Origin of the sequence: Sphingomonas gei, assembly GCF_004792685.1 — a bacterium.
Taxonomy (GTDB): Bacteria; Pseudomonadota; Alphaproteobacteria; order Sphingomonadales; family Sphingomonadaceae; genus Sphingomonas; species Sphingomonas gei.
Map to the genome: position 1 here is coordinate 576715 of NZ_SRXT01000003.1, position 55265 is coordinate 631979.

General features: G+C 65.3%; 53 protein-coding genes (1 of these 53 running past the window's edge). 33 read left to right on the forward strand and 20 right to left on the reverse strand.

What is annotated here, in order from left to right; translation table 11 throughout:
• Positions 1 to 433 carry the start of an MFS transporter gene (locus E5A73_RS09560; protein ID WP_135963576.1) on the reverse strand. The gene continues 926 nt to the left of window position 1, outside the view, so the window shows 433 of its 1359 coding nt (coding positions 1-433); its start codon is at positions 431 to 433; its stop codon lies beyond the left edge, outside the window.
• Between the two features lie 169 nt (positions 434 to 602).
• Between E5A73_RS09560 and E5A73_RS09565 the strand changes: the two genes are divergently transcribed.
• The 4 genes from E5A73_RS09565 to E5A73_RS09580 all read left to right on the forward strand — a co-directional run bounded on the left by E5A73_RS09565 (position 603) and on the right by E5A73_RS09580 (position 4486).
• Entirely contained in the window at positions 603 to 1622 is a 1020-nt protein-coding gene (locus E5A73_RS09565) for a peptidyl-alpha-hydroxyglycine alpha-amidating lyase family protein (RefSeq protein WP_135963577.1), read from the forward strand.
• A 28-nt stretch (positions 1623 to 1650) separates the two neighbouring features.
• Positions 1651 to 2856 carry a uroporphyrinogen decarboxylase/cobalamine-independent methonine synthase family protein gene (locus E5A73_RS09570; RefSeq protein ID WP_168355873.1) on the forward strand — a complete coding sequence of 402 codons (1206 nt, stop codon included), beginning with the start codon at positions 1651 to 1653 and terminating at the stop codon, positions 2854 to 2856.
• A 76-nt stretch (positions 2857 to 2932) separates the two neighbouring features.
• A complete protein-coding gene (locus E5A73_RS09575) occupies positions 2933 to 3460 on the forward strand; it encodes a MarR family winged helix-turn-helix transcriptional regulator (protein ID WP_135963579.1) in 528 nt (175 codons plus the stop codon).
• 81 nt (positions 3461 to 3541) lie between these two features.
• Positions 3542 to 4486 carry a VOC family protein gene (locus tag E5A73_RS09580; RefSeq protein WP_135963580.1) on the forward strand — a complete coding sequence of 315 codons (945 nt, stop codon included), beginning with the start codon at positions 3542 to 3544 and terminating at the stop codon, positions 4484 to 4486.
• A 1-nt stretch (position 4487) separates the two neighbouring features.
• On the opposite strand, the gene E5A73_RS09585 is transcribed toward E5A73_RS09580, so the two are convergent.
• The 3 genes from E5A73_RS09585 to E5A73_RS09595 form a co-directional block, all read right to left on the reverse strand.
• Complete coding sequence (locus E5A73_RS09585; protein WP_135963581.1) at positions 4488 to 5300, reverse strand: IclR family transcriptional regulator; 813 nt, start codon at positions 5298 to 5300, stop codon at positions 4488 to 4490.
• Between the two features lie 103 nt (positions 5301 to 5403).
• On the reverse strand, positions 5404 to 5925 hold the full coding sequence (locus E5A73_RS09590) for a VOC family protein (RefSeq protein ID WP_135963582.1): 522 nt from the start codon (positions 5923 to 5925) through the stop codon (positions 5404 to 5406).
• A 76-nt stretch (positions 5926 to 6001) separates the two neighbouring features.
• Positions 6002 to 6907 (reverse strand): LysR family transcriptional regulator, encoded by a 906-nt coding sequence (locus E5A73_RS09595; RefSeq protein ID WP_168355874.1) that lies wholly within the window; start codon positions 6905 to 6907, stop codon positions 6002 to 6004.
• A 107-nt stretch (positions 6908 to 7014) separates the two neighbouring features.
• On the opposite strand from E5A73_RS09595, the gene E5A73_RS09600 reads away from it, so the two are divergent.
• Genes E5A73_RS09600 through E5A73_RS09630 form a run of 7 tightly spaced genes read left to right on the forward strand, consistent with a single transcriptional unit; the run spans position 7015 to position 13377 of the window.
• Complete coding sequence (locus tag E5A73_RS09600) at positions 7015 to 7830, forward strand: alpha/beta fold hydrolase (protein WP_135963584.1); 816 nt, start codon at positions 7015 to 7017, stop codon at positions 7828 to 7830.
• Positions 7831 to 7850: 20 nt separating this feature from the next.
• Positions 7851 to 9041 carry an LLM class flavin-dependent oxidoreductase gene (locus E5A73_RS09605; RefSeq protein WP_135963585.1) on the forward strand — a complete coding sequence of 397 codons (1191 nt, stop codon included), beginning with the start codon at positions 7851 to 7853 and terminating at the stop codon, positions 9039 to 9041.
• A 7-nt stretch (positions 9042 to 9048) separates the two neighbouring features.
• On the forward strand, positions 9049 to 9993 hold the full coding sequence (locus E5A73_RS09610) for an alpha/beta hydrolase (RefSeq protein WP_168355875.1): 945 nt from the start codon (positions 9049 to 9051) through the stop codon (positions 9991 to 9993).
• Entirely contained in the window at positions 9990 to 10370 is a 381-nt protein-coding gene (locus E5A73_RS09615; RefSeq protein ID WP_206366441.1) for a carboxymuconolactone decarboxylase family protein, read from the forward strand. Before E5A73_RS09610 ends, E5A73_RS09615 begins: the two co-directional genes overlap by 4 nt.
• Positions 10360 to 11496 carry a 3,4-dihydroxy-2-butanone-4-phosphate synthase gene (ribB, locus tag E5A73_RS09620; protein WP_135963587.1) on the forward strand — a complete coding sequence of 379 codons (1137 nt, stop codon included), beginning with the start codon at positions 10360 to 10362 and terminating at the stop codon, positions 11494 to 11496. The genes E5A73_RS09615 and ribB overlap by 11 nt, the downstream gene beginning before the upstream one ends.
• Positions 11489 to 12004 carry a flavin reductase family protein gene (locus E5A73_RS09625; RefSeq protein WP_135963588.1) on the forward strand — a complete coding sequence of 172 codons (516 nt, stop codon included), beginning with the start codon at positions 11489 to 11491 and terminating at the stop codon, positions 12002 to 12004. The genes ribB and E5A73_RS09625 overlap by 8 nt, the downstream gene beginning before the upstream one ends.
• 2 nt (positions 12005 to 12006) lie before the next feature.
• Positions 12007 to 13377 (forward strand): hypothetical protein, encoded by a 1371-nt coding sequence (locus tag E5A73_RS09630; RefSeq protein WP_135963589.1) that lies wholly within the window; start codon positions 12007 to 12009, stop codon positions 13375 to 13377.
• Here the strand turns inward: E5A73_RS09630 and E5A73_RS09635 are convergent.
• The gene (locus tag E5A73_RS09635) at positions 13374 to 14357 is read right to left on the reverse strand and encodes an adenosine kinase (RefSeq protein WP_135963590.1); all 984 of its coding nucleotides are present in this window, start codon (positions 14355 to 14357) and stop codon (positions 13374 to 13376) included. The genes E5A73_RS09630 and E5A73_RS09635 overlap by 4 nt on opposite strands.
• A 187-nt stretch (positions 14358 to 14544) precedes the next feature.
• Between E5A73_RS09635 and E5A73_RS21355 the strand changes: the two genes are divergently transcribed.
• The 3 genes from E5A73_RS21355 (at position 14545) to E5A73_RS09645 (ending at position 16125) form a co-directional block, all read left to right on the forward strand.
• The gene (locus E5A73_RS21355; RefSeq protein ID WP_168355876.1) at positions 14545 to 14715 is read left to right on the forward strand and encodes a hypothetical protein; all 171 of its coding nucleotides are present in this window, start codon (positions 14545 to 14547) and stop codon (positions 14713 to 14715) included.
• The gene (locus E5A73_RS09640) at positions 14712 to 15587 is read left to right on the forward strand and encodes an amidohydrolase family protein (protein WP_168355877.1); all 876 of its coding nucleotides are present in this window, start codon (positions 14712 to 14714) and stop codon (positions 15585 to 15587) included. The genes E5A73_RS21355 and E5A73_RS09640 overlap by 4 nt, the downstream gene beginning before the upstream one ends.
• 73 nt (positions 15588 to 15660) lie before the next feature.
• Complete coding sequence (locus E5A73_RS09645; protein WP_135963592.1) at positions 15661 to 16125, forward strand: YkgJ family cysteine cluster protein; 465 nt, start codon at positions 15661 to 15663, stop codon at positions 16123 to 16125.
• 9 nt (positions 16126 to 16134) lie between these two features.
• Here the strand turns inward: E5A73_RS09645 and E5A73_RS09650 are convergent, their stop codons facing one another.
• Positions 16135 to 17487 (reverse strand): MFS transporter, encoded by a 1353-nt coding sequence (locus E5A73_RS09650; protein WP_135963593.1) that lies wholly within the window; start codon positions 17485 to 17487, stop codon positions 16135 to 16137.
• Between the two features lie 193 nt (positions 17488 to 17680).
• On the opposite strand from E5A73_RS09650, the gene E5A73_RS09655 reads away from it, so the two are divergent.
• The 4 genes from E5A73_RS09655 to E5A73_RS09670 all read left to right on the forward strand — a co-directional run bounded on the left by E5A73_RS09655 (position 17681) and on the right by E5A73_RS09670 (position 22337).
• Positions 17681 to 18622 carry an SMP-30/gluconolactonase/LRE family protein gene (locus E5A73_RS09655; RefSeq protein WP_135963594.1) on the forward strand — a complete coding sequence of 314 codons (942 nt, stop codon included), beginning with the start codon at positions 17681 to 17683 and terminating at the stop codon, positions 18620 to 18622.
• Between the two features lie 11 nt (positions 18623 to 18633).
• A complete protein-coding gene (locus E5A73_RS09660; protein WP_135963595.1) occupies positions 18634 to 19941 on the forward strand; it encodes an LLM class flavin-dependent oxidoreductase in 1308 nt (435 codons plus the stop codon).
• Positions 19938 to 20666 (forward strand): SDR family oxidoreductase, encoded by a 729-nt coding sequence (locus tag E5A73_RS09665; protein WP_135963596.1) that lies wholly within the window; start codon positions 19938 to 19940, stop codon positions 20664 to 20666. The genes E5A73_RS09660 and E5A73_RS09665 overlap by 4 nt, the downstream gene beginning before the upstream one ends.
• 300 nt (positions 20667 to 20966) lie before the next feature.
• Positions 20967 to 22337, forward strand: coding sequence for a protein arginine N-methyltransferase (locus tag E5A73_RS09670; protein WP_135963597.1), 1371 nt, complete (start codon positions 20967 to 20969; stop codon positions 22335 to 22337).
• A gap of 18 nt (positions 22338 to 22355) precedes the next feature.
• On the opposite strand, the gene E5A73_RS09675 is transcribed toward E5A73_RS09670, so the two are convergent.
• Both E5A73_RS09675 and E5A73_RS09680 read right to left on the reverse strand, forming a co-directional pair.
• Positions 22356 to 22685, reverse strand: a complete 330-nt coding sequence (locus tag E5A73_RS09675) for a carboxymuconolactone decarboxylase family protein (protein ID WP_206366442.1) — start codon at positions 22683 to 22685, stop codon at positions 22356 to 22358.
• The gene (locus E5A73_RS09680) at positions 22682 to 23455 is read right to left on the reverse strand and encodes an HpcH/HpaI aldolase family protein (protein WP_135963598.1); all 774 of its coding nucleotides are present in this window, start codon (positions 23453 to 23455) and stop codon (positions 22682 to 22684) included. Before E5A73_RS09680 ends, E5A73_RS09675 begins: the two co-directional genes overlap by 4 nt.
• Before the next feature lie 147 nt (positions 23456 to 23602).
• Here E5A73_RS09680 and E5A73_RS21360 point away from each other — a divergent pair, with 147 nt between their 5' ends.
• The 3 genes from E5A73_RS21360 to E5A73_RS09690 are packed head-to-tail and all read left to right on the forward strand — an operon-like array spanning position 23603 to position 26136.
• Positions 23603 to 24811, forward strand: coding sequence for a cobalamin-independent methionine synthase II family protein (locus E5A73_RS21360; protein WP_168355878.1), 1209 nt, complete (start codon positions 23603 to 23605; stop codon positions 24809 to 24811).
• A gap of 1 nt (position 24812) precedes the next feature.
• A complete protein-coding gene (locus E5A73_RS09685; protein WP_168355879.1) occupies positions 24813 to 25745 on the forward strand; it encodes an alpha/beta hydrolase in 933 nt (310 codons plus the stop codon).
• Position 25746: 1 nt separating this feature from the next.
• Positions 25747 to 26136 (forward strand): carboxymuconolactone decarboxylase family protein, encoded by a 390-nt coding sequence (locus E5A73_RS09690; protein WP_168355880.1) that lies wholly within the window; start codon positions 25747 to 25749, stop codon positions 26134 to 26136.
• Here E5A73_RS09690 and E5A73_RS09695 read toward each other — a convergent pair.
• The 4 genes from E5A73_RS09695 to E5A73_RS09710 form a co-directional block, all read right to left on the reverse strand.
• On the reverse strand, positions 26130 to 26615 hold the full coding sequence (locus E5A73_RS09695) for a GlcG/HbpS family heme-binding protein (RefSeq protein WP_135963601.1): 486 nt from the start codon (positions 26613 to 26615) through the stop codon (positions 26130 to 26132). The two genes, E5A73_RS09690 and E5A73_RS09695, sit on opposite strands and share 7 nt — an antisense overlap.
• A 36-nt stretch (positions 26616 to 26651) precedes the next feature.
• Entirely contained in the window at positions 26652 to 27065 is a 414-nt protein-coding gene (locus tag E5A73_RS09700; RefSeq protein ID WP_240700115.1) for a c-type cytochrome, read from the reverse strand.
• 44 nt (positions 27066 to 27109) lie between these two features.
• Positions 27110 to 28450: an MFS transporter gene (locus tag E5A73_RS09705; RefSeq protein WP_168355881.1), complete on the reverse strand. Its 1341-nt coding sequence runs from the start codon at positions 28448 to 28450 to the stop codon at positions 27110 to 27112.
• 147 nt (positions 28451 to 28597) lie between these two features.
• Positions 28598 to 31447: a TonB-dependent receptor domain-containing protein gene (locus E5A73_RS09710; RefSeq protein ID WP_168355882.1), complete on the reverse strand. Its 2850-nt coding sequence runs from the start codon at positions 31445 to 31447 to the stop codon at positions 28598 to 28600.
• Between the two features lie 253 nt (positions 31448 to 31700).
• Here E5A73_RS09710 and E5A73_RS09715 point away from each other — a divergent pair, with 253 nt between their 5' ends.
• Genes E5A73_RS09715 through E5A73_RS09725 form a run of 3 tightly spaced genes read left to right on the forward strand, consistent with a single transcriptional unit; the run spans position 31701 to position 34742 of the window.
• Positions 31701 to 33065 (forward strand): MFS transporter, encoded by a 1365-nt coding sequence (locus E5A73_RS09715; RefSeq protein ID WP_135963605.1) that lies wholly within the window; start codon positions 31701 to 31703, stop codon positions 33063 to 33065.
• Positions 33043 to 33927, forward strand: coding sequence for an amidohydrolase family protein (locus tag E5A73_RS09720; protein WP_135963606.1), 885 nt, complete (start codon positions 33043 to 33045; stop codon positions 33925 to 33927). The genes E5A73_RS09715 and E5A73_RS09720 overlap by 23 nt, the downstream gene beginning before the upstream one ends.
• Positions 33924 to 34742 carry an amidohydrolase family protein gene (locus tag E5A73_RS09725; RefSeq protein ID WP_135963607.1) on the forward strand — a complete coding sequence of 273 codons (819 nt, stop codon included), beginning with the start codon at positions 33924 to 33926 and terminating at the stop codon, positions 34740 to 34742. Before E5A73_RS09720 ends, E5A73_RS09725 begins: the two co-directional genes overlap by 4 nt.
• On the opposite strand, the gene folD is transcribed toward E5A73_RS09725, so the two are convergent.
• From folD to E5A73_RS09745, 4 genes are read right to left on the reverse strand one after another with little or no spacing between them, the layout of a single operon-like run.
• Positions 34730 to 35614, reverse strand: coding sequence for a bifunctional methylenetetrahydrofolate dehydrogenase/methenyltetrahydrofolate cyclohydrolase FolD (gene folD, locus E5A73_RS09730; protein WP_135963608.1), 885 nt, complete (start codon positions 35612 to 35614; stop codon positions 34730 to 34732). The two genes, E5A73_RS09725 and folD, sit on opposite strands and share 13 nt — an antisense overlap.
• Positions 35611 to 37029: an aldehyde dehydrogenase family protein gene (locus tag E5A73_RS09735; protein ID WP_135963609.1), complete on the reverse strand. Its 1419-nt coding sequence runs from the start codon at positions 37027 to 37029 to the stop codon at positions 35611 to 35613. Before E5A73_RS09735 ends, folD begins: the two co-directional genes overlap by 4 nt.
• A 20-nt stretch (positions 37030 to 37049) precedes the next feature.
• A complete protein-coding gene (locus E5A73_RS09740; RefSeq protein WP_135963610.1) occupies positions 37050 to 37976 on the reverse strand; it encodes a DUF6282 family protein in 927 nt (308 codons plus the stop codon).
• On the reverse strand, positions 37973 to 38884 hold the full coding sequence (locus E5A73_RS09745; protein WP_135963611.1) for a cupin domain-containing protein: 912 nt from the start codon (positions 38882 to 38884) through the stop codon (positions 37973 to 37975). The genes E5A73_RS09740 and E5A73_RS09745 overlap by 4 nt, the downstream gene beginning before the upstream one ends.
• A gap of 241 nt (positions 38885 to 39125) precedes the next feature.
• On the opposite strand from E5A73_RS09745, the gene E5A73_RS09750 reads away from it, so the two are divergent.
• Genes E5A73_RS09750 through E5A73_RS09760 form a run of 3 tightly spaced genes read left to right on the forward strand, consistent with a single transcriptional unit; the run spans position 39126 to position 42483 of the window.
• On the forward strand, positions 39126 to 41264 hold the full coding sequence (locus E5A73_RS09750; protein WP_206366443.1) for an acetate--CoA ligase family protein: 2139 nt from the start codon (positions 39126 to 39128) through the stop codon (positions 41262 to 41264).
• A 14-nt stretch (positions 41265 to 41278) separates the two neighbouring features.
• Complete coding sequence (locus E5A73_RS09755) at positions 41279 to 42142, forward strand: p-hydroxycinnamoyl CoA hydratase/lyase (protein WP_135963612.1); 864 nt, start codon at positions 41279 to 41281, stop codon at positions 42140 to 42142.
• A 5-nt stretch (positions 42143 to 42147) separates the two neighbouring features.
• Entirely contained in the window at positions 42148 to 42483 is a 336-nt protein-coding gene (locus E5A73_RS09760) for a carboxymuconolactone decarboxylase family protein (RefSeq protein ID WP_135963613.1), read from the forward strand.
• 82 nt (positions 42484 to 42565) lie between these two features.
• On the opposite strand, the gene E5A73_RS09765 is transcribed toward E5A73_RS09760, so the two are convergent.
• Complete coding sequence (locus tag E5A73_RS09765) at positions 42566 to 44173, reverse strand: GMC family oxidoreductase (protein WP_135963614.1); 1608 nt, start codon at positions 44171 to 44173, stop codon at positions 42566 to 42568.
• A 256-nt stretch (positions 44174 to 44429) separates the two neighbouring features.
• Here E5A73_RS09765 and E5A73_RS09770 point away from each other — a divergent pair, with 256 nt between their 5' ends.
• From E5A73_RS09770 to E5A73_RS09795, 6 genes are all read left to right on the forward strand, one after another.
• A complete protein-coding gene (locus E5A73_RS09770; protein WP_276605807.1) occupies positions 44430 to 45905 on the forward strand; it encodes an aldehyde dehydrogenase family protein in 1476 nt (491 codons plus the stop codon).
• A gap of 72 nt (positions 45906 to 45977) precedes the next feature.
• Positions 45978 to 47195: an FAD-dependent monooxygenase gene (locus tag E5A73_RS09775; RefSeq protein WP_206366444.1), complete on the forward strand. Its 1218-nt coding sequence runs from the start codon at positions 45978 to 45980 to the stop codon at positions 47193 to 47195.
• Positions 47196 to 47197: 2 nt separating this feature from the next.
• The gene (locus tag E5A73_RS09780; RefSeq protein ID WP_135963665.1) at positions 47198 to 48382 is read left to right on the forward strand and encodes an alpha/beta hydrolase family protein; all 1185 of its coding nucleotides are present in this window, start codon (positions 47198 to 47200) and stop codon (positions 48380 to 48382) included.
• Positions 48379 to 49188, forward strand: coding sequence for a helix-turn-helix transcriptional regulator (locus E5A73_RS09785; RefSeq protein ID WP_135963616.1), 810 nt, complete (start codon positions 48379 to 48381; stop codon positions 49186 to 49188). The genes E5A73_RS09780 and E5A73_RS09785 overlap by 4 nt, the downstream gene beginning before the upstream one ends.
• A gap of 60 nt (positions 49189 to 49248) precedes the next feature.
• The gene (locus tag E5A73_RS09790; protein ID WP_135963617.1) at positions 49249 to 51345 is read left to right on the forward strand and encodes a PQQ-dependent dehydrogenase, methanol/ethanol family; all 2097 of its coding nucleotides are present in this window, start codon (positions 49249 to 49251) and stop codon (positions 51343 to 51345) included.
• A gap of 10 nt (positions 51346 to 51355) precedes the next feature.
• On the forward strand, positions 51356 to 53023 hold the full coding sequence (locus tag E5A73_RS09795; RefSeq protein ID WP_135963618.1) for an MFS transporter: 1668 nt from the start codon (positions 51356 to 51358) through the stop codon (positions 53021 to 53023).
• A gap of 5 nt (positions 53024 to 53028) precedes the next feature.
• Here E5A73_RS09795 and purU read toward each other — a convergent pair whose 3' ends face one another.
• The 3 genes from purU to E5A73_RS09810 form a co-directional block, all read right to left on the reverse strand.
• Complete coding sequence (gene purU, locus E5A73_RS09800; protein WP_135963666.1) at positions 53029 to 53886, reverse strand: formyltetrahydrofolate deformylase; 858 nt, start codon at positions 53884 to 53886, stop codon at positions 53029 to 53031.
• 2 nt (positions 53887 to 53888) lie between these two features.
• A complete protein-coding gene (locus E5A73_RS09805) occupies positions 53889 to 54821 on the reverse strand; it encodes a methylenetetrahydrofolate reductase (RefSeq protein ID WP_206366445.1) in 933 nt (310 codons plus the stop codon).
• A 10-nt stretch (positions 54822 to 54831) separates the two neighbouring features.
• Positions 54832 to 55265 (reverse strand): adenosylhomocysteinase (locus tag E5A73_RS09810; RefSeq protein WP_135963620.1); only part of this gene is annotated, 434 nt, incomplete at its 5' end.

A 55265-nucleotide genomic window follows, 5' to 3' on the forward strand; every position in this document is an offset into this window, starting at 1 on the left:
TGGGTGCCGTCTCGGAGGCGATGGTGACGAGAATGGGGATCATCGCAGTGCCGCAGAAACCCGCGGCGAAGCGGCAGAGCGTGAAGGGCAGCAGCGACTTGGTGGTGAGGATAGCGAGCGCGCTCAGCATCATCCCCAGATAGCAGAACAGCAGCACCCGCGGCCGCCCGATGCGGTCGGCGAGGGGCGGGATGACGAACGCGCCGAGCAACATCCCGACTTGCTGCGCGACCAGCGCCGACGTGATCGCGGTCGGCGCCACGCCGAAATCCTTGGCGAGAACCGGCAGCACCCAGCCGACGACATAGAGTTCGTAGCCGTCGATCGCGGTCAGGATCGTGCACATGACGAGAACGATCAGATGGAAGCGGTTGAATTTCAGGCCGTCGAGGAACGCATCCACGTCGACCGACCGAGCTCCAGTGTCCGTCATGCACCACTCCTGATCGGCGAATCCGGGTAATCGTCCGGTCCGCTCTCGATTGTCTTTATCATATGTCGTTCGCTATGTACAAATGCCAAGGCGACGATATATATCAGCTTGGCTTAGGGACGAGCGGACGTCTAGGCTGGTTTTGTGGGATAATCCGTCGGGGAGCGAAATGCCTGAGCCGGCCATCGTGACAGCACCCGCGTTCGACGTGGTGGCCGATTGGGAACGCCTGCCGGCGGGCGTGTCGCATCGCGACGTGACCGGGGTGGCAGTGGATTCGCAGGACCGAGTCTATCTGTTCGTCCGCTTCCCCCACCGCGTCCTCGTCTATGCGCGCGACGGGACGTTCATCCGCAGATGGGGCGACGACATCTTCACGATGGCGCACGGCCTGACGATTGGCCCCGACGACCGCGTCTATTGCGTCGACAATGGCGATCACAGCATCCGGGTTTTCACGCTGGAGGGCGTGCCGATCCTGACGCTCGGCGTGCCCGGCCAGGCATCGGACACCGGCTATGACCCGAAGCCGCCTTATGACGTCCATGCCTGCGAGTGCATCGGCTATCCGGGACCACCGTTCAACCGCTGCTGCAATCTGGCGGTGGCGCCCAGCGGCGAACTGTACGTCGCCGACGGGTATGGCAATTGCCGCGTCCATCGCTTCAGCGCCGACGGCGAGTTGATCCAGTCCTGGGGCAAGATCGGCACCGGGCCGGGCGAATTCCATCTGCCGCACGGCATCGGTTGCGACGCTGCAGGGCGCGTGCTGGTCTGCGACCGCGAGAATGATCGTATCCAGATCTTCTCGCCCGACGGCGACTATCTCGACCACTGGACCGATATCCAGCGACCATGCGATCTCGCGATCGACGCGCAGGGCCTCGTCTATGTCGCCGAGCTATGGCGGCCCAAGGGCAAGAAGAGTTTCGTCCATGGCGAGATGCGCGAGGACCATCCTGGCCGCGTCACCGTGCTGAGCCCCGACGGAAAGGTTCTCGATCGCTGGGGCGGTTCGTCCGAATTGCGCCACACCCCCGGCAATTTCATCGCGCCGCACGGCATCGCGGTCGACAGCCACGGCGACGTCTATGTCGCCGAAGTGCCCTACAGCTTCGCGATCCGCCCGGGCTGGATCCCCGCGGAGCAGGGCAACCACCAGATCCAGAAATTCGTCCGCCGGAACTGATCCGCCGAGACCCAAATGGAGAGACACGATGCGGCGTTCCACAGACCATATCCTGACGACTCACGGCGGCAATCTGCCGCGTCCGGCCGACCTCGATGCGTTGCTCGTCGATGCCGACACGAAGCAGGCCGAGATCGCGGTGCGCCTGCCCAAAGCGGTGCGCGAAGTCGTCGAGCAGCAAATCAAGTGCGGCGTCGATGTGATCAACGACGGCGAGTACGTGAAAGCGGCCAACATGGGCAGCTATACCAGCTACATCCAGCAGCGGGTGACCGGCTGGGAGACGCTGCCGCGGGATCCCGCAACGCCGTCGAAGCGTGCCGGACCCGGCGAGCGCGACCGGCGCGATTTCCCCGGCTTCTACGAATCCGGGCTGTGGTTCGCCGGCGCGGGCGGCCCGGTCCGGCCGGGCTTCATGACTCCTGGCAACGTCCCGCAGAAGCCGACGAAGGAAAAGGTCTGCACCAGTGCGCTGACATATGTCGGCCAGGCCGAGATCGCCAAGGATATCGACGCGCTGAAGAAGGGCCTGGAAGGCAAGGCCGATGTCGACGGTTTCATCGCCGCGCTCGGCCCACTCAGCGCCGGCGCCGGTGCACGCAATGCCTTCTACCGCGACGAGCGCGATTACATGATGGCCGTCGCCACGGCGATGCGCGCGGAATATAAGGCGATCACAGATGCCGGGCTGATCGTCCAGATCGATGAGCCCGAATTCGCGACCAGCTGGATGTTCTACCCCGAATGGTCGGTCGATAAGTATCGCGACTATCTCGAATTCGCAGTCGAGGTGATCAACCATGCCGTGGAAAGGCTGCCCGAGGAGCAGATCCGTTTCCACATGTGCTGGGGAAGTGGCCATCGCCCGCATGTCCATGACATCGAGTTCAAAAACATCGTCGATCTGATGCTCAAGATAAACGCGCAATGCTATACCTTTGAGGCGAGCAACGTCCGCCACGCGCATGAATGGCGCGTCTGGGAGGAGGTCAAGCTACCCGCCGGCAAGATCATCTGTCCCGGCGTCGTCGGGCATATGACCGATCTCGTCGAGCATCCGGAACTGGTCGCCGAGCGTCTGGTCAATGTCGGCAAACTGGTCGGCATGGAGAACATCCAGGGCGGCACCGATTGCGGTATCGGCTCGCGCGTCGGCCATCCCGAAGTGGTGTGGGCCAAGCTGGCGGCGATGGCCGAAGGCGCGGCGATCGCGACCAAGAAACTGAAGGGTTGAGGGCAGAGCGCGGCGGTCAAACACGCCGCGCCGGCCGACTCTGGACAGTCCCGGCGCGATAGGACACTAAGCCCGAATGGGGAAAGCCATTCGCGCAACTACCGATCGACATGCGCCGTCGATCCTGCACCTGGTCAAGCAAGTCCAGTACAAGGCCTATGTTCGGCTCGAATCGGTGCTCAACCCGCTCGGGGTGACTGCGGTCCAGTTTCGCATCCTGACGACGCTGTCGACGCGGCCCAACATGTCGTCGGCCGAGCTGTCGCGGCTTTATGACGTCAAGCCACAGACGATGATCAAGCAGATCGCGTTGCTCGAGTCCAAGGGCCTGATCGATCGCCAGGTGAGCCGCGCCAACAAGCGCCTGCTCGAACTCAGCCTGACTGCAGCCGGCAAGGACACGCTCAAGAAGCTCCAGAAGGATACCCGCGCGCTGGAAGCCGAATTGCTGACGCCGCTGGACGACGACGAGCAGGACGTACTGCGCGGGTTTCTCACGCGTTTGCTCGCCTCGCTAAGCGCACCCACCGATCCGGCGGACGCTGACCTTGATGCCGAGGAATTCACTCCTGAATATAGCCGCGCGGGGGTCCAGCGCCCATAAATTTTGCGATGGCGCTTTTCGGTATTAACGAATAGCGTTAGTTCGATTCCCGCTAGTCGGGATCGTCTGACGCGAGGCAATGTGCTGCAGTCACTCGGCTATATCGGCGTATGCACGGCGCGGCCCGATGCGTGGGCGGATTTCGCGACGGGGCTGCTCGGCATGCAGGTCGCCGATGCGGCGGATAGTGGTTTCTCGCTGCGCGCCGATGATCGTGCCGGGCGGTTGTTCGTCGAACGCGGCGCTCATGACCGGGTCAGTGCGATGGGCTGGGAAGTCGCCGACGGCGACGCGCTGGCGCGGCTGGCCGCGCGGCTTTCCGATGCCGGCCATGCGGTGATTCCCGGCACTCGATTGGAAGCCGAGCAACGCCGCGTTGCCGACCTGATCCTTGCGCTCGACCCGGCCGGAAACCGGCTCGAATTCTTCCACGGCGCCACTACGGCGGCTTCCCACTTCGTTCCGGGCCGCGCGATCAGCGGCTTCCGCACCGGCGCGCTCGGCCTTGGCCATGTCGTGCTGACGGTGCGGTCGCTTGATGCGGTGCTTCCCTTCTACACCGATTTGCTCGGCTTCCGGCTCAGCGACTATGCGCTGCGGCCGTTCAAGGCGTTCTTCTTCCACCTCAACAGCCGCCATCACAGTTTCGCGGCGATCGAGACCGGCGAGGACGGCTTTCACCATTTGATGGTCGAACTCGATAGCCTCGACGATGTCGGCCAGGGCTATGATCTGGCGCAGCAGGAGGAGGGAAGGATCGGCGTCACGCTGGGACGGCACACCAACGATCTGATGACAAGCTTCTACGTCCGCACGCCCTCCAACTTCATGGTCGAAATGGGATGGGGCGGGCGCTCGATCGATCCGGCGACATGGCAGCCTTTCGAGTGCGATTGCGGGCCGAGCCTGTGGGGGCACGAACGCACCTGGCTCGACGACGCCGGGCGTGCCGAAGCTCGCAAACTGCGGCTGTATGCCGCGGCGGCGGGCCGGCGCGCGCCCGATTTCGTGCGCGGCGCCGACTAAATCAGGCCTTGCCCGGCTTTCCGGCCGGCACAGGGAGGGCGCCCATTCGCTCCGAAACGGACTGGGTCGCGACGAGGAGCATCTTGCCGAATTCCTTGAGCCGGGCGCGGTTCATGAAGTCGGTCGGCCCGAGCAGCGTGATGGTCGCGGCGATCTTGCCGCTGTGATCGAAGATCGGCGCGGCGATCGCGGCGAAGTTGCGGTTGAGCATGCCGGCGGTGGTGGAATAGCCGTCGCGGCGGATCTTCTCCGCGCTCTCGGCGAGTTCCTCTTTGCTCGGCGTGGGCGCGTTGCTGCGGGTCGCATCATACGCGGCCTGAGCGTTCAGGGCGCGCTCGGCCTCGACCGGCGGCAGATGGGCGAGGAAGACCAGCCCCGTCGCGGTGGTCGTGACCGGCAGCATATAGCCGAGGCGGATCAGGAACGCGCCCTGCAGCGTGCCGTCCGCCTTGGCGACGATGCAGGGGCCACGGTCGCCCCACAGCGAGAGGTAGATCGCGCAGTCGGTCTTGTCGCGAAGCTCGGTCAGCGTGTCGGCGGCGAGACCGACCACGTCGAGCTGGCGGATCGCGGCGAGACCGAGCTGGATCGCGAACGAGCCCAGCCCGTAATGGCCGTTCTGGATATCCTGATACGCCATGTTCTCGCGCACGAAGCTGACGAGGTAGAGATGCACCTTGCTCGGCGGCATGCTCGCGCGCGCCGCGATCTCGCGCAGCGGTAGCGGTCCCTCGGCCATGCGCAGCACCCGCAGCACCCGAAACCCCACTTCGATCGACTGGACACGCCGGCGTGATTGTTCCGTGTCTGCCATGCGTCCTGAACCTCTTCGTCACATTCCCTTTTGCCTTCCTGCCGCCCGGCCGCCGATCTGTCCATTCGGCAGTTGGGTCAGCGTGGCAGGGAATGCCGCGCGGTCAGACGGTGAAGGCGGCTCCGTGCTTGCGCGTATTCCAGGCTTTGAGGATATCGTGCGCTTCGCTCGCGGCCGCTTCGAGGAAACCCGGCGCTTCGGTGCGCGCGGCGATCTCCAGCCGCAAACCGTTGGGGTCGAAGAAATAGATCGACCGCACGAATTCATGATCCACCAGCGGCGTAGTCTTCACACCGTGCTCGGCGAGACGCAGCCGCATTGCATCGACATCCTCGACCGACTCGGTCTCGATCGCGAAATGCTGCACCCATTCGGGTGTGTTCGGCGACGGTGCCGGCTTTTCCTCGCCGCCCAGATCGAAGAACGCGATATAGGAGCCGTCGCCCAGCTCGAAGAAGAAATGCACATAGGGCTGCTCTTCGCCGGTGCTGGGCACCTTTTCCGCCATCATGCAATTGACCAGAGGAAGGCCGAGAATGTCTTCGTAGAAGTGACGCGTCTCCTCCGCATCGCGGCAAGGATAGGCGAAATGATACAGGCCCTTGAGCGGTCGCGCGTCGGTCATCATACTCTCCTCTGCGCTGGAGATAGCAGGGTCGCCGCCGGCATCTCGTCACCCCAAAGGGATGACAGTTCACCCACTAGTCGGTCGCCCCGGCATGGCGCACCATCATGTCGACGAATCGCCGCAGCGCCGCCGAGCGGTCGCGCTCGCGCCACACCAGCAATACGTCAAACTTCAGGTCCAGATCGCTGATCGGCACCAGCCGGATATTGTGCGTCGGAGACAATCCACTCGACGCCGTGACGAAGCCGACGCCCATGCCCACTGCGACGAGGCTGAGCAGCACCGAGTTGGTTGTGCATTCCTGGACGATGCGCGGCGGGCTGCCGCTGTCGATCCAAGCCGCCATGAGCCGATCATAATAGCCGGGCGCAGTCAGCCGCGCCGGGCCGAGCGCGGGCTCCGCGGCGATTTCCGCCATCGTCACCGAGCTGCGGCGGGCCAGTCTGTGGCTCTCGTGCACCGCCACCATCGTCTCGCCCGAGCCGAGGCGGATGCGATCGAGCACTTCGCGGTCGCGATCGTCGAGATGCGCGTCATAGACCAGCCCGACATCAAGCGTGCCTTCCTTGAGCGCGGCGATCTGGTTGATCGATCCCATGGATTTGAGATCGAGCACCACCGAGGGTTCACTCTCGCGGAAACTGCGCAGCCCATGCGAGATGAAGTCGTGCGCGGCGATGATTTCGCTGAGGCCGACGCGGACCGTGCCGAGATGGCCGCTGCCCAGCCGTTTGGCGCGATCGATGGCGCGCTCGACTTGCGAAAGGATTTCCTCGACTTCGTCGAGGAACGCGCGGCCCGCGCTCGACAGGCGCACGCCGCGTGGCAGCCGGTCGAACAATTCGACGCCGAGCTCGGCTTCGAGGTCGCGGATCTGCCGTGTCAGCGCCGGCTGCGCCACCCGCAGCGCAATGGCGGCACGGCCGAAATGCTGCTCGCGCCCGATCGCGCGGAAATAGCGTAGGTGGCGAAGCTCCATGCGCCTTCCATACTTTCCTGGCATCAAACGCTCAAGAACAAAGAATTGGACGTATCAGTCGGCGGGCAACACTCTCGCGCCAACGAAGAAGGCACGAGTGGAGAGCGATGGAGACCGAAAGCCTGGAGGAACTGAGCTTCGGCACCTTGTCCGCGCTTGACGTGATGGGCACCCGGCTTGAGTTGTTCGAGGCGGGCAGCGGCGCACCGTTGCTGTTCCTCCACGGTCTGGACGGGCTCGAGGGGGCGGCGCCTTTGCTGCACGAACTGGCGCATAGCTTCTCTGTCTTCGCGCCGTCGCACCCCGGTTTCGGCGCTTCCCAGGGGTCCCCTCGGATCAATCGCGTCGACGATCTCGGTTACTTCTATCTCGACATGCTCAACCAGCTGGGGCTGGCGCGGCCGGTGATCGTCGGCACCTCGTTCGGCGGCTGGGTTGCGGCGGAAATGCTGACCAAGGAGCCGGGCCGCGCGTCGCAACTGGTGCTGGTGTCGCCGCTCGGGCTGCCGACCGCGGATCGCCGCGAGCAGCACGTCGCCGACATCTTCATGCTGTCGCGCCAGGAGCTGGGCGCGCGGATGCAGGTGGGCGATCCGGGCCCGGGCAGCGACATGAAGACTCTGACCAAGCTCCCCGAGGACCGTCTGCGCCGGCTGATGCGCAACGATGAGGCGGCGAGTCACTTCGGCTGGACGCCCTATATGGCGAACCCGAAATTGGGCGATCGCACGCACCGCATCACCAGCTCGACCCTGCTCGCCTGGGGCGAGCAGGATGCGATCGTCAGCGAGCGTTATCGCCAGGACTGGCGCAAGGCGCTGCCCGACGCCGAGGTCGAGATTTTTGCCGGAGCCGGCCACCGCGTGCACGCCGATCAGCCCGCCGGGCTCGCATCCCGCATCGCCGCCTTTGCCGGCCGCTGAACCACGGCCCGGAGACACACATGAAAATCTGGCAATTCAGCGAGCAGGCCTATCACCCCGCCTTCCAGCAGCCGGGCGCGATGCGCGTCACGCTGCCGCAGAGCAAATGCGATCCGTTCGAGGCCGGGCGGCTGCTCAACCGCTATCTCGATGAATATATGCTCGCCGACGAGCTCGGGCTGAACATCATGGTCAACGAGCACCATGCCGCCGCGACCTGCATGTCGACCTCCTGCATGACGACGCTGGCGATCCTCGCGCGCCAGACCAGCAAGGCGCAGCTGCTCGCGCTCGGCATCCCGCTCGCCAATCGCTCCAATCCGCTGCGCGTGGCGGAGGAGATCGCCATGGTCGACGCGCTTTCGGGTGGGCGGCTCGAAGTCGGGCTGGTCAAGGGTGCGGCCTATGAATTGTTCATGTCGAACCGCCAGCCGACTGGCTTCATGGACCGCTTCTGGGAAGCGCACGACCTCATCCTCGCCGCGCTTTCGAACCAGGGCGACAATTTCTCCTGGGAAGGCGAGCATTTCCATTATCGCACCGTCAGCATGTGGCCCCGGCCGATCCAGCAGCCGCACCCGCCGATCTGGATGACCGCGTCGAGCGCGACCAGTGCGCGTGAATATGGCAAGCGCGGCTATACCTGCGCGACCTTCCTGTCGGGCGCCGTCGCCCGCTCGGTTTTCACCGGGTACCGCGAAGCCTATGTCCAGGCGCATGGCGAGCAGCCGGGGCAGGACAAGCTCGCTTACTTGGCGCTCGTCGCCTGCGCCGGCGATCGCAAGACAGCGTTTGCCCGCGCAGAGAAGATGAAGAGCTACTTCACCACCGCCGCCCGTCTCGATCCCCAGTTCCGCAACCCGCTCGGCTTCAGTCCGGTCGACGCCAATATCCGTATGCTCCAGGCCGGCGCCAACGCGATGCGTCCGCGCATGCGCAACGGCGATCCGTTGCCCGTCGACGGCACGATCGAGCAATATATGGATGCGGGCCTGTTCTTCGTCGGCACGCCCGATGACGTCCACGAGCAGCTGGCGCGATTCCATGACGAGACCGGCGGCTTCGGCAATTTGCTGATGATGGGCCAGGCGGGCGAGCTCGGCCATGCCGACACCGTCGACAATCTGACTCTGGTCGGGCGCGAAGTCGCGCCGCGGCTGGCCGAGCTTTCGACGCAGCCGATCGAGGTGCGGTATGAGGCTGTCGGCTGACCGTGCGATGACGGGTCCCGCGATCCTTGCTGCCGGCATCGACGATTATGTCGCTTTGGTCAGCGCCCAGCCGCCTGCTGCCGATCTCGAGACGATGCGCCTCGTCGGAGACTTGAACGGGCACCGCTACGCAGAAGGGTTTGACCCCGGGGTGCGGCGGTTCGACAGCTATGTCGCCGCGCCGCGACGCGAAATCGCGCTGCGCGTCTTCGATCCGGGCGGCGAGGAGCCGCGACCGGCACTCTGCTATTTCCACGGCGGCGGCTTCGCGCTCGGCAGCATCGAAAGCTTCGATATCGTGGGTGCGGGGCTGGCCGAGGCGACGGGTGCTGTCGTCGTCAGCGTCCAATATCGTCGGCTGCCCGAAACCGATTATGCCGGCGCCCGAGCCGATTGCGACGCGGCGTTCGCCTGGCTGGCGCGCCATGCCGAGGCGCTCGGCGTCGATCCGGCGCGTATCGGCGTGGCCGGTGACAGCGCTGGCGCGTTGCTGGCGCTGTCGCTTTGCGCCGCGAACGCACAGCCGATCTGCCAGCTGCTATTCTACGGGACCTTCGCGATGGACCCAGAGGCGCCGGCTTATGCCAATGGGCTTGATCCGCTGCTGACCGCCGATCGCGTTCGCCAGTATATAACGTTGTTCACGCGCTGTGGCGGGCTCGACGACAACCCCGCGCCGGTCGACCGGCAGGATCTGGCGGTGCTCCCGCCTACCCATATCGTCGCCGCAGAACATGATCCGCTCTGTGCCGAGGCAGTCCAGCTCGCTGCTCGGCTTGAGGAGGCTGGGGTGCCGACGACGATCCGGATCGCGCCCAAGATGATCCACGGCTTCCTGCGTGCCCTCGGCGTGTCTGCCGCGGCGCGCGCGGAAGTGGCCGCTGCGGCCGAGGCAATCCGCCCGATGCTGTGGGCGCTAGCACCTATCGAAACTAGGAAGGCAATGGCGTGAAGAAGGACGAATCCTACGATCGGGGACGCGCGATGCGCTTCGATATGTTCGGCGAACCGGGGGTGCGCAGCCTCGACAATGTCGACGACTTCAACGAGCCGCTGCAGGACCTGGTGACGCGGATGTGCTTCGGCGATGTGTGGAGCCGGCCCGGCCTGGACCGCAAGACGCGCTCGATGCTGACGATCGCGATCCTGATCGGCCAGTCGCGGCCCGATCAGTTGCGCAACCACATCAACGGCGCGCTCGCCAACGGCGTCACCAAGGACGAGATCAGGGAAATCCTGCTCCACGCGACGCTCTATGTCGGCCTCCCCGCCGGAACGGACAGCTGGCGCCATGCTCGCGAAACCCTGCAGGAAGCCGATGTCTATTAACCTTGTCGAGCAGGCCCAGGCGCGGCTGCACAATTCGATCTCCTCGACCGAGGAGATCATCGAAGCCGCGCGCAACGGCCTGCCTTATATCCTCGTCGATGCCGAGGATCGAGAGAACGAAGGCGACATCATCATCCCGGCGCAGTTCGCCACGCCCGCGCAGATCAATTTCATGGCACGACACGCGCGCGGGCTGATCTGCTTGGCGATGACCGAGGAGCGCGCGCGCGAGCTGCGTCTGCCGCCGATGGTGATGGAGAATAACTCGGGCCACGGCACTGCCTTCACGGTCTCGATCGAAGCGCGCGAAGGCGTGACTACCGGCATTTCGGCATATGATCGCGCGCACACGGTGGCGGTGGCGATCGATCCGTCGAAGGGCTGTGATGATATCGTTTCGCCCGGCCATGTCTTCCCGTTGGTTGCGCGCGGCGGCGGCGTGCTCGTCCGCACCGGCCATACCGAAGCCGCGGTCGACGTGTCGCGGCTGGCCGGGTTGATTCCTGCAGGCGTGATCTGCGAAGTGCTCAATGAAGACGGCACGATGGCGCGACTGCCCGACCTCGTCGACTTCTCGCGAACGCACGACATTCCGATCGGCACCATCGCCGATCTGATCAGCTATCGCCGTCGCACCGAGCGCTGTGTCGAGCGCGTCCATGAGGAGGCGTTCGAAACCATTTACGGCACCGGCTTCCGCCTGTCGGTGTTCCGCAACACCATCGACAATGTCGAGCATCTCGCCTTGTCGCGCGGCCGCATCACACCGGACACGCCGACGCTGGTCCGCATGCACCGGCTCGATTTCGTCTCGGACATGCTCGGGCCGCCGACTGATCGCCGCGAATATGTCGCGCGAGCCCTGGCCCGGGTCGGCGGCCATGACGGTCCCGGCGTGGTCGTCTTCATCCGCGATCCTTCGACGAGCGCGATCTCCGAACGGCGGAGCAGCGCGGGACCGACCCGCGACCAGCGCATACGCGACTACGGGGTCGGCGCGCAGATCCTTCTCGATCTGGGCGTCAAGGACCTGATCCTGCTTTCGGACAGCGAGGCGCGGCTGTCGGGAATCGAGGGCTACGGACTGCGCATCGTCGGCAGAGAAGGGCTGGGTGGAGATGATTGAGCTGGATATCACGCCGTCGCTTGCGGTCGCCGATCAATTGCGCAACGGCCTGCGCCGGCTCGGCAAGGCCGTGGTGGTGATCACTGCCTGGCAGGAAGGCAAGCGCTGGGCGATGACTGCGACCGCGGTAAGCGAGCTCAGCATGGATCCGCCTTCGCTTTTGGTCTGCGTCAACAAGACCGCCAGTCTCCACGCGCCGTTGACCGCGGGCGCCAATTTCTGCGTCAACATCCTCCACGCCGATCAGCTTGCGGTGTCGCAGACCTGCGCCGGCAAAGTGAAGGGCGAGGCGCGCTTCGCCGAGGGCCGCTGGGGCTCGGGCGCATGCGGCACGCCCTATCTGTGCGATGCGCAGGCGAGCTTCTTCTGCGAATATGAGACGCATATCGAATATGGCACCCACGCGGTGGTGATCGGCGCGGTCAAGGAAGTGCATACGTCGGGCGACGTCGATCCGTTGATCTATCTCGACGGGGGCTATGCCCGCGCGACGCGGCTGTCGGCATAACGATGGACGATACCGAGGCTCTTCTTGCACAGATCGAGCATAGCTGCCGACGGCTCAAGATGGCGCAGTCGACCTTTGGTCGGCTCGCGGTCAACGACGGGAAGCTCGTCCAGCGGCTTCAGCAGGGCGGGCGGGTGACGGTGCAGACCGTCGAGCGCGTCCACCGCTTCATCGAGGAGCAGGACGGTGCGTCAGCCAGCGCGCTACGCTCGGGGATCAAGGGCCTGCGCGCCGAGCTGCGACCCGAGCATAATTTCCGCTTCTACGACAATCGCCAGAAATACCTGATGTTCGTCAACACCACGAACGAGAAGCAGATCATTGCCGATCGTGCGGTTGTGGAAATGTCGGATACGCAACCGGTCCCTCCCGCGATCCGGCTGTTCGACGGCGGCGCCGGCGACGGCACCGCGCTGGCGCGGATGCTGCGCGGGCTGCACCGCCGGCATCCCTGGGTGCCCTTTTACGTGGTGGTCAAGGAGATCAGCATGGAGAACATCCGGCTGACGCTCGAGAAGATGCCCGATCGGCTGCGCGAGCATCCCGGCACCGTGCTGGTGCTGACCAATCTGAAATATGGCGAGGCGCCCCATTTGCAGCCCGAGACTCCGGCCGGGGCGAGCGCGATGGTGTGGCACGAAGTGGGGCTGGAGGGCACATCCGCCGGCCAGTTCGAGGAACAGATCCAGCAGCTCGATCCCTTCCTGGCCAAGCATTGGCAGGCGAGCATCGCCCCGAGCGGCAACCCGATGTACAAGACGCCGACGGTGCTGGTGCTGTACCGCAAAGACCATCATTTCATGCTTGATCCGATCATCCCGCGGCGCGGCTATGCGCAGGCGGACTTCGATTTCGCATTGCTTTCGCAGCCCTACCGCGCGCACGCGCCGCTCAAGTTCAAGACCTCGCGCGTGATCACGCCTTTGGTCCGGGCGCTGCGGCCCAACGGCAAGCTGATGGGGGTGCACAGCCACGGCAACGATCCCGGGCTGGACATCATCCGCACGATCTGGCCGAACGAAGATCCGTTCCACACCGGGCGCGAGGCGATCATGGCTGCGGTGCGCGATGACCTGGGATCGGCCGCGCGCGACTATCACTTCCATTCGCTGTCGGACGAAGAGGCGCTGTTCCGCTACGACATCCGCACGCTTCCCACCGAGATCGACGAGCACACCCCGATCGGCAGCTCGACCCTGTTCGCGGCATGGAACGCGGCGAGCTATGTCGCGCAGATCGAGGACGGCCGCTTCGCCAAGGCGCTGTCGAACGACCAGTATCTCGAGGCGACGCGCGGAGTACTCCAGCGACACCAGGGGCTGTGGTTCAACGACGAGATCTATCTGATCTCGCGCCGTTCGCGATTGAACTAAGCCCCCAGAAACGCCTTCAGGTCCGCCTGCGGCCGTGCGCCGAAATGGCCGATCACTTCACCCGCTGCGGCGCAGCCGAGCCGGCCGCATTCGGCGAGCGACAGGCCGCGGCTGAGGCCGTACAGCACGCCAGCCGCATAGAGATCGCCGGCACCGGTCGTGTCCACCACCGAGTCCACCCCGAATGCGGCAACCTCGACCGCGCCGTTCGCGTCGATCAGAAGCGCGCCTGCCGAGCCGCGCGTCACGGTGACGAGCTCGACATGCTGCGCAGCAATCCTCGCCGCCTGCATCGTGTCCTCGACGCCGTACAGCGCGCGGATCTCGTCCTCATTGGCGAAGAGGATATCGATATGGTTTTCGATCAGGTCGAGGAATTCGTCCCGGTGGCGATGGACGCAGAAGCTGTCGGACATGGTCAGCGCGACCTTGCGCCCCGCCGCGCGGGCCAGCGACGCGGCCTTGCGGAACGCGGCCTTGGCGGGGGGCTGATCGAACAGATAGCCTTCGAGATAGGTGATCCCCGCCGATGCGACGAGCGCTTCGTCGATGTCGTCCTCGTCGAGGCCGGTGCAGGCGCCGAGATAGGTATTCATCGTCCGCTCGGCATCGGGAGTCACCAGCACCAGGCAGCGCGCCGTCGCCGGGCCGCTGGTGGTCGCCGGCGTAGCGAACTGCACGCCGATCGAGCCGAGGTCGTGGCGGTAAATGTCGCCCAGCGTATCGTCGCGGACCTTGCCGATGAATGCGCCGCTGCCGCCGAACGCTGCGATCCCGGCGATGGTGTTGCCGCCCGATCCGCCGGAAATTTCGACGCCCGGCCCCATTGCGGCGTAGAGACGCTCGGCGCGGCCTTCGTCGATCAGCGCCATGCCACCCTTGGCCATGCCCTCGCGCGCGAGGAAGTCGTCGCTGGCATGGGCGATGACGTCGACGATCGCATTGCCGATGGCGAGAACATCATATTGAGCGGGCTGCATGCTGGCTGGTCTCCACGGCGAGAATGAACGATGCGCGAAAGGCGCTGGATAATGATCACCGTCGTTGTATAAAGACGAACGTCATTCAGCAATAGGCATGTGTGGCAAGAGGGGTTCGATGACGCGTGAGGGTATTGAAGGCGAGAGGGCGCAGTGCCCGTTCTGCGGCGCCGCATGGAGCGATGCGATGCTCGCCCAGCTCGACCGCGTCACCTTGCCCTCGGGCTGCGCATGCTGCGGCGGCGCGCCATCGCAGCACGTTGCTGCAGTGCCGCTGCCGACCGAGGATATTCGCTGCGCCGCATGCGGCCGGGCGATCTACCGCGGGTTCGCGCCAAATCAGGGAATTCTTTCGTGAAGAGCGCAGACTTCGACATCATCGACGCCCAGATCCATCAGCCGGCACCTGTCGTGCCGTTCGGCGACGACGTGCCCGAGCAGGTCAAGCTGGCCGTCAACGTCGAGCTTGCGCGTGAGGCGATGGACAGCGCCGGCGTCGATGCGACGTTGGTGGTTGCCGCGTTGCCGTACATTGATGCTTGCGTGACGCGCTATCCCGAGCGGTTCATCGGGGTCGAGACGTTCATGGCCAAGGGTGCCGAGCTCGCCGCCGCGGTCGAGCGCGCGCGCGATGACAAAAGGGTGATCGCAGGACGGCTGCTGGTCACCGATTTCCGCACCACCGAGCTTTCGGAATCGTTCACCAGCGGCGCGATGGACGCCGGTTTCGAGGCGGCCGAGAAGGTCGGGCTGCCGCTGTTCCTGTCCACCCATGGCCAGGCGGCGGCGATGCGCCCGCTGATCGAGCGGCACCCGGAGCTCATCGTGATCATCGATCATGTCGGGGTGAGCCAGCATCCCGTCTCGCCCCCGCGCGACGATCCCTGGGATCGGCTCGACGGGCTGCTGTCGCTCGCCGAGTTCGCCAATGTCTCGGTCAAGCTTTGCGGTCTCCCTTTGCTGTCGGACCAGGCCTATCCCTTCGCCGATGTCTGGCCCAATCTCGATCGCGTCCTGGCCGCATTCGGGCCCGAGCGGCTGATGTGGGCGAGCGATTACACAAGACTGCGCATGGCCGTGGCCGGCGGCCCGATGCGCAACCGCGGCTGCCTGTACAGCGAGAGCCGCGACATGCTGCTGTATAGCGACCGGATCGACCGCGATGCCAAGGCGGCGATCTTCGGGGGCACGGTGAAGCGTCTATTGGGATGGCAGCCCAGCGCCGGATGAGGCGCGCCGCCGCCACGCCCCAGACGCTTGTCGGCCTGACTGTCGTGGCGCAGTCTGGGGGGCGGAGGGGAGCATGGGCGACGCGCGCGATCATAATGCGATTCCGTGTGACGGCTGCACCGAGTGCTGCAAGTCCGACCAGGTGATCCTGCGCCCCGAGGCGGGCGACGATCTCGCGACCTTCGATTTCGAATATATCGAAAGCGCGCTCTATCCGGGCCGGAAGGTGCCCGCGCTGAAGCGCGATCCGCGCACCGGCAAGTGCGTCTATCTCGAGGAGCGGGGCTGCGCGATCCATGGCCGCGCACCCGCGATCTGCCGGCGCTTCCATTGTGCGCGGACGTTCAAGGCGCTGGGCCGCATGTCGCGCGCGCAGCGCGACGCGCTGTGGGCGCGGGGCGACGTGCTGGAGGAAGGGATCGTCGAACGCGGCCGCGATCGGTACCGGCTGGCCCAGTCGCTCGGCCTCGACCAGGTTATCGATGTCGAGATGCAGGTCGCCGCGTTCGAAGCGCTGGCCGCGCCTCGCCGTCGGTGAACGCGGCGACTAGTGGCCGCCGCCCGCGCGCTGGGCCGGATCGAGCGGGTTGCGCGTCAGCAGGATCCAGATGACGATTCCCGCCAGCGCAAGGGGCCCGGCGAGCAGGAAGAAATAGCCGATCGCGCCCCAATGATGCTGTAGCGCCAGCGCACCATATATCGGCCCGAAGATCGAGGCGATGCGCCCCGCGCCATAGGCCCATCCCACTCCGGTCGCACGGTTGCGGGTGGGGTAGAGCGTCGAGGCGATCGAGGCCAGACCCGCATGCGCGGCGTGCTGGGCGAGGGCATTGAGCGCCAGCGCTGCGAACATCCCCCAGCCCGGCGCGAACAGGCCCATGCCGATCGCGGCGCTGGCCGCGACGATGAAATAGGTCGGCACGATCGCCTTGAAGCCGAAGCGGTCGATCATCATGCCGATCGTCAACATGCCGATCGCGCCGAACGCCGTGCCGAGCGCAGTGGTGATGCCGACCTGGCCCCAATCGAGCCCGATCACGTCGTGGAATACGGTGGTCTTCCACAAGGCCGCGCTGATGAAGCCGAAGCTGCTGACGAAGCTCAGCCACAACAATATCGTCGGCACCGCGAGGCCCGGCTTGAACAGCTCGCGCACCAGCAACAGGCTGTTCGGACGCTTCTCGAGCGAGGCGGGACGCGACAGCACGACTGCCTCGCCTTCGCCCTCGGGCATCAGCGCCACTACGATCGCCTGGAGCCGGGGATCGTCGGGATCGCGCGCGGCCAGGAACTTGGGTGACTCGGGCAGGAAGAAATAGATGAAGGGCAGCAGCAGCAGCGGCATCGCGGTGCCGATCCAGAAGGCGATGTGCCAGCCATAGGGCTCGAGCAGGAATGCCTGCATCGCCGAGCCGAGCAAGGCGCCGGGCATCGATCCGGCCAGCACCACCGTGACCACCGTCGAGCGCTGGCGGGCGGGTGCCAGCTCGGAGGCGAGCGCGACCATGTTGGCGATCACCGAGCTGGCGAACATGCCCGTGAGCAGCCGGCAGATCGCGAGCGCCCAGATGCTGTCGGTGAAGATCGTCACGAAGCAGGTGGCGGCTACCCCCGAAAGGCACATCAGCAGCAGCCGTCGCCGTCCGATCAGATCGGCGATCGGCGCGATCAGGAAAGCGCCCAGCACCATCCCGACCTGCTGCATCGAAAGCACCCAGGTGAGCGACGTGCGCGCAACCCCGAATTGGTCGGAAATCTTCGGCAGCACCCAGCTCAGCACGCCGAGATCGAAGCCGTCGACCAGCATCGTCAGCGCGCCGATCAGCATCACGCGAACATGGAATGGGCGGAACTTCACGCCGTCCAGGAAGGCGTCGATTTCAACCGTCGGTTGGGCCACGGTGCGATCCTCTCATGGTTTTTATGCGGCCGGCCGGGGCAGGCGCCTTTGCATCGCATAAGAATGTAAGCCTGGCTGTCTGTCAACGCCGGAACCTCTTCCCTAATGTCAGTGGCGCTGTTATAAGACAGGCTGTCATCTAGATCCGTATCGCAGGCCAAGACTTGCGGGCGGGGGAGAGGAAAGCAGGCAGATGCCCGTCGAACGAATCGATCCGCGAGTTGACGCCATCGTTGCCGACGGCGCCGACTGGGAAGAGCTTGGCCGCGGCTTCGGCGGGCCGACGGGCCCGGCGGAAGGCCCGGTGTGGATCGCGGAGGGCGGCTATCTGCTGTTCAGCGACATCCACAACAGCCGCCGCATGCGCTGGAGCCCGGCGGACGGTATCACCATCGACAAGGAAGATACCCAGAATGGCAACGGCCAGACCCGCGATCGCGAAGGCCGGCTGGTGGTCTGTCACCATTTCAGCCGCTGCGTCGATCGCGAGGAAGCCGATGGCAGCGTCTCGGTGATCGCCGACAAGTATCGCGGCATGAAGCTCAACCGGCCCAACGACGTGGTCGTGAAGTCGGACGGCGCGGTCTATTTCACCGACCCGCCGCCCAAGGTGCCGTTCACCCCGCCCGAGCATCCGCCCGAAATCGACTGCGCCGGCGTCTATCGCGTCTCGCCGGACGGCGCGCGGCTCAACATGGTCGTCCGCGACCTGATCAATCCCAACGGGCTTTGCTTCTCGCCCGACGAGAAGATCCTCTACGTCAACGACAGCAACCAGCACCGCAAGCTGATCATGGCCTATTCCGTCGAGGCCGACGGCATGCTGGATCTCGGCAGCGCGCGGCTATTCTGCGACATGCGCGCCGACACCCGCGTGGGCGGCCCCGACGGCATGAAGGTCGATGTGGCGGGCAATGTCTATTGCACCGGCCCCGGCGGCATCTGGATCCTCAGCCCGGCCGGCGAGCATCTCGGCACGATCCTGATGGAGGGGCGCACCTCCAACATGAACTGGGGCGACGCCGACTGGCGCACGCTCTATTTTACCGGGTCCCGCACGCTCAACCGCATCCGTCTCGAGATTCCAGGCGTCCCGGTTCCGCGCGGCGCCCTCCCGACATCGCTATCCAGCTAGAGGAAACTCGCATGCAATTCGGACTCTTCTATGAGCACCAGTCCCCGGCGCCCTTCACCGCCGCGAAGGACATGGAGATCTTCCACAACGCGCTCGACGAACTCGAGCTCGCCGACAAGTTGGGCTATGACTATGCCTGGCTGGTCGAGCATCATTTCCTCGAGGAATATTCGCACAGCTCGGCGCCCGACGTGTTTCTCGGCGCGCTGAGCCAGCGGACCAAGCGGATGCGGCTCGGCCACGGCATCTGCGTGATGCCGCCCAAGATCAATCACCCGGCGCGCGTCGCCGAGCGGATCGCGACGCTGGACCTGCTGTCGCGCGGACGGCTCGAATGGGGTACCGGCGAGAGCGGCACCGCGATGGAGCTGGAAGGTTTCGGCGTCGATCCCGAGCTCAAGAAGGGCATGTGGCGCGAAGCGACCGAGCAATGCGCGAACATGCTGACGATGACGCCCTATCCGGGGTTTCAGGGCGAGCATTTCGCGATGCCGACCCGCAATATCGTCCCCAAGCCGATCCAGGCGCCGCACCCGCCGCTCTGGGTCGCATGCTCGCGCCGCGACACCATCCTCCACGCTGCGCGCAACGGGATGGGCGCGCTCGTCTTCGGCTTCGCCGCGCCCGAGCAGGCCGGCAAATGGGTCGAGGAATATTACGACATCATCAAGTCCGAGGCGTGCGTGCCGATCGGCCACGCGGTCAACGCCAATTTCGCGATCGTGACGGCATTGTCGGTCAACGAGGACGAGCAGGTCGCGATCGAGCGCGGCACCGAAGGCTTCAAATATTTCGGCTATTCGCTCGGCTTCTATGCGTCGTTCGGCAAGGGCAAGCCCGGCCATTCGACCGTGTGGGAAGATTTCAAGCGCGCCGAGGCCTCGATCGAGGACAATCACGGCAATGGCGGCATCGGCACGCCCGAGCAGGTCCATGACCATTGCAAGGCCTATGCCGATGTCGGCGTCGATCAGATCATCTTCGTCCAGCAGACCGGACCGGCCAATCACGAACATATCTGCGAATCGCTCGAATTGTTCGCCAACACCGCGATGCCGCGGCTGAAGGAAGGCGAGGAAGCGCGGCTGGCCAGGAAGCAGGCGGAGCTGGCGCCCTATATCGAGGCGGCGCTGGCGCGGAAGCCGAGGATGGCGGCGTTGGCAAAGGACGAGATCGAGCCGGTCAAGTCCTATGGCCTGCGCAAGAAGGAGGCCGGCACCTTCCAGAATGTCCGCTCGGATCGCGGCGGCGGCCTGGCAGTCGTGGCGGACGATCCGCTGGCTTTGGTCTCGAACGCCGCCGAAAAGGCTTCGCAGTGAGCATCCTGCACGGACGCGTCGTGGTCATCACCGGCGCCAGCTCGGGGATCGGCGAGGCCTGCGCGATCGCGTTCGTCGCGAAGGGGGCCAGGGTCGTGCTCGCCGCGCGCCGCGCCGAACGGCTGGCGTCGCTCGTCGCCGGATTGGAAGAGCTGGGCGGCGAGGCGCTGGCGGTGGCGACCGACGTCACCGACGAAGCCGCCGTCGCCAATCTCTTCGCGCGAGCGGTGGCGCGGTTCGGCACCGTCGACGTGCTGATCAACAATGCCGGCATTGCCGACAGCACTCCGGCCGAGCGGACCGACCTCGCTTTATGGCACCGCGTCCTCGATACCAATCTCACCTCGGCGTTCCTGTGCGCGCGATCGGCGATCCCGATCATGAAGGCGCAGGGGCGGGGACGGATCATCAATGTCGGATCGATCTCCGCCAAGGTCCCGCGCAAGGACAGCCCCGCGTACACCGCGAGCAAATGGGGGCTCGACGGCCTGACCCGCGCGCTGGCGATCGATTGCCGTGCGGACAATGTCGCAGTGTCGGTGTTTCACCCCGGCATCGTCGCCACCGAGCTGGGCGGCGGCCCGACCACCAAACCCGCCGAAATGACCGCGCGCGCGGAGGATGCGGCAGGCATCGTCGTCCACATGGCCGACATGCCGGATCATCTGAATTTCTACGAAGCGTTGATGGTGCAGAACAAGATCCCGTTTCTCGGACGGGGATAGGGGGCTCGGGGCGGGATCGCCAGCAGGCGGGCGGGTAGCAGCCAGGCGGCTTTGGGGGAGCGATGGCGCCACGGCTTCCGCACCGAAAGTGTTCATGCCATCTGCTGAAACCGGTGCCAGCCTTGGCCACCGGCGCGAGACAGTTGCGCAATTATCCCTAACAATATGCATGCGGATTGAGGGCGAAGTCCTGATCGCGCGTTCCCGCAGCAGGCAAGTAATACGGAGGCTATCGCTGGCAGCGGCGATTGGCCTATCGAGCAGGACCCGCCTCGATACCGATACTTAAGGACCATCAACGTGACCGACCTGGGTTCCGCCGACCGCCTGACCAAGGCGCGTACAGCGCTCGCCGAAGCGATGGCGCTGCACGAACAGGGGAATCTCGAAGGCGCCGAATCGGGCTATCGTGAAGTGCTGTCGCAGGGGTATCGCGCGGCAGAAGTGCTGCCTTTGCTTGCCGGCCTGCTCGGGCGTCTTTCGCGGACCGAGGATGCGCTCGCCGCTTGGGACCAGCTTCTCGCGATCGAGCCCGATCATGCCGTAGCGCTGCACGAAAAAGGGCTGACGCTGCACTGGCTCGGCCGCACTGCCGAGGCGATCGCCGCACTCGAGCGGGCTTGCGCGATTGATCCTGGCAATCCGATCGCAATCGGTAATCTTGCCGTGGTTCTGGCGGATGCGGGACGAAACCTTGAAGCGATCCGGCATTTCCGCCGCGCGCTGGCGATGCAGCCCGACAATCTGCACCTGCGCCATCAGGTGCGACGGCTCGGCGCGGGATCGGTGCCTTTCTGGCACATCCCGATGATGAACGACGTGCCGCGCAACGATGCGTTCGAGGCTGCCATAAAGGCCGCGATCGGCGCCGCCGGCCCCGAGGCACGCGTGCTCGACATCGGCGCAGGCAGCGGTCTGTTGTCGCTGATGGCCGCGCGTGCCGGGGCACAGAAAGTGGTGGCGTGCGAGATGGAGCCGATGATCGCCGACATGGCGCAGCAGATCGTCGCCCAAAACGGCTATGCTGATCGCATCACGGTCTACGCCAAGCCCTCGACCGAACTCGCCATCGGCACGGAACTCGACGTGCCGGCGGATATCCTGGTCTCGGAAATCCTCTCGAGCGATCTGCTGACGGAAAAAGTGCTCGACACGTTCGAGGACGCGCATCGCCGCCTCCTCGCGCCCGACGCAATCGTGATACCGCGCGCGGCAAGCGCAATGGGATGCCTTGTGGCGAGCGAAAACCTGGCTGACTATGCCTTTGTCGGCAAGGTTTCCGGGTTCGATCTTTCAGTCTTCACTGCCTTCGCCCCACAACGCCTGCCGATCCACGGCACGATGACCGCATGGGACCGCCTGTCGGACGATCTGGAACTGGTACGTCTCGATCTGAAGCAGAAGAAGCATGACGCCACGCTCGCACGGCTGCGCATACCGGTCACCGCGAGCGGGCGCGCCATCGGCATCGTCCAGTGGATGCACATCGATCTGTGGCAAGGCGTGTCGTTCGACAATCACCCCGATCGCTACACCGACGGCGGCTGGCTCCAGGTGCTGCACAGCTTTCCCGAACCGATCGACGTGGTTGCGGGCGAGACGCTCGATATCGCCGTCGGTCATGATCGGATCACGCTGATCCTGTTGCCGCTCGCCGAGAATAGCTCGTAGCCCCGCACCCGTCTCTGCCTAGGCCGGCTCCTCCTTGGCATCGACGATATTCTTCAGCTTGCGCGCCGCGCTTACCGCAACCGGCCACCCCGCATAAAATGCGATGTGCGCAATCGCTTCGCCCAGTTCCTCTTCGGTCAGCCCGTTCTCCAGCCCCAATTCCATATGCCCCTGCGCCTGGTCGCGGTTGAGCGCGATCAGGCAGGTGATGGTGATCAGGCTGCGGTCGCGCTTGGAGAGTTCGGGGCGCTCCCAGACCTCGTCGTAGAGAACCCTCTGGGTGATCTCGTCGAGCAAGGGCGCCACGCCGGCCAATTCCTTGCCGCGTCCTCCGGACGGTCGCTTCACTTGGCTTCTCCCCGATAGGCTTTGAAGTTGCTCGCCGCATGGTTCAGCGCCGCGCGCAGCATGCCGAGTTCGGACAGCCAGGCGATGTAATGCACGCCGCGCGCGACATAGGATTCTAGCTGCGCGGGGTTGGCGACGACCGTGCCGATATGCTTACGGCCGGCCGCGACCTGGATGACGCGATCGATCGCCGCGACGACATCGGGATGCGCGGCATTGCCGGGATGGCCGAGCGACGCACTGAGATCGCCGGGCCCGATGAACAGCACGTCGAGCTCCTCGACTTCGCACAGGGCATGGATATCCTCGACCATCTCCTTGTTCTCGACGTGGACGCTGACCAGCGTGTCGCGGTTGGCGACCTGCTCGTAGTCGGGGACGGTGCCGTATGCGGCGGCGCGGCAGGCGCGGGCAGATCCGCGTTCGCCGATCGGCCAATATTTGGCCTTCCGGATCACCTCGCGGACTTCCGCCGCGCTTCTGAGCGAAGGGACCTGGATGCCGCTGGCGCCGCTGTCGAGGACGTGGAGGATATTGGCCTCGCCGGCGTCGGGGGTGCGGATGACGCTGCTCATCCCCATCAGCTCGCAGGTCCGGATCAGGTTCTCGATCCCGGCATGGGTGTGGCAGCCATGCTCCGCGTCGATGATCGCGAAATCGAAACCGGCCAACCCGAACAGCTCGATGATGGCCGGCGCGTCCAGCTTGACGAAGCTGCCGAACACCGTCCCGCCCGCCTCGAGCTTGCGCTTCACTACTGCATTGAACATCGCCCTGGCCCTTTCCGCCCCGCCTCGCGGAGTTGCTATTTACAAACGTTATTCAACATGGCACTCGATTCACTATAAGCCAAGCTTTCATACATGCTGGCTTTGGATAAGATCCGCCGGCGCAGGCGACACCCAAGGGGGGATGATATGAAACGCAGCACCGATCGCATTCTGACGACTCATGTAGGCAGCTTGATCCGGCCGCTCAACGTGCTTGAGGGGATGATGGCCAAGGTGCTCGGCGAGCCTGTCGACGAAGCCCGGTTCCAGCGCGACGTGACTCAGGGTGTTGCCGATGTCGTCGCCAAACAGGCCGAGATCGGCATCGATATCCCCAGCGATGGCGAAATCTCCAAGCCGAGCTTCCACAATTATGTCGTCGAGCGCCTGGGCGGGCTGGAGAAAGTGCCGCCATCGGAGCGTGGTGCCTATTACGCTGCGTTGACCGACGAATTTCCCGGCTTCATGAAACAATACAATTCCATGTACAAAACCATGTGGATGCCGCCCGAGCTCGACCAGGAAAAGGTCAGGAAGGCGGCCAACATCGCGCCTGCCCGCGTCCGCGTCGCGGCGCCGATCACTTATGTCGGCCAGGACGCGCTCCAGACCGACCTCGACAATTACAAGGCCGCGCTGGCCGGCAAGGAGTTCGTCGAGGCGTTCATGCCTTCGGCCACGCCGGCACGCGACGATGCCGATGCCGGCACGGTGTACAGCAACGAGTCCGAATATCTCTATGCGCTCGCCGACGCGATGCATGTCGAATATAAGGCGATCGTCGACGCGGGCTTCGTCGTCCAACTCGATCTCGGCTTGCCGGCGCGCAACCAGGTGCTGCCCGGCAACCCCAATCCGACGCCCGAGGATCTGCGCCGCGCCTCCGAGCGACAGGTCGAGGCGTATAACCATGCGCTGCGCGGCATCCCCGAGGACCGCGTCCGCTATCATATGTGCTGGGGCAGCATGAACACGCCGCACACGACCGACGTGCCGTTGCGCGAAGTCATCGACATCATTCTCAAGATCAAGGCGCAGGCCTATGTCATTGAGGGTGCGAATCCGCGGCACGAGCACGAGTGGACGGTCTGGAAGGACGTCAAGCTGCCCGAAGGCAAGATCCTGGTTCCCGGCGTGATCAGCCACCAGACCAACGTCGTCGAGCATCCCGAGCTCGTCTCGCGGCGGATCCAGAATTACGCCAGCGTCGTCGGTCGCGAGAATGTCATCGCCGGCACCGATTGCGGCTTCTCGCAGGGCTGGAACATGGCGAGGGTCCATCCCGAAGTGCAGTGGGCGAAGCTCGGTGCGCTGGTCGAAGGCGCCGCTCTGGCGTCGAAGGAACTGTGGAACTGAGATGACTGCCAATCCCAAGCTTGCCGAGGGATTGGCGGAGTATCTCAGCGCGGTTCGCGGCGTGCCGGGCACGCCGCTGGAAGCCGCGCGCCTGCTCGCCGACCGGAATGCGCATCGTATCGCCTGTCCGCTGCCGGCGGGCATGTCCGTCGTCAACAGCTTCGTGGTGCGGGCAGGCGACGAGGTTCCGGTCCGCATCTACCGACCGGCGGCCGCGGGGCCGCTGCCGGCGATCGTCTATTATCATGGCGGCGGCTTCACCACCGGGAGTATCGAGACGTACGATCCCTTTGCGATGGCGCTGGCCGAAGCGAGCGGCGCGGTGGTCGTCAGTGTGCACTATTCCCGCCTGCCCGAAGCGACGCCGCGGGCGATGATCGCGCAATGCCATGACGCGCTGCGCTGGATCGCGCGGATGGCCGGTGCGCTCGACATCGACACCGATCGGATCGCAGTGGCGGGTGACAGCGCCGGGGCATTCATCGCCGTGCAGGTCGCCCTGTTGGCGCGGGACGGCGGCGGCCCGGCGCTCGCCTGCCAATTGCTTTGCTACGGCGTCTTCGACCTCGACGAGGCGCGGGCCAGCTATGCCAGCGCGCGTGATCCGGTGCTGACGCTGCCTTTGATCAAGGCAGTGATCGCGGCCTATCGCGCGGCCGATGCGCGCGATCCCGCGCCATTCGACGTGCCGCTGCGCAGCGACCTTTCCGGCCTTCCCCCCGCGATCCTGCTCGAAGCCGAGCATGACGCGGTGGTCGAGGAAGGCCGCGAATATGCCGAACGGTTGCAGGCGGCCGGCGTGGCGACCTGCCTGCGCATCGCTCCCGATATGTGCCACGGCTTCCTGCGCGCGGTCCGCTTTTCCGCGCCGGCGCGCGCCGAGATGCGCTGGCTCGGCGACCAATTTCGAACGCTCGTCCAATCAAGGAAGTAACATGGTTCTCAAGACCGAAGACCCCGCATTCCAGGCCGGCCGCGAACTGCGCAGGCAGATGTTCGGCGAAGCCAGCATCGAGCGGCTCGACGCTGCCGACGACTTCAACGAGCCGCTCGAGAATTACGTCACGTCCGCCGTTTTCGGCGAGACCTGGACGCGGCCGGGGCTGACCCTGCGCGAACGCTGCCTGATCACCGTCGCGATCAGCGCCGCGCTGAACCGCCAGATTCCCCTGAAGCGCATGGTCAAATGCGCGATCACCAACGGCGCGACCAAGGAGGATATCCGCGAGACCCTCCTCCAGACGACGATGTATATCGGCGTGGCGGGCGGCGTGGAGAGCTGGGGGCTCGCCGCCGAGGCGCTGAAGGAAATCGACGCTTATTGAGCGGGAGCGGCGGCGGGGATGGGCTTCGCCGCCTTGAGCCCCGCCGCTTCGATGCCGGCGGTGCCGCAGGCGGCATCGTCCGCCGGCTTGCCGCCCGAAGTGCCGACTCCGCCGAGCAGCACGCCATCGGCCGAATAGATCGGCACGCCGCCGGTGATAGTCGCTACGCTGGGCATGTTGGCGGGCGGATTGAGCGTCGCCGTGTCGGCAGTGGCGCGGCCGAATTTCGCGGCCGACATCGCCTTCCACATCGCGATCTCGCCGACACCGGCGGAGACGCCGTCCATATGGGCGAGGGTCATCGGCATGCCGTGATTCTCGAGCACCACGATCGCGACATTGATGTTGTGCGCGCGCGCCCATGCGACGCAGGTGTCGCGGATCTTTGCGGCGCTCGCATAATCGAGCACCGGCCGCGCGGTCTGCGCCGAGGCGGGCACCCCCAGGAGCAGAGCGGAGGCAATGGCGAAACGGTGCATGCATATTCTCCTCGGCGGCGACAGGTGGCTGCGTGTCTATTTCAGTTTCTCGAGAAAGCCGATGATCTCGTTGCGCTTGGCCGGGTCCGGGATGCCGGGGACCGTCATCCGGGTGCCCGGCACGACTGCCCTGGGATCGGCCAGATAGGCGTCGAGCTTCGCGCGTTCCCAGCGGATCTTCGAGCCCTTCATCGCGGGCGAATAGGCGTAGCCGGGCTTGGCCGCGGCTGGCGCGCCGAATATTCCGAACAGATTGGGGCCGACGCCGTTTGTGCCGCCCCGGGTCACGCTGTGGCATGCCTTGCAAGTCGCGAACGCCGGCCGAGGCGGTGCGACCTGGACCGTCGCCATGGCCACGACGCCGCCCTTCGCGCCGGGTCCGGCGGTCACGGCCAGCAGCGTCGCGGCGCCGATCATGGTGGTGGCGAGACAGGATTGCGTTCTGATCACGCTGGCTTCCTTCATGCTTTGTTGGTGCCGCGCGGCGTTTGGCGTCAATGCGCCGTCGCGGCCTGACCCAGACTTGAATTCGGCCCGGCCCGCATCCGCGCGAGCACGGCCGCGATCGCGGGGATGATCATCAGCCCGCCGAACAGCAGCATCACCCAGAAGCGGCCCGCTCCCGCGCCGATCACGTAGCCGCCGAGCAGCGGCCCGATGATCCCGCCGACGCGCGAGAAGCCCATCATGATGCCCAGCCCGGCGTTGCGGGTGGTCACGTCGTGATAGTTGAGCGTCACCAGGACCAGCGCGGTATAGGAGCCGACGTTGAAGAAGCCGCACAAAGTCGATGCGGCGATCAAGGCCCAGGTCATGCCGTCCGGCACCGCGCCGAGCAGCGTGAACGCTCCTCCCATTGCCAGCAGGAAGATCACTGCGATCCGCACCTCGCCGACCCGGCGCGCGAGGCCACCGACGATCAGATGGGCGACGATTCCGGCGCCATAGGTGGTCATCCCCGCGATGCCGTTCCACGTCATGTTGAGCCCGCCGATCGCGAGGATCTGCGGCCGCCAGCCCGCCATGAAGCCGCCGGCGATGGTGAACGCAAAACCCGCCAGGCACAGCAGGCCGGTGCCGACCCACATCGCGCGCGGAATGATCGAGGCACCGGGCTTCTTGCTGTCGGTGACGGGCGCGTCGGGCAGGGCGTCGAGTGCCGGCTTGCCCAGCCGCGCCATCAGGCGGTTGAGCCGCTCGAGCGCGCCCGGCTTGCGCTGTCTGCCCAGGAAAGCGGGCGATTCGGCGAGCAGGAATAGCGCCAGCACGAAGCTGAGCAGGTTTAGCGTTGCCGCCGCCATGAAGATCGCGCGCCAGCCAAACGGCTCGATCAGCACCGCGGCGAGCGCGCCGCACAGCATCCCGCCGGCCGAATAGCCGGTATGGAGAATGCCGATGAAGACATTCGATCGCGCCGCGTTGCTGAATTCGGAGACCGTGACATTGAGGCACACCACCAGCGCCCCGAGGCACATGCCGGTCACCAGGCGCAATCCCATCAGTGCACCGATCGAGCCGACCATCGCCGTGGCGAACAGCAATCCGATCAGAAGCCCGAGCAGCCACAGGGTGAGCACCCGGCGGCCGATGCGATCGGCGAAGGGCGAAATGAAGATCGAGCCGATGGCGATGCCGATCGGCGTCGCGGTCGAGGCCCAGCCGAACATCTGGGTCGAGATGCCCCATTCCTTGATGATCGACGGCGCGGCATAGGAAAGCGTGACGACGTCGAGCCCGTCGGCGGCATAGGTCAGCACGCAGATCGCGACGATCGCATATTGGTACCAGCCCATCGGCGACTGCTTGATGAGATCGTTGGGGGTGGACGGGTTCATGCGCACGGTCCCTCGCCTGCGAGACGGCGTTGCTGGTCGGCGATCGGCTGTTTCCGCATGCACACTCCCGATGATGCCAATCAAATTCTCGACGGATCCCGGCGTGGTTGCGGCGCCGGGATCCGCCATTTTCAATGTGCGTACAGACTAGAAACGCAGCCTGACGCCGGCGACGTAATAGCGGCCGATCTTGTCGTACATCTGGGAGTTCGACACGGTCGGAACGAAAATGGCGTTGGGGATGACCGGGGGCTCGTTGTTCAGCAGATTGTCGATCTTGCCGTACAACTCGATATGGTCGCTGATCTTGTACGAGGCCGACAGGTCGAGATAGCCACGCCCCTTCACTCGGTTCTGGTCTGCCGGAAGATCGACGTCATCGACATAGATCGTGCGGAACTTGCCCCCGCCGATATAGCGCACATAGGCACCCAGGCGGAGCGGGCCGCCGGCATAAGTGAGATCGAAATTCGCCTTCCAGCGCGGCTGGCCGCCCGGATCGGTGGCGATGTCGCCGAGCAGCACCGTCGTCACGTTCGACGCGGTCAGCTGCAGCTTGTCGACATAGTTGACGAGCAGGCGGCTGCCGATCGTGCCGGCAGTGCCGAACCATTGGACCGGCCGACGGTAGGACAGTTCGAAATCGACGCCCGCCGCCTCGATCGTCTGCGCGTTGATCAGCGTGGCCTGGATCGACGTTATCTGGTTCGCGGCATTCTGGGTGATCAGGTCGCAGAAAGAAGTGATATTCTCCCTGAAGCAATTGTTCACGATCGTCTGCGGGGCGATGGCCGTGATCGCGTTGTTGATCTTGATCGAATAATAATCGATCGACGCGTTCAGCCCCGGAATGAAGCTCGGCTGGAATACCACGCCGACCGCCTTGGTATCGGCCTTTTCCGGATTGAGCGCGCGGTTGCCGCCGGTGAGCTGCAGCGTGTTCGCGGTCACGTTGGTGCGCGGATCGTTGATCGCGTTGATCACCTGATTTTGGCCGGCGAACAATTCGTTGATGTTCGCAGCGCGAATGTCGCGTGAGATCGTGCCGCGGAAGCGGACGTCCGAGACCGGCGAATAGTTTAGGCCGACCTTCCAAGTCGTCACGCCGCCACTCGAGCTGTAATCGGCGTAACGGACCGCGCCGTTGAGATCGAGATTCTTGGCGAACGCCATGTCCGTGGCGAGCGGCACCGCGGCTTCGGCATAGCCCTCCCAGACGGTCAGCTTGCCGGCGAACGGCTGCTGGTTGATCGAGCGCCAGCCGGAAATCCGCGAGACATCGTCCGAGACGCTGTCGATGGTTTCGTGACGATATTCGCCACCGAATGCGAGTTTGACCTCGCCGGCCCAGGTCCGGAAGGGGGAACCGTTGATGTTGGCGCCGATCGTGCCCTGGTTCATCCTGGCGTCGTAGAACGACGTCCCGCGATACCAGGCAAGCGCCGCGGGGCTGATCGACCCTGCGCCGAAGACGTTGATCGGGACGCAGGCCGGATTGTCATCGGCTGCACTGGCGTTCGCGTTGATGCGGCACACCGGCTGCCCGGTCACCGGGCTGATCACCGAGTCCACCCCCTGGAACCAGCGCGACTGGATCCGGTTGTTCTGGCTTTCCTGGCGGAAAGTGTTTTCGGAACGCTGCAGGTAGAGGTCCCATTTCCAACCACCGCCGAAATCGCCTTCGGCGCCGGCGGCATAGCGCAACGCGCGGGCCTTGCTATTGTTGAGCGACGGCCCGTCCTCGAGGTTCACGCGACCAAAGCCGAAGGTGTTGATGTTGTTGTTCAGCATCGTCTGGCGCACCGAGGACGGCAGGAAGGCGTTGTCGCGCTGAATTGTCAGCGTGCCGTTGTCGTAGTTCGGAGCCAGATCGGAATCGACTTGCACGCGCGACCAAAGGACTTCGCTCCAGATGCTCACGTTTTCGGTGACGTCGAAGCTGACCCGGCCAAAGCCTGAATAACGCGTGATCCGCGGAAGGATATTGCCGTCGCCGATGATCGAGACGCCGCCGCCACCGAGCATGAAAGTGGAGTTGGCCGGGGTGCCGTAGACGAACGGCGTCGGCGTGCCGTTTTTGCCGAACTGAATGCCATAGAGCGGACTGGTCGACGGCACGACCGTGAGACCGCCGAACGTCATCCGCGAATAGAGCGCGTTGGTCGCGAGATAGTTCTTCGTCTGTCCATTGGTCGCGGTGTAATTCGGATTGTTGAACAGCACGGGGTTGCCGCGGCCCCATGGGCGGGTGTCCACATTCGTCTGGCCGGTGTTGCGATACAAGTCGCCAGCGACGGTGATGTTGAGGCGACCGTCCAGGAACGAATGTCCCGCCGCGCCCGAAAGCACCGGGCGATTGAAATCGCCATAGTCGGAAACGCCGTAAGAGGCGTCGACCTTCAACCCCTCGAGTTTCTTCTGGATCGAGAAATTGACGACCCCGGTGACTGCGTCCGAGCCATAGGCGGCCGAAGCGCCGCCGGTCACAACCTCGACGCCGCTGATCAGCGAAAGCGGGAAGATATTGGTGTCGATGCCGCCGAACGGGCTGGTCGCGGCGAGGCGGCGTCCGTCGAGCAGCAGCAAGGTGCGGGCGCCGCCGAGCGCGCGCAAATCCGCGACGTTCTGGCCGACCGGTTCGCTCGACTTGCCGACGTTCTGGTTGATGCGCAGCTGCGGGATATCATAGGCCAGTTCGGCAACGCTCGCCAGCGCGCGATCCTCGATTTGCGCCACGCCGATCGTGGTCACCGGAGTCGGCGCGGTGAAGCCCGACCCCAGACGCGAACCGGTGACGATGATTTCCTTCTCCTCGCTTGGACTCGCCACCTCCGGCTTACTCTGGGCGGTGTCGGCACCATCGGGATCGCCGGCGGCGGCCTGGGCAAAAGCGGGCGCGGCCGTCACCGACAGCATCAGCGCGATTGCCGCGAGGCTCGGATCCGTGAAACGCAGTGACAGGGGCGCACGGCCCGGAACCGAAGATGACTTTCGCATTGCTTCCTCCCCTGATCGATGCGGCTTTTCACCGTTCATCGAGTTGCCGCCGGTGCCGCTGCACCAGCCCGGCTACGCTCGCGTATTCGCAGTCGTAACCGATATTCTAAAATGACGAATGAGAGTCGCTTATGACATATCTAAGCTGGCCAACAAGTGGAAAATCGGTTAGTGACAAACGGCATTCGATATAAGCGTCGCAAAAGTGGACGGTCGTTGTGGCCCGAGAAGGGTCGAAAAGGGAGAGAGCGGGATGGTGGCTGCTACCGAGCAGAGCGGTGCGTCGGCTGCACCTCCGGGCATGAGCCGCTATCAATATCTCGTCGTCGGTCTGTGCTGCGCCGCCAATATTGCGGACGGATTCGACGTAGTGTCGCTGTCCGTCGCGGCGCCGGTGCTGTCGAAGCAATGGCATATCGATCCCGCCGTGCTCGGCACGCTGTTCAGCGCCGTTGCGGTCGGCCTGGTGATCGGCGCGTTCGCCATTGCACCCTTGGCCGACAAGATCGGGCGGCGCCCGGTGATGCTCGCCGCGCTCGGCACGCTCGCGGCGGCATTGCTGCTGACCAGTGCCGCGGGTGATATCTGGCATTTGCTGGCGCTGCGCTTCGTGACCGGCATCGGCCTCGGCACCCTGGTCGTATGCCTCAACACCACTGCCGCCGAATATTCGAGCCTCAAGTTGCGCAACATGGCGATGGCGACCGTCCATATCGGCTTCACGCTGGGGATGATGCTGGGCAGCGGTATCGCTGCGGCGGTGCTGGCGACCGGAAGCTGGCGGCACATCTTCCTGGCGGCAGGCCTGCTCAACGCGGTGACCTTCACGTTCGCTCTGTTCATCCTCGGCGAATCGCGTGATTTCCTGTTGCGCCGGCAGGGGCCGAAGGATCTGACTGCGCTCAATCGTCTGAACCGCCGGATGAAGCTGCCGGAACTGGCGGCAATGCCGCCCCGTCCCGCCGCGGCCGAGACCAGCGCCAGCGCGATACGCTTCATGCTCGCCGGGCCGATGCGCAGCCCGACGGTGCTGATCTGGGTCGCGTCGCTAACCTATGCGCTGGTCGGCTATTTCCTGCTCAACTGGAAGCCCACGATCCTCGCCAATGCCGGCCTCAGCCCCAGTCTGGCAGCGGCGAGCGGGATCATCACGGGCGCCTGCGGCGCGCTGGGCCACCTCGTCATGGGGCTGCTGGCGCGACGCGTGGGGGAGGGGCGCCTGACCGCGTGCTTCTTCGCTTGTGCTGCGGTGACGCTGATGATCTTCGGCATTCAGCCGCCCGATCCGATCCCGCTACTGGCGATGGCCGGGCTCACCACTTTCTTCGTGGTCGGCGCCTATACCGGCCTGTTCTTGGTCACGGTGGCGATGTACCCGCCGGCGATCCAGAACACCGCATTGGGCTTCGTCGTCGGCTTCGGCAGGGTCGGCGCGATCATCGGGCCGATGATCGGCGGCTTCCTGTTCAGCGCCGGGCTGACCCGGATGGACACCTATTTCGTGTTTTCCGCGATCGCGGTGATACCCGCAGTGACGATGCATCTCGCCAACCGCCTTGCCATGCGCTCGGCCAAGACCCTCTCAGGAGCCCAGGATGCCCAACCCGCGATTGTTTGATACCCACGCGCACTTCTTCACCGACGACACCGATCGCTTTCCGATCGACGTGACCGGCGCGCGCGAGGGCGAGGCGGAAGTCCGCGCCCGGATCGCACGCGATCCGGCGACGGCCGAGCGGCTGCTGGCGCTGTGGGATCAATGCGGCGTCACCGGCGGCGCGGCGGTGCAGTACAATACGATCTACAAGACCGATAACAGCTATACGCTGTCGGTCGCCGACGTGCACCACAACCGGGTTTCCGCGGTGCTGATCCTGCGCGCGGACCGGCCCGAAACGCCCGACAAGCTGCGCGCGCTGGCGACGCGGCACAATGTCTGCGGGTTGCGGCTGTTCGGCTTTCCCGATGCCGAAGGGGCGTATCCCTGGCTCGATTCCCCGGCGGCGTTGAAGACCTGGGAAGTCGCGGCATCGCTCAAGCTGACGATGGTGCTGATGTACGCGCCCGGAAAGCCGACGCCGGCGGCGCTTCGCCGGATCATCGCACTCGCCAAACGCTTCCCGGCCACGACGATCGCGCTCGATCATTGCGGCTGGCCGGGCGTCGAGAACGGCGTTGCCGGAACGATCGGGCCCGAGCATCTCGAGCTGGTGCCGGTCGCGAACATCGTCTTCAAATTCACCCAGATCAATCTCAACCGCTTCCGCGAAACCGGGATCGATGCGGCGCAATTCGTCCGCCGGATCGTCGACACTTATGGCGCTGGCCGGGTGATGTGGGGGTCGGACTATGGCAACACCAAGGACGCCTATCCCGACATGGTCGCCCAGGCGATTGCCGCGACCAAGCTGCTGAGCGACGCGGAGCGCGCCCGGGTGCTGCACGACAATGGCGCCAGACTGTTCGCGGATCGCCTGTGACGGCAGCGCCCGAACTACCGGCGCCCGAACCGCCGGCAATCGACGCGCACGCGCACGTCTTCACCCGGGCGATGCCGCTCACCGATACCGCCTGGACCCGGCCCGAATATGACTATCCCGTGGAGACCTATCTCGCCGAACTCGACGCCCATGGCATCGCGTTCGGGGTGATCACCGCGGCGAGCCTGTTTGGCGACTATAACGACTATTCGCTCGCGGCGCTGGCGCAGCACAAGCGGCTGCGCGCGACGGTGATGCTTGATCCCGATGTCTCGGCGCGCGAGCTGGCCGATCTGAAGCAGGCAGGCGTGTGCGGGGTGCGTTTCCAGATCCCGCCCGATGCGCCGCTGCCGGATCTGACCGGCTATCGTTTCCGACGCTTCGTCACGCGCCTCGCCGATGCGGGGATGCATCTCGAACTCAATCTCGGCGGCACGCAATTGGGCAACATGCTGCCCGCGCTCGCCGATCAAGGTATCTCGACGGTCGTCGATCATTTCGGCTTGTTGCGCAGCGAAGGCGGGATGACGGGCCCCGGGTTCAAGGCGATGCTTCAGGCGATCGAGCGGGGGCGGACCTGGGTCAAGATCTCGGCGGGCTTCCGGCTGCCTGCCGAGAGCCTCGCCGGCTATGCTCGACGTCTGCTGGAGGTTGCAGGCCCAGACCGCCTGTTCTGGGGCAGCGATGCGCCGTTCGTCGGCGCCGAGGCCCGCATGACCTACACCGAAGCGCTCAACACGCTCTACCGCATCGTCCCCGATGCCCGCGACCGCCGGCGCATGTCCGACGCTGCGCTGCGCTTCTACTTGTTCTGATTGGCGGCCTTGACGGTATTGGCGAGCAGGCAGGCGATCGTCATCGGCCCGACTCCCCCCGGCACCGGCGTCACCGCGCGGGCGTGCTGCACTTCATCGAAGGCGACATCGCCGACCAATTTGGTGCGCCCGTCGTCCTGAAGCACACGTGTGATGCCGACATCGATGACCACTGCGCCTTGCTTGATCCAGAAGCCACGCACCAATCGCGGCGCGCCGGCGGCGGCGATGACCAGGTCGGCCTTGCGGACGATATCGGCGAGCCCGCGCGTCTCGATATGCGTCACCGTCACCGTCGCCTCGCGCTCGAGCAACAACATCGCAATCGGCTTTCCGACGATGTTCGACTTGCCGATCACCACTGCGTCGAGGCCGGTCAAATCGTCGAGCACGCTGTCGAGCAGCAGCATCACGCCGAGCGGCGTGCAGGGCACCAGCCCGCCGGTGCCGGTCGACAGCCGCCCGACATTGACGGGATGAAAGCCGTCGACATCCTTGGCCGGATCGATTGCGCCGAGCACGGCGCCGGCATCGATATGCGCCGGCAAGGGTACCTGAACGAGAATTCCGTGGATGCGCGGATCGGCGTTGAGCCGGGCAATCAGCGTCAGCAGCGCATCCTGGGCGGTGTCCGCAGGCAGACGATGCTCGGACGAGACGATGCCGACACGCCGGCAGGCGTCGATCTTGCGGCCGACATAGACCTGGCTGGCCGGATCCTCGCCGACCAGCACCACCGCGAGCCCCGGCGCGATACCATCGCGGCGAACGATCGCTGCAATCTCGGCTGCGGTCCTGGCGTCGAGCGCGCGCGCAATCGCGCGCCCGTCGATTCGCTCGGCGGTCTTGGTCCGCCATTCCGCCAGCGTCACGCCGCGTCGAGCGCCACGGCGTTGATCACCTGCGCCTGGGTATATTCCTCGAGCCCCTCTAGCCCCATTTCGGTGCCCATGCCCGACTGCTTGAGTCCGCGGAACGGGATGCGCGGATCGATTGCCATCAGCTGGTTGATCCACACCGTGCCGGAGGTGACTCGCATCGCCACGTCGGTTGCGCGGACCAGATCGTTGCTCCAGACGGTGCCGCCCAGCCCATATTCGGTGCCGTTCACGCGCGCGATCAGGTCGTCGACATCGCTGTAGCGCAGCACCGGCAGCACCGGGCCGAACTGTTCCTCGCGGACCAACGGTGCCTCGTCGTCGATGTCGCGAACGATCGTCGGCGAGATGAAATAGCCCGGCCGGTCCAGCGGTACCCCGCCGGCGATCACTGTGCCACGGCTCTTGCTGTCCTCGATCAAGGCAGAGACCTTGTCGAACTGCAGCTTGTTCTGGACCGGGCCGATCTGCGACCCCTGATTGGCGCCGTCATCGACCACCATTGCCTTGGCCAGCCGCGCCATCTCGTCGCAGAATTCGTCGTAGATGGCGTCCGGTACATAAACGCGTTTGACCGCTACGCAGATTTGCCCGGCATTGCGCATCGCGCCTTCGAAAACCTTGCCGGCAGCATATTTGGCATCGACATCGTCGAGCACGATCGCGGCATCGTTGCCGCCCAGTTCGAGCGTCACCCGCTTGAGGCTGGCGGCCGACGACGCCAGCACTTTCCTGCCGGTCGCGGTGGATCCGGTGAACGAGATCTTGGCGACGTCGGGATGCGTCGTCAGTGCAGGGCCGAGCTCGTTCTCGTCGCACACGATGTTGACGACCCCTGAGGGCAGTATCTGCCGACACAATTCGCCGAACAGCAACGTCGTCAGCGGTGTCGTCGGCGCCGGCTTGCAGACCATGGTGTTGCCGGCCATCAGCGCCGGCCCGACCTTGTTGGCGAGCAGGATCAGCGGAAAATTCCACGGCGTGATCGCCGCGACCACGCCGAGCGGGGTACGATGCTCGATGATGCTGTTGCCGCCCTCGTCGCGGAGCACCTTGGGCTCGAGCCGCATCGCCGCAAAGGTACGCAGCACGAACACGCAGCCGCGGATTTCCTTGGTCGCCTGATCGAGCGGCTTGCCCTGCTCGGCGGTCAGCAGCGCCGCAAATTCGGGAATGCGGGCTTCCAGCGCCGTGGCCAGCGCCTCCACCCTGGCGCCCCGCGCGTTCATCGGGGTCGCCGCCCAGCCCGGAAAGGCGCGCTTAGCCGCAGCGATCGCGGTTTCGAGCATCGCCGCATCGGTCTTGGGGCATTGCGCGAATGGCTTGTCGAGCGCCGGATTGATCACGGCGAAGCTGCTCGCCCCGGCGACCAATTCTCCGTCGATGAGCAGGCGATATTGGCGGTCCATGGCGGTTCCTTGTGCGGAGTTCAGATGGAAAGCGTCTGGGCGAGCACGCCCTCCGCGGCCGGCTCGGCGTCGTCGAGCCCGACCAAGCGGGCCGGATTGTCGCCGATCATCGCGCGGATCTCGGCATCGGCATAACCGATCTCGATCAGCATCTGGATGACATGGCGCAGTCCCTCGACCGGCGAGGGATTGCCGACCTGGCCGAGATCCGAGCCGATGATGGTGTTGGCCACGCCGCCCGCATCGACGCACATTTTGAGGCTGTCATGGCTATAGCCCTTGCTCTGGACGCCGGCCCACATGCAGCAGCTATGCTCGAGATAGGCGCCCATCCGGGCCAGTTCGGCCATGTCGGCGACGCTGCAGCCGATCAGGAAGGTCGGGTGGTTGACCAGCAGCCGCGTGACGCCGCGTTGCTTCGCCTCGGCGAAGAGCGGCCAGATCTCGCTGATATGGAGATGCCCCGCCGACAGCACCGCATCATTGGCGGCGATCTGATCGAGGATGAACTTGACCTCGTCCTTGAGCGCGCCGCGTTCGTCGATCACGGTCAGCATCGTCGGGGCGAGCATCGCGTCCTTCGTCGGCAGGAACTGCTTGCGGTGCGAGTGGCGGATATGGTTCGCCGCCGAGAAGGTCGGCATCCACACCAGCCGCGCGCCGAGCTTGAAGCCATGCTCGACCGCATAGGGATTGAGTCCGCCGGTAGTGTTGTTGAGCGGCACGCCGGTGAGCAATTTGACCGAGCCGGGCATGATCTCGTCGAGCAATGCCGCAACCGGCGTCACCGAATAATAATGGTCCTTGAACAGGATTGCGCGCAGCCCCGCGGCCTCGCCCTGCCGGATCGCCTCGACATGGTTGAGGCTGCGCGGCATCACCGAGGGGCCGCTATGGCAATGCAGGTCGATCGCGCCTTTGAGGAGCGCGCTGATACGATCACTCATACTGTCTCACCCTCCGGCATCGGATAGTCGTCGGTATTCAAGACCCAGCCGGGCTTGGCCGAAAAGTCGCGGCGCGGCGGGCAGAACACGTCCAGGAGACGGTTGAGCCCTTCGCCGATCCCCTGCGAGGTATGCGTCGCGGGGGGCGGGATCACCGCCACCGAAGGCGCGGCGCAGCGGGCGTGATCGTCCTCTATCCACTGGGTGGAGTCGCTGATCCACGGCCAGCGCAGATGGTGGATATAGTCCCCGTCGAGCGCGACTGAATATTGCTCGAAATCGTCATGATGGTGCGGCGAGAGATTGTCGGGCGCACGCGGGCCGATACGGCCGTCGCCGAAATTGACCATGATGGTCGACCCGCGATAGATTCGCCCGAAGCGACCCTGCTCGGGCGCGACATTTCCCGAATAGATGCGGACCTTGCGCCCACCGACCGGATCGGGCCAGGCCGCTAGCGGCGGCACGTTGGGATCGGGCTCGGCATAGTCCGCCGCGTTCGTGCATCGCGCCACCAGATCGGCGGATTCGATCGTGAACAGGCGCAAGATGCGGCCACCCTTCAGGACGGTGATCTTGCTGGCGCCCGATGGCACGAAGCTGACCGTCTTGCCGCTGGCGATCTCGCTGCCCTCGGCGATGGCGATCTCGATCTCGACGCCATCGTCGGGGATCACCACGGCATATTCATCGGGCTGGCCGGTCCGCTCGAACACCGCGCCGGCCTCCACCTCGCTATAGGCGACCACCAGCGTCGCCCCGCGCACATACCAGGTCCGGGTGCGATCGGCGCTTTCCTGCGGCGGCTCGGCGTAGAAGCGCGCATAGCTGGCGCGCTTGAAACTCGTCGGCGCCGGGGCCTTTTGCGCGGTGACCAAAGTCGTTCGCAGATCATTCTGCCCGTACATCGGCGCTCCTCATCCACTGTCGCTGTCAATCGCAGCCTGGCTGTTATATAGCGCCTGAGAAAGCCGTTCGTCTAATTCCTTATCGCGGGTGGCCCGATGCCGGATAAGTATCAGAGCGCTACGTATCGGACTCATATCGTGATCCTATCGTAACCCGCCAAAATTGGCATTGGACCTGCACGGGGCACGCGACAACATGCCGGCAAAGCACAACCCGGAAGGGATGGGGAGGGGTTCGAACTTGGCTGACTCAGCGCAAACTCTATCGCGAAGCGCGCCGGCGGCTGCCGATCCCGGATCCGCGCTGGCGCGCCTGCTGCAGCCCCGCTCGATCGCGATCGCCGGGGCTTCGCCCGATCCGGCGACGATAGGCGGCGTCGTCCTCGCCAATTGCGATCGCTTCGGCTTCACCGGCCCGATCCATCTGATCAGCCCGACCCGCGACGAAATCAACGGCCGCCCCTGCGTGCGTTCGGTCGATGATCTCCCGCAAGGCGTCGATGCCCTGGTCCTCAATGTCCCACGCGCGGCGATCCTGCCGGCGGTCAAGGCGGCGGCGCAGCGCGGGGTGGGCGGCGTCATCGTCTTTGCCTCGGGCTTTGCCGAAGGCAGCGAGGACGGCCGCCGCGAGCAGGAAGAGATAGCCCGCGTCTGCCGCGAAGCCGGCATGGCGCTGCTCGGCCCCAATTGCATGGGCTATGTCAATTATGCCGGTGGCGCCGCGCTGACCTTCGAACCCGCGCATCCTCGTCCGCTCGGTGATCGCCGCAGCGTCGCAGTGGTCGCGCAGAGCGGCGCCACTGCATCGGGAATCCGAGCCGGCCTGCTCGGCCGGGAAGTTTCGGTCTCGCTGTCGGTTGCCACCGGGAACGAGGCGGTGGTCCATGCCAGCGACTTGATCGAGCTGATCGTCGCCGAGGGTACCGCCAGTGCCATCGCCATTTATGTCGAGCAGATCCGCAATCCCGAAGCGTTCCTGCGCGCCGTACGCAAGGCGCGCGACGCCGGCATTCCGGTGATCATGATGCATCCGGGCCGCAGCAAGCGTGGCCAGCAAGCGGCGCAATCGCATACCGGCTCGATGGTCGGCGATTATGCGCTGATGCGCACCTCGGTCGAGAACGAAGCGGTGGTCGTCGTCGACACCATGGACGAATTGTTCGACACCGTGGCGATCCTCCATCGCTTCCCGGCGCCGCCCCCCGGCGCGCTCGGCGTAGTCACCAATTCGGGCGCGATCCGCGGCATGGCGTTCGACTTCGCCGAGGATATCGCGCTGCCGATCGCCGATCTGGCCCCCGTGACATTGGCGCACATCGCCACCTTGCTACCCGCCGGAATGGAGATCGACAATCCGCTCGATGTCGGCACCACGGGCTTCACCAATGGCGGCATCTTCGGTCAGTCGGCGAAGGCGATGCTCGAGGACCCGGCGGTCGGCGCGGTGTTGCTGCCGATGGCCGGCGGCGGTCCGTCGCAGCAACGCTCCAAGGCCGATTCGATCATTCCGGTGGCGCTGGCCGCAACCAAGCCCGTCGCCGTCGTCATCACCGGCGATGAATCGGTGCTCGATCCCGAATTCGTCGCGGCGATGCGCGCCAGCGAGACGCCGCTGTTCCGCTCGCCCGAGCGGGCGATGCGCGCCTTCGCTGCCGTCGCGCGCTATGCCGCGGCGCTGCAGAGCGTAGCCGATCGAACACCGGCATCGACGGGGCTGTCCGGCTGGGATGAGGCGGGCGTAAAACCCGAATATGTCGGCAAGGAATTCCTCCGCGCGATCGGCGTGCAGGTGCCTGCCGGCGGACTCGCCGGCACGCTCGACCAGGCTGTCGAAATCGCGGCGCGGATCGGCTTCCCGGTCGTCCTCAAGGCGCAGGCCGCGGCGCTCTCGCACAAGAGCGATGCCGGCGGCGTGATCCTGAATTTGCGCGACGCGGCGCAGCTCCGCGATGGCTGGGCGAAGCTGATCGCCAATATCGGCGCAGTGAAGCTCGACGGCGTATTGGTCGAACAGATGTCGGCGCCGGGTCTCGAGCTCGTCGTCGGCGCACGTAACCATCTCGAATGGGGTCCGTCGGTGCTGGTCGGTCTCGGTGGGGTGCTGATCGAGGCGCTCGACGCCGCCGAACTGCTCCCCGCCGATATCTCGCATGCCCGCGCCGTCGCGCGCATTCGCGGCCTGCGTGGCGCGAAGATGCTGGACGAATTCCGCGGGCGACCCGCGCGCGACGTCGATGCCGTCGCCGATGTGGTGGTCAAGGTCGGCGCCGCGATGCGCGCCGGGCTGGCCATCGAAGAGATCGATATCAACCCACTGATGGTGCTGGCCAAAGGCGAGGGCGCAGTCGCGCTCGACGCACTGGTCGTCACCGGCGCATAATCGAGGATCAGGAAATGGAAACGACCGTGGAAACCACCGAAACCAGGCCCGTCCCCGGCGGCAACACCGTGCTGGTGGAGTTCGAGGACGGGATTGCCTGGGTCCATCTCAACCGCCCCGAAAAGCGCAACGCGATGAGCATGGAGCTGGCGCGCGAGATGAACCAGGTGCTCGACGCGCTCGAGATCGACGATCGCTGCGGCGTGATCGTCCTCACCGGCAGCGGCGAAGCGTTCTCCGCCGGCATGGATCTGCAGGGCTTCTTCCGCGCATCGGACGCAATCAGCGATGTCGAGCGGCACCGCGCCTATCGCGAAACCCGAGCCTGGCAGTGGCGCACCCTGATGTTCTACGCGAAGCCGACCATCGCGATGGTCAACGGCTGGTGCTTCGGCGGCGCCTTCACGCCATTGATCTGCTGCGATCTGGCGATCGCCGATGAGAATGCGGTGTTCGGCCTGTCCGAGATCAATTGGGGGATCATACCCGGCGGGGTCGTCTCCAAGGCGATCTCGACGCTGATGGGCGATCGCGAGGCGCTGTATTATGTGATGACCGGCGAGAAGTTCGACGGGCGTCGCGCCAAGGAAGTCGGCCTGGTCAACGAAGCCGTGCCGGCCGACAAGCTCAAGGAGCGGACTCGCGCGCTCGCCAAAGTCCTGCTCGACAAGAACCCGACGACGCTGCGCCAGGCGCGCATGGCCTATAAATATGCGCGCGAGATGGATTGGGAGCTCGCCGCCGAATATCTCACCGCCAAGGGCGACCAGACCACCTTCGTCGACCCCGAAAAGGGCCGGGAGAAGGGCATGGTGCAGTTTCTCGACGAGAAGACCTACAAGCCCGGTCTCGGCAACTACAAGCGCGAAGGCGAGTAAGCGGCATGCAGCGTCCCAGCGCCGCCAAGGGCAGCGAACTCGCCGCCGTGGCTCCCGGGCTCGTCGAGATCACCGATCGCGTCCTATATGGCGAAGTGTGGGAGCGTAAGGAGTTGTCGAAGCGCGACCGCTCGCTCCTCACCGTCGCGTCGCTGATGACTGCCAACCGGCACCAGCAGCTCGAGGCGCATCTCGGGCTGGCGCTCGACAATGGCGTGACCGAGGAGGAATTGGGCGAGGCGATGTTGCACCTCGCTTTCTATTCCTCCTGGCCCGCCTCGATCACGGCCTCGCGGATGCTGCTCGACGTGATCGCGAAGCGCGCAGCAGCGGGGGCCTAGCCAGCCAGCTCGCCGTCGCGTCAACGTGACGATAAGCGCGGGCCTCGACGCGAAAGGTGCGCTTGTCTCAGGGAAGGGTACTTCAGGGATCCGGAGAAAGCGGTGGCAGCCCGCGGATCAGATCGGAGGCGCGTTCTGCGACCATGATCACCGCGGCGTTGATATTGGCTCCGGGGACGGTCGGCATCACCGACGCATCGACGACGCGCAGGCCGGTAATGCCCTTCACGCGCAATTCGCTGTCGACGACCGCGTCCGGATCCTCGCCCATCCGGCAGGTTCCGGTCGGGTGCTGGGTGATCTTCAGGTTGTTGCGGATGAAATCGTCGAGATCGGCCTCCGTCCCCGGCGCAATCTCCGCCGCTATCATTTCGCGCAATGGAGACTGCGCGAAAATGCGGCGGACCGCCGCTATTCCGCCGCGGATATCGGCGAAGTCGGCAGGAGTCGAAAGCAGATTGAGATCGATACGCGGCTTGTCCAGCGGGTCGGCCGATCGCAATTCGACCGTGCCGCGGCTCTCGGGATGGAGCTGGATCACCATGACCGACAGCACATGGCTCTGCTGCTTGCCGAACGGATACCAGAGCTTGGCGTCGAGCCGCACCGGCAGGAATACCAATTGGATATCGGGCCGCTCGAGTTCCGGCCGGGTGCGCAGCATCTGCACGCCGCTGGTGATCTGGCTGGCGAAGGCGCCTTTGCCGGTCACCAGCCAGCGGAGCACCGACAGCGCGGCGCGGTCGAAGCGGAGGGCGCGGAGAAAGCTGGTGTCGCGCGCGGCGAAGGTCATGTAGACGAGAGGATGCTCTGAAAGTTCGCGGCCGACGCCGGGCGCGTCGACCACTACCGGGATGCCCAGTTCGGCAAGCTGTGTCGCCGGGCCGATCCCCGACAGCATCAGCAATTGCGGCGAATTGTACGCGCCGCCGCTCAATATCACTTCCTTGCGCGCGCGCAGCTCCACGCGTGCGCCATCCTGGCTGATTTCGACACCGACGGCGCGCCTGTCCTCGATCAGCACCCGCGTCGCCTGCGCTCCGGACAATATTCGCAGATTGGGGCGCTTCAGTGCGGGCTTGAGATAGGCGCGCGCCGTGCTCGCTCGCCGCCCGCGGCGATCGACGGTCACTTCGCAGGCGGAAAAGCCCTCTTGCTTCGCGCCGCTCAGATCGTCGCTTTCCTCGAACCCCGCCGCCACTACGGACCGGCGGATCGGTGCCTGCAGCAAGCCGCTGCCATCGACCGGCGTGACGCTCAGCGGCCCCTGGTCGCCATGATCGCGTCCGGCCCCGCGCCAACTGGTTTCCATGCGTCGGAAATAAGGGAGGATCTCGGCATAGCTCCAGCCGCGCGCGCCCATCTGGCGCCAGCCGTCATAGTCGCTCGAATGGCCGCGCATATAGATCATGCCGTTCACCGACGAGGACCCGCCATGCACGCGCCCGCGCGGCAGCGGCAGCGATCGCCCGGCCAATTTGGCGTCCGGCTCGCTGGCATATCCCCAGTCGTAAGCGGGATTGGCGGCCGTCATCATGAAGCCCAGCGGCATCCGGAACAGCCAATTGTCGTCCTTGCCGCCCGCTTCGATCAGCAGCACCGAATCCGTGCCGCTTTCGCTCAGCCGATTGGCGAGCACGCAGCCGGCGGAGCCGGCGCCGACGATGATGTAATCATATTCGCGTTGCATCTCGGGCGTGGCGTCTTTCCGTCATTCGCAAGCCGGAAGGCCCCGGCGAATAGCGATTTTCAGGGCCCGAAAACGTGCCGCGACCCGACTGATCGCGTTGTGACATGGCAAATAGCATTCGACAAGATATAATGCCGTTGGTTATGGTGCATGTCTTGAAGCGGGGGTTCGACAGTCGGGCTCGACCGCTTCGAATGCATTTTCGTGCAGAGAGAGGCCTGAGATGACGAGCGCCGCAGTGTTGGAAAAACCGCAAGTGCCCTCGTTGGAAACGGCGCGTGCCTTTGCTGCAAGCAAGCACCGATTGTTCATCGGCGGCCGCTGGGTCGAGCCGCTGGAGGGCAGGTATTTCGCCAGCCACAATCCGGCGACCGGCAACAAGCATGCCGATATCGGCGAGGCGGGTCAGGCCGATGTCGATAGCGCCGTCGCTGCGGCGCGGGGGGCGATGGACAATCCCGAATGGAGCGAGATGAAGCCGTCGCTGCGGGCGCGCCTGATCAACCGGCTCGCCGATGCGCTCGAAGCGAATATCGACGAGTTCGCCGCGCTCGAGACGCTCGACAACGGCATGCCGGTGCGCGACGCCAAGTTCTTCCACATTCCCCACGCGATCGAATCGCTGCGTTACAATGCCGGCTGGGCGACCAAGCTCAACGGCGAGACCATCGCGCTTTCCGGCATGGGCACTTGGCATGCCTATACGCTGCGCGAACCGGTCGGCGTTGTCGCCCAGATCGTGCCGTGGAACGCGCCGCTCGCCATGGCCTGCGCCAAGATTGCGCCGGCGCTGGCCGCGGGATGCGCAGTGATTCTCAAGCCCGCCGAGGAAACCTCGCTGACCGCGCTGCGGCTGGCGCAACTGATCGAGGAGATCGGCTTTCCCGCCGGCGTGTTCAATCTGCTGACCGGCTTCGGCGAACCCACCGGCGCGGCGCTGACCGCGCATCCGGGTGTCGACAAGGTGACCTTCACCGGATCGACTGCGGTCGGCCGGCTGATCCTCCGCGCCGCTGCCGGCAATTTCAAGCGCGTCACCCTCGAACTGGGCGGCAAGACTCCGGTGATCGTGCTGCCCGATGCCGATCCCGTCCGCGCCATCGAAGGCGCCGCGCGCGCGATCTTCACCAATGCCGGCCAGGTATGCAACGCCGGCTCGCGGCTGTTCGTCCATGAGCGGCATTTCGATCAGGTAGTCGACGGCGTCGGCAAGCTGGCCGACGCGATGAAGCTCGGTTCGGGCCTCGAGGCCGATACCCAGATGGGACCGGTGATTTCGGAGGTCCAGCGGGACCGAGTCCGCGGCTATGTCCGCAGCGGCGTTTCCGACGGCGCGACGCTGCATGCCGGCGGCCGCGAGATTCATGGCGACGGCTTCTTCGTCGCACCGGCCGTGTTGACCGGGACCGATGCCGAAATGGCAGTGCGCCGCGAAGAGATATTCGGGCCGGTGCTCTGCGCGATGTCGTTCGCCGATGCCGATCTCGATCGCATCGCCGCCGACGCCAACGCCAGCGACTATGGTCTGGGCGCCGTAGTGTGGACCAACGATCTGTCGACCGCGCACAAACTGGCGCGCAAGCTCAAGGCCGGGACCGTTCGCGTCAATGGCGGCGGGCTCGATCCGGCGCTGCCGTTCGGCGGCTTCAAGCAATCGGGCTGGGGCCGCGAAAACGGCCGCGAGGGGATCGACGCCTATACCGAGACCAAGTCCATAGCGATCGCGCTCTGACCCGGCTTGTCATATATGTTATTGACGAATGACGTTCGTTAGAAATATGCGGGTTCGAGTGGAGGGGCTGTGTTGAACACGAATTTGGGGACCGGGATCATCGGCGGCGGTATTGGCGGGCTGACGGCCGCGCTGGCGCTGATACGCAAGGGATTCGAGGTGACGGTCTTCGAGCAGGCCAGCGTGCTGGCCGAAGTGGGTGCCGGCCTGCAACTGAGCCCCAACGGCGTCCGCGTGCTTTGCGCGCTCGGGCTCGAACAGGCGCTGCGCGAGATCTGCTTCGAACCCGAGGGCAAGGAGATCCGCCTGTGGAACACCGGCGATACCTGGAAGCTGTTCGATCTCGGCGTCGAATCGTCGGCGCGCTACGGCTTTCCCTACGTCACCGTCCATCGCAACGATCTTCACCAGATTCTGGTTAAAGCGGTCGAGGCGGCATCGCCGGGCGCGATCCGTCTCGATCATCGCTTCCACCAGGTAGAACAGGATTCGGGGAAGGTGACGCTCGCGTTCGAGGGCCAGCCTTCGGCGAAGTTCGACGTCGTCATCGGCGCCGATGGCGTTCATTCGAAGGCACGTGAACTGCTGTTCGGTGCAGGTCCCGCCAAATTCACCGGCATCGTCGCCTGGCGCGGCGTGATCCCCGTCGAATTGCTGCCCGAGCGACTGACTCGGCCGATCGGCACGAATTGGGTCGGTCCCGGCGGGCACGTCATCCATTATCCGATCCGCCGCGGCGAATTGATCAACTTCACCAGCGTGATCGAGCGCCAGGACTGGACCACCGAAAGCTGGATGAGTGCCGGCACCAACCAGGAATATCATGACGATTATCCCGGCTGGCACGAGGATGTGCATGCGTACATAGCGGCGATTCCGCAGCCGTTCAAATGGGCGCTGATCGCACGCCCGCCGATGCAGGAATGGGTCAATGGCCGCGTCGCCTTGCTCGGCGATGCCTGCCATCCGTCGCTGCCGTTCCTCGCGCAGGGTGCGGTGATGGCGCTCGAGGATGCCTGCATCCTGGCGCGCGCCTTCGAGGAATTCGATACGATCGATGAGGCGCTCGATCATTATCAGAAGGCGCGGATCCCGCGGACCACCCGCGCCGTGATGGGCGCCTATGCCAATACCGAGCGTTTCCACAATCCGACGCTCGCCGATCCGCGCAACGCGCAGGCCTATGTCGACGAGCAATGGGCGGCAGACAAGGTGGTCGAGCGCTACGAATGGCTGTTCCGCTACGATGCGACCAGCGTGTCGCTGACCGAGCCCGAGGCAATGGTGTGACCATGGCCCTCCAGAAGACCGAGTGGACGCGTACGCCGCTGATCCTGTCGTTTCCGGACAATCCCAAGTTCAACGAGACCTATGGCTTTGCCGGCAATTCGGGGCATGTGAACCTCGAAGGGCAATTGATGCGCAGCCCCCGGTCCACCGCGCGCACGGTCTACATCTTCATGCACCCGACTTCGGTGCTGCACCTGCTGCCGATGCCGGTGGCGCTCGCCGATGCCGGGCTTGATGTGCTGTGCGCCGCCAGCCGCTATCCGCGCAACGATGCCGCGCTGATCCAGGAAAAGGTCGCGATCGATCTTGGCAAGTGGATCGATTATGCCCGTGGCGAACTCGGCTACGACAAGGTCGTTCTGCTCGGCTGGTCCGGTGGCGGATCGCTGTCGCTCTTCTATCAGGCGCAGGCCGAGACGCCGACAATCACGCACACGCCGGCGGGTGATCCCGTCGATCTGGTCAATGCCGGGCTTCAGCCTGCCGACGGCGTGATCTTCATCGCCGCGCATCTGTCGCGCGCCGAGACGCTCACCGAATGGCTCGACCCCTCGGTGATCGATGAACTGGATCCCGATAATCGCGATCCCGAGTTCGACATCTATTCACCCGACTGCTCCAACCAGCCGCCATACAGCGCCGAGTTCGTGGCGCGCTTCCGCGACGCCCAGCGCGCCCGCAATCGCAAGATCACGGCATGGGCTGTGGACATGCTGGCGACGCTCCGGGCCAAAGGCACTGCAGAGCAGGAGCGCGCCTTCATCGTGCACCGGACGATGTGCGACGTGCGCTGGTTCGATCCCGCGGTCGACCCGTCGGACCGGCGCGTCGGCTGGAGCTATATGGGCGATCCGATCGCGGTGAATGTCGGTCCGGTGGGGCTGGCGCGCTATACGACGCTGCGGTCGTGGCTCAGCCAGTGGAGTTACGACAAGTCGAACGCCAAGGGCCCGCTCAACGCCGCCAAGATCCACAATTCGCCGGTGCTGCTGATCGAGAACACCGCGGACGAAGCCGTGCCCTCGACGCACAATCCCGCAATTTTCGCGGCACTGGCGACTCCCGACAAGGAATATCTCCGGCTCGAGGGCGCGACGCATTATTATCTCGGCCAGCCCGAATTGCTCGCCCGGTGCATCCATGCAGTGATCGACTGGAGCCGGCGGAAGGACCTGCTCGCGCAATGACGCGGACGCCGGCGAGCGAGCGGGATACCGCTCTGATGCTGGCCGAGCTGGTCGGCGTGATTGGCAGCCCGAGCTTTCCCACTCAATTTCTGGCAGCGATGCGAGCGCTTGCCGGAGTCGATTTGTGCTCAGTGTTCCGGCGCGACGCTGCCCAGCCGGTGCAGTTGCTGTTCGCCGAGAGCGCACTGCCGATGGCGGACTTTCCGATCCGCGCCTCACTGGAATATGCCCGCAATTATTGGCGCTCGGACCATCAGATGACGCGGCTGTCGCGCGCCGGCGGCAAGGGGGTGGTGGTGGTGCGCAAGCGCGCGTCCGAGATCGCCGATCCAGCCTATCGCGCCGCCTGTTATGATCGCGCCGGCATTGCCGAGCGGCTGTCGATCGTCTCGCCGGGCGCTTCGACCTTGATCGCCAATGGCTATCGCACGGCCGACAGTGATCCGTTCTCACCCGGCGATGTCGAGCGGCTGGAGCTCTATGCCGGGCTGCTGATGGCGGCACTCGCGTGCCACGATCGTGCGGGTGCGGGGGCCATGCCGATGTTCGACGAGACCGCATTGGTCCAGTCGCTGATGCGACTGCATTGTGGCCTCAGCAGCCGCGAGGCGGAGATTTCGGCGGCGATGATCCTCGGCGAAACCCAGGACGAGATTGCCGCCCGCACCCATCTCTCGCACAGCAGCGTCGTGACGTACCGCCGGCGCGCTTACGGCAAGCTCGGCGTGGCCAATCGCCGCGATCTGGTTCGACTGCATCATCGGTTGGCCGGCGGTGAAGTCGCTTTCCCCGCGGCCCCGACTTAGATATCATACAGGCTGATAAACAAAGATCGCAAAGATCGCGCGGGTAAACAGGAGTTGGGCATGGGGTGGACATTCTTGCGGGTAGCGCTCGTCGCCGGTCTGGCGCTGGGCGCGGCGCAGATCACCCAGGCTCAGAATGCGGCCAATGTCGATCACCAGCGGCTGCTCCACGCAGATCGCACGCCCGGCGAATGGATGGCGCCCGGGCGCACTTATGGCGAGCAGCGCTTCAGCCCGCTGAATCAGATCACCGATGCCAATGTAAACACGCTCGGCCTGGCCTGGTATGCCGATCTGCCGGTCGATCGCGGAGTCGAGGCGTCGCCGCTGATGGTCGGCGGCGTACTCTACAATATCGAGCCGTGGAACGTCACCGTTGCCTATGATGCGAGGACGGGCAAGCAATTGTGGCGCTACGATCCCAAGGTGGATCGCGACAAGGGGCGGCTCGCTTGCTGCGACATCGTCACGCGCGGGCTGGCGGCATGGGAGGGCAAGATCCTGATCGCCACGCTCGACGGGCGGCTGATCGCGGTGGACGCCAAGACCGGCAAGCCGAAGTGGAGCGTCGACACGCTAGAGCCGGTCTGGCCCTATACGATCACCGGCGCGCCGCGCGTGTTCAACGGCAAGGTGCTGATCGGCAATGCCGGCGCCGAGGGCGCGGCGCGGGGCTATGTCACTGCCTATGACGTCGATACCGGCAAGCAATTATGGCGTTTCTACACCGTCCCCGGCGATCCCGCCAAGCCGCAGGCCAGCCCGGCGCTGGAGATGGCCGCCAAGACCTGGAACGGCGAATGGTGGAAGCGTGGCGGCGGCGGCACGGTGTGGGATTCGATCGTCTACGATCCCGATCTCGACCTGGTCTATATCGGCGTCGGCAATGGCGGGCCGTGGGCGCAAGTTTATCGCAGTCCCGGCGGCGGCGACAATCTGTTCCTCTCCTCGATCGTCGCGCTCAATGCCAAGACCGGCGACTATGTCTGGCACTACCAGACCACGCCCGGCGACGAATGGGACTACACCGCCACCCAGTCGATGATCCTCGCCGACCTCGAGATCGACGGCACGGTCCGCAAGGTGCTGATGCAGGCGCCCAAGAACGGCTTCTTCTATGTCCTCGACCGCGCCACCGGAAAGCTGATCTCGGGCCAGCCTTATGTGGCGACGAGCTGGGCCAACGGCATCGACCTGGCGACCGGTCGTCCCAACGTGAATCCAGAGGCGCGCTACGGCGTCACTCCGGTGATGATCACGCCGGGGCCGGGCGGCGGGCATAACTGGAACCCGATGGCGTTCAGCCCGCAGACCGGCCTCGCTTATTTCCCGGTCACCGAGATGTACATGGCCTATGCGGTCAATCCCAATTTCAAGCCGACGCCCGGCAATATGAGCCAGCTCGGCATCGCCACCACCGGCTATGAACTGACTCGCAGGGCCGCGAACGCCTATGCCGCGGCGAACAACAAGACTTGGCTGACGGCATGGGACCCGATCGCGCAGAAGGAGCGCTGGCGCGTGCCCTATCCGGTGCGCGGCAGCGGCGGCCTGCTCGCGACCGGCGGCAATCTGGTGTTCCAGGGCACCGTCGGCGGCACCTTCGCGGCCTATCGCGCCGATACCGGCGAGAAGCTCTGGGAAATGCCGGTCCAGCAGGTCCCGATCGCCGCGCCGATCAGCTATCGGATCGGCGGCGTCCAATATATCGCCGTCAATGCCGGCTGGGGCGGGGGCCTTGCCCATTCGACCACTGCCAAGTCGCTCGGTTTCCCACTCTCCCCGTCGCCGCGGCTCTTGGTGTTCAAGCTCGGCGGTACCGTCCAGCTTCCCGAGATCGAAGGCGCCGGCCCCGAACTGGTGCGCCCGGCCGATACGACCGCCAGCGCCGACATCATCGCGCGCGGCGAACAGGTCTATGCGCAGCAATGCTCCTCCTGCCACGGCGAACAGGCCCGCGGCGGCGTCAAGGATCTCCGACGCATGACGCCGGCGACGCACGGCGAATTCCTCGACATCGTCCTGGGCGGCAAGCGGCGCGAGAAGGGGATGGCGAGCTTTGCCGATCTGCTCGCGAAGGGCGATGCGGAGGCGATCCACGCCTATCTGATCCGGCGTTCGAACGAGGATTGGGCGAGTATCGCCAAGGGGGAATGAAGCGGAGCGCATGGAGCGGGCAGGGGACGGAGAAAGCACGGGCGCTCGCGCTGCACCCACAAGGTCGCCCTTTTCCTATCCTGTCTTCCGCGCGATCTGGACGGCCAATCTCCTCTCCAACCTGGGCTATCTGATCCAGTCGGTCGGGGCGTCGTGGCTGATGACGCAATTGGCGCCGTCGCCGGCGATGGTCGCCCTGGTCCAGGCATCGGTCAGCCTGCCGGTGCTGCTGCTGGCACTGGTCGCCGGCGCCATCGCCGACAGTCTCGATCGGCGGCGCGTGATGCTGGTCGCGCAATGTTTCATGCTGGCGGTGTCGCTGAGCCTGTCGCTATTGGCCGGGCTCCATTTGGTGACGCCTTTGCTGCTGCTCGGTTTCACGTTCCTGATCGGCTGCGGGATGGCGCTCAACGGCCCTGCTTCGCAGGCCGCAGTCGGCGACATGGTCCCCAAGGCCGCGCTCCCCGCCGCGATCGGCTATAACAGCGTCTCGTTCAACGTCGCGCGCAGCGCCGGGCCGGCGATCGGCGGGGCGATCGTCGCGGCGGCCGGCGCAGCGGCGGCGTTCGCGGCCAATTGCTTCAGCTACGTCTGGCTGATCCTGGTGCTGCTGCGCTGGCGGCCGCAGCCCGATGCCAGGGAACTCCCGCCCGAGCGGATCGGCAGCGCCGTGGCGAGTGGTATCCGTTATGCCGCGATGTCGCCGCATCTGCTCAAGGTGATGCTGCGCGCGGTGATGTTCGCTGGCGCTTCGAGTGCGATTTCGGCGCTGATGCCGGTGGTCGCCCGCGATCTGCTGCATGGCGGTGCAATCACTTATGGCGTGCTGCTCGGCGGCTTCGGCGTGGGTGCGATCGGCGGGGCGCTGCTCAGCGCGCCGCTGCGCAAGCGGATGCCGGCGCAATCGGTCGTCGGGCTTGCCGCCACGGCCGTCGCAATCGGCGCGGTCGGAACCGCAGAGGGCGCGCATATCGCCGTCGTTCTGCCGGCGCTGACGCTCGCCGGTGGCGGATGGATCCTGGCGATGTCCACGCTCAACGCGACGATGCAACTCGCTTCGCCGCGCTGGGTCGTGGGGCGTTCGATCGCCTTGTACCAGACCGCGGCATTCGGCGGCCTGGCATTGGGCGCGTGGCTGTTCGGCATGGCGGCGACCGCCTATGGCATCCGCACCGCCCTGCTCGCGGCGGCCGCCCTGCAATTGCTCGGCGTGCTGGCGGGACACTATATCCGCCTCCCGCATGTCGACGATCTCAATCTCGATCCGCTGCGCCGCTGGAGCGAGCCGGCCATAGAACTTCCGGTGGAAGCCCGCAGCGGCCCGGTGTCGATCACGCTCAGCTACCGTATCGATCCTGCCGACACCGCCGAATTCCTCGCGGTGATGCGCGAGCATCGCCGCGTCCGCCTGCGCGATGGCGCGCGGCGCTGGTCGCTGTCGCGCGATCTCGCCAATCCGCCGCTGTGGGTCGAGCGCTATCAGGTTCCGACCTGGCTCGAATATGTCCGGCACAATCAGCGCCGTACCCATGCCGATGCGGTCAATCTCGACCGCATTCACCGCCTGCATCGCGGCGACGGGCCACCCGAAATACGTCGTTTGATCGAGGTCCAGCCAGGCGTGGACCATGTCGCCGATGCGGACCCGGTCCCGCGGCCTTTCACCGACCATCCCTGATCGGCTCAGTTACGAAACACCACCGTCTTCGCGCCGTTCAGGAGGACGCGGTCGTCGAGGTGGAGCTTCACTGCCTTGGCGAGCACCCGCCGTTCGATATCACGGCCTTTGGCGACCAACTCTTCGGGGCGGTCGGCATGCGTGATGCTCTCGACATCCTGGGCGATGATCGGGCCTTCGTCGAGATCCGATGTGACGTAATGGGCGGTCGCGCCGATCATCTTGACGCCACGTGCATAGGCCTGGTGATAGGGCTTGGCGCCCTTGAAGCCGGGCAGGAAGCTGTGATGGATGTTGATGCACCGCCCTGAGAGATAGGCCGCCATGTCGTTCGACAGGATCTGCATGTAGCGCGCGAGGATGATCAGCTCGGCGCCGGTTTTCTCGATCAGTTCCTTGATCTGGGTTTCCTGGTCATTCCGCGTGGCCGGGGTCACCGGCAAATAGTGGAAGGGCAGAGCGTCGATCAGCGGCGTCGCCAATGCTTCGCGCGGATGATTCGAGACGATGCCCACGGCGTCCATATCGAGATCGCCAGTGCGCAGGCGATAGAGCAGATCGACCAGGCAGTGATCGAATTTGGAGACGAGGATCAGCGTGCGTCGGCGCTCGGCGCGGGGCCGCATCTGCCACGCGATTTCGAACTTGCGCGCCAGCGCCGCGAATTCGCGATGGACATATTCGTAGCGCACCGTGCCGCTGAGCGTGAATTCGACGCGCATGAAGAAGCGTCCGGTCTCGGCATCGTCGAACTGCTGCGCCTCGAGGATATTGCCTCCGCATTGGGCGAGGTAGCTCGAGATCCCCGCGACGATGCCGGGACGGTCGAGACAGGAGAGGGTGAGAAGGTAGGAGTCGGTCATCGTCATTCGGTCACCTGGAAACCCGATGCCGACGCGCGCAACTCGAACCCGCCGGCGGCGACCGACCCCATCCACCGCGCAGTGCGATCGAGACCGCCGAACGGGAAGAGATGGAAGCCCATCGGCTGAAGGTCGTGATATGCCGCTGTCTCGGCGAGATCGCGGATGATCGGATCCGGGGTGGTGTCGACGAGCAATCGCGCGATCGATGCGCTGCGCGTGACGAGCGACCTTGCCGAGGCACCGACCCCGCAGATCGCCGCGAAGCGCAGCAGGGTACGGATGCCGGCGGGGCCGGCCAGTCCGATGCGCACCGGCACGTCATGGCGCGCGCGGAAATCGAGCAGCCAGCGCAGGATCGGATCGGCATCGAAGCAGAATTGGGTGATCACGCCGGGGGTCATGCCCAGTGCACGGACTGCGGCGATCTTGGCATCGAGCGTCGCGTTCAGCGTGGCGTGGTCCACCTTGGGATGCCCCTCGGGATAGCCGCCCAGCCAGATCCGAGACAAAGCGGGCTGGGCGAAAGCCGCGCTGGCGATCAGCGCAGCACTATCCTCGAACGGACCGCTGGCCTGCTTAACGTCGCCGCTGATCACCAGCAATTGGCGCACGCCGGCTTCGTCGCATAGCCGGCGCAGCAGGCGCTGGAGATGGTCGTCGCTGGTCACCATCCGCGCGGCGATATGCGGGACCGGCTCGAAGCCGGCCTCGCGCAACCGCCGTGAGGCGAGAACGCGGGCTTCGTCGTCATCCAGCGGCAGCCAGGTCACCGAAACCAGCGTGCCTGGCGATAGCCGGGCGATCGCCGCGTCGATCCCCCTGGCATCGCGCGCGGCGACTTCGTACGAAGCCTCGCGAGCGAGACCGGCGATGCGCTCGCGCACCGTCGCCGGCTCGGCCGCGCTTAGCGGCGCGGTGAGCGCGCTTTGCACCGTCACTGCCTCAGTAACGGTAATGGTCGGGCTTGAACGGTCCTTCGACCGGCACGCCGATATAACCCGCTTGCTTGCTCGTCAGCTTGGACAGCTTGACGCCGAGCTTCTCGAGGTGGAGCGCCGCGACCTTCTCGTCGAGATGCTTCGGCAGGACATACACTTCGTTGTTGTAGTTCTCGCCCTTGGTGAACAGCTCGATCTGCGCCAGCGTCTGGTTGGTGAAGCTTGCCGACATCACGAACGACGGATGACCGGTCGCGCAGCCGAGATTCACCAGGCGGCCCTTGGCGAGGATGATGATCTGCTTGCCGTCGGGGAACTTGACCAGGTCGGTGCCCGGCTTCACTTCGTCCCACTCGTAATTGCTGAGCGCGGCGATCTGGATCTCGCTGTCGAAATGGCCGATATTGCAGACGATCGCCATCGGCTTCATCGCGCGCA

Excerpts from the sequence above, each read along its gene's own strand:
- E5A73_RS09660 (WP_135963595.1), top strand. The coding sequence starts at position 18,634 with ATGCAATTCGGACTCTTCTATGAGCACCAGTCCCCGGCGCCCTTCACC.
- E5A73_RS09735 (WP_135963609.1), bottom strand. The coding sequence starts at position 37,029 with ATGGACCGCCAATATCGCCTGCTCATCGACGGAGAATTGGTCGCCGGG.
- E5A73_RS09570 (WP_168355873.1), top strand. The coding sequence starts at position 1,651 with ATGCGGCGTTCCACAGACCATATCCTGACGACTCACGGCGGCAATCTG.
- E5A73_RS09695 (WP_135963601.1), bottom strand. The coding sequence starts at position 26,615 with ATGCACCGTTTCGCCATTGCCTCCGCTCTGCTCCTGGGGGTGCCCGCC.
- E5A73_RS09705 (WP_168355881.1), bottom strand. The coding sequence starts at position 28,450 with ATGAACCCGTCCACCCCCAACGATCTCATCAAGCAGTCGCCGATGGGC.
- E5A73_RS09630 (WP_135963589.1), top strand. The coding sequence starts at position 12,007 with ATGGACGATACCGAGGCTCTTCTTGCACAGATCGAGCATAGCTGCCGA.
- E5A73_RS09590 (WP_135963582.1), bottom strand. The coding sequence starts at position 5,925 with ATGACCGACGCGCGACCGCTCAAGGGCCTGTATCATTTCGCCTATCCT.
- E5A73_RS09575 (WP_135963579.1), top strand. The coding sequence starts at position 2,933 with ATGGGGAAAGCCATTCGCGCAACTACCGATCGACATGCGCCGTCGATC.
- E5A73_RS09720 (WP_135963606.1), top strand. The coding sequence starts at position 33,043 with ATGCCCAACCCGCGATTGTTTGATACCCACGCGCACTTCTTCACCGAC.
- E5A73_RS09645 (WP_135963592.1), top strand. The coding sequence starts at position 15,661 with ATGGGCGACGCGCGCGATCATAATGCGATTCCGTGTGACGGCTGCACC.
- E5A73_RS09600 (WP_135963584.1), top strand. The coding sequence starts at position 7,015 with ATGGAGACCGAAAGCCTGGAGGAACTGAGCTTCGGCACCTTGTCCGCG.
- E5A73_RS09690 (WP_168355880.1), top strand. The coding sequence starts at position 25,747 with ATGGTTCTCAAGACCGAAGACCCCGCATTCCAGGCCGGCCGCGAACTG.
- E5A73_RS09635 (WP_135963590.1), bottom strand. The coding sequence starts at position 14,357 with ATGCAGCCCGCTCAATATGATGTTCTCGCCATCGGCAATGCGATCGTC.
- E5A73_RS09715 (WP_135963605.1), top strand. The coding sequence starts at position 31,701 with ATGGTGGCTGCTACCGAGCAGAGCGGTGCGTCGGCTGCACCTCCGGGC.
- E5A73_RS21360 (WP_168355878.1), top strand. The coding sequence starts at position 23,603 with ATGAAACGCAGCACCGATCGCATTCTGACGACTCATGTAGGCAGCTTG.
- E5A73_RS09755 (WP_135963612.1), top strand. The coding sequence starts at position 41,279 with ATGGAAACGACCGTGGAAACCACCGAAACCAGGCCCGTCCCCGGCGGC.
- E5A73_RS09595 (WP_168355874.1), bottom strand. The coding sequence starts at position 6,907 with ATGGAGCTTCGCCACCTACGCTATTTCCGCGCGATCGGGCGCGAGCAG.
- E5A73_RS09740 (WP_135963610.1), bottom strand. The coding sequence starts at position 37,976 with ATGAGTGATCGTATCAGCGCGCTCCTCAAAGGCGCGATCGACCTGCAT.
- E5A73_RS09790 (WP_135963617.1), top strand. The coding sequence starts at position 49,249 with ATGGGGTGGACATTCTTGCGGGTAGCGCTCGTCGCCGGTCTGGCGCTG.
- E5A73_RS09565 (WP_135963577.1), top strand. The coding sequence starts at position 603 with ATGCCTGAGCCGGCCATCGTGACAGCACCCGCGTTCGACGTGGTGGCC.
- E5A73_RS09765 (WP_135963614.1), bottom strand. The coding sequence starts at position 44,173 with ATGCAACGCGAATATGATTACATCATCGTCGGCGCCGGCTCCGCCGGC.
- E5A73_RS21355 (WP_168355876.1), top strand. The coding sequence starts at position 14,545 with ATGCTCGCCCAGCTCGACCGCGTCACCTTGCCCTCGGGCTGCGCATGC.
- ribB (WP_135963587.1), top strand. The coding sequence starts at position 10,360 with ATGTCTATTAACCTTGTCGAGCAGGCCCAGGCGCGGCTGCACAATTCG.
- purU (WP_135963666.1), bottom strand. The coding sequence starts at position 53,886 with ATGACCGACTCCTACCTTCTCACCCTCTCCTGTCTCGACCGTCCCGGC.
- E5A73_RS09655 (WP_135963594.1), top strand. The coding sequence starts at position 17,681 with ATGCCCGTCGAACGAATCGATCCGCGAGTTGACGCCATCGTTGCCGAC.
- E5A73_RS09685 (WP_168355879.1), top strand. The coding sequence starts at position 24,813 with ATGACTGCCAATCCCAAGCTTGCCGAGGGATTGGCGGAGTATCTCAGC.
- E5A73_RS09710 (WP_168355882.1), bottom strand. The coding sequence starts at position 31,447 with ATGCGAAAGTCATCTTCGGTTCCGGGCCGTGCGCCCCTGTCACTGCGT.
- E5A73_RS09605 (WP_135963585.1), top strand. The coding sequence starts at position 7,851 with ATGAAAATCTGGCAATTCAGCGAGCAGGCCTATCACCCCGCCTTCCAG.
- E5A73_RS09745 (WP_135963611.1), bottom strand. The coding sequence starts at position 38,884 with ATGTACGGGCAGAATGATCTGCGAACGACTTTGGTCACCGCGCAAAAG.
- E5A73_RS09780 (WP_135963665.1), top strand. The coding sequence starts at position 47,198 with ATGGCCCTCCAGAAGACCGAGTGGACGCGTACGCCGCTGATCCTGTCG.
- E5A73_RS09760 (WP_135963613.1), top strand. The coding sequence starts at position 42,148 with ATGCAGCGTCCCAGCGCCGCCAAGGGCAGCGAACTCGCCGCCGTGGCT.
- E5A73_RS09625 (WP_135963588.1), top strand. The coding sequence starts at position 11,489 with ATGATTGAGCTGGATATCACGCCGTCGCTTGCGGTCGCCGATCAATTG.
- E5A73_RS09680 (WP_135963598.1), bottom strand. The coding sequence starts at position 23,455 with ATGTTCAATGCAGTAGTGAAGCGCAAGCTCGAGGCGGGCGGGACGGTG.
- E5A73_RS09785 (WP_135963616.1), top strand. The coding sequence starts at position 48,379 with ATGACGCGGACGCCGGCGAGCGAGCGGGATACCGCTCTGATGCTGGCC.
- E5A73_RS09585 (WP_135963581.1), bottom strand. The coding sequence starts at position 5,300 with ATGGCAGACACGGAACAATCACGCCGGCGTGTCCAGTCGATCGAAGTG.
- E5A73_RS09795 (WP_135963618.1), top strand. The coding sequence starts at position 51,356 with ATGGAGCGGGCAGGGGACGGAGAAAGCACGGGCGCTCGCGCTGCACCC.
- E5A73_RS09610 (WP_168355875.1), top strand. The coding sequence starts at position 9,049 with ATGACGGGTCCCGCGATCCTTGCTGCCGGCATCGACGATTATGTCGCT.